Genomic DNA, 57,671 nt, shown 5'->3' on the forward strand with positions numbered 1-57,671 from the left:
CACCGAAAAGCCCATCTGCCAAACTGGACCCACATGTACAATTGGCATCGTCCTCATGGTAGCCTGAAATCAAAAACACCCATCGGTCGCCTCGGTCTCAACCGAGACAACCTGTTGAGGCTCCACACCTAGAGCGCCCAATCATCCCAATTCTGGACTTCGGCAGCTTTATCCTCGCGGCAAATGGTTTCCAACGCCAGCGAGGCACGACTGGAGTGCCTTTGCTTATGCCGCAGGATTGCAAATTGTCGGGACGGCAGAGGAAAGCGCACCTTCACCAGCAGACCTTGCGTCAAGAGCGGCGCGGCCACGGCACCTGAGACTACAGTTGCGCAGAGGCCTTCTCTTGCTGCCGATATGACCGCCTCGTTCGACGGCAGTTGAAGCGCGACAGCCAGATCTCCGGGGGCTATGCCGAGATTGGAAATCGCCGCCTCGAAAGCCGACCGGGTTCCGGACCCTTTTTCCCGCATGACCCATTTCGTGCCTGAAATCAGGTCCGTCGGTGCAATTGGTTTGCCACGCGCCCAGGGATGGCGCGGACCGACGACGACAAGGAGTTCGTCCTCGGCAAGCGGCTGAACATGCAGCGCCGGCTCATCCACGCTGCCTTCGACGAAACCGACTTCGGCCAATCCATCGAGAACCGCTTTTGCCGCCGTGGTCGTGTTGCCAATCATCAGCTTCAGGTCAATGCCCGGGTAGCGGATCTTGAATCGCATCAGCATCGCCGGTAGCCAGTAGCTGGCGATCGTCTGACTTGCGAAAACGACCAGTTCACCCTTTTGTAAGCCACCGAGATCGGACAGGACGAGCGCTGCGGCCTTTGCGCGCGCCAGCGTCGCTCTAGCCTCACCCAGAAACACCCGTCCTTCATATGTCAGCTCTATGCGGCGTCCGACGCGATGGAAAAGCTCGACGCCATAGGAGGTCTCGAGATTGCGGATAGCCGAGCTGACGGCCGATGGCGTGAGCCCGATCGCGAAGGCGGCTTTGGTCAGATGCTCGCGTTCGGCAACCGCGACGAAAATAGAAAGCTGTTCAAACGTCATGATTCAATCGTTCGATTTTAGCGAATGAACTATGCTATACTATTCAATGGAAGTCGACAATTGAGTGTGGGAGATTACAGCCCTCGCAAGGTCTTGCCGATGCTCGTTTCTGCCTCCCGTTCCCTGTCGTTTCCTGCCGTCCTGCCGGGACTCGTTCTTTGTGCGGCGGTCACGCTCGCTGCGCATCTTGTTGAGCTGCTGCAGGCGATGGTTTTCGGCTCGCATTGGATCGAGAGCCTCGTGCTTGCCATTCTGATCGGCATTGCCGTGCGCTCCTCGGTCTGTCTGCCGCAGACGTTCATTCCCGGCATCCAATTCGCCGCCAAGACGCTTCTCGAAATTGCCGTCGTGTTGCTCGGCGCCTCGCTCAGCACGGCTGCCATCCGGCAGGCTGGACTGCCGCTTGTCGGCGGAATTGCCGTTCTGGTTGGTCTGTCTTTGGCCGGCAGCTTTGTTATCGGGCGGCTCTTCGGACTGTCGGCCAGCCTGGCGACGTTGGTTGCTTGCGGCAACTCGATCTGCGGCAATTCTGCGATTGCCGCGGCAGCGCCGGTGATTGGCGCCAAACCGGATGATATCGCGGCCTCGATAGCCTTTACCGCGCTGCTCGGTATCGGGGCAGTGCTGACGCTGCCGCTTCTTCATCTGCTCTTGGGTCTGAGCGCCGTACAATATGGTGTTTTCGCAGGCCTGACAGCCTATGCCGTCCCGCAGGTCTTGGCGGCCACGGCCTCTGCCGGAGCCGTCAGCACCCAGGTGGGCACGCTCGTCAAACTGATCCGCGTGATGATGCTCGGACCCGTCATCCTCGTGCTCGGCGCAGTTCATGGCCGCCGTCCTGGCGGTTCGCCAGTCAATCTCCGCCATGTTCTCCCATGGTTCATCCTCGGTTTTGCAGCCATGGCGACGCTTCGCTCCTTTGACGCGATCCCAGCCGCGCTGTTGCCTGGGATGTCGGCGGTCTCCGCCGCCTTCACCGTCACCGCCATGGCTGCTTTGGGCCTCTCCGTCGATGTCAGATCCGTCGCCCATGCCGGCGGTCGGGTCCTCGCAGCGGCGGCGCTGTCGCTATTGGCGCTGGCGGCTCTTGGGCTTTGCCTGATCGGGCTGCTGAATATCGTCTGAACAAGGTAATATGCCCAAAATACTTGCAAAGATTCCAGTTGCCTTCCAAACGATCGGCGGCTAGCCTGTATATACAGGCCGGGGAAGCAAAGATCGTCATGCGGGTCATCACTTCACAGCAAGCTGCGGATCTCCTCGAAGACGGGATGACTGTCGCTGCTTCGGGTTTTGGAGGATGCTGCCATCCCGAGGCCATCACGGCCGCGGTCGAGGAGCGCTTCCTCGCCTCTGGAAAACCCCGCAACCTGACGCTTCTGTTTGCTGCCAGCACGGGCGATCGTCAGACGCGCGGCATGGGGCATTTTGGCTATGAAGGCCTCGTCGCCTGCGTGATCGCCGGGGGATGGCGCGGAACGCCGCGCCTTGGCAGGCTGGCAATCGAGGAAAAGATCGAAGCGCATTGCTGGCCGCAGGGTGTCATCGCCCAGCTCTATCGGGCGATTGCCGCCGGTCAGCCCGGAGTGGTCACCCATATCGGGCTCGGCTCTTTCATGGATCCGCTTCATGGCGGCGGTCGCATGAATGCGACGACGCCGCGCTCGCTTGTCGAGCGTGTGTTGCTGCGCGGCAAGGAATGGCTGCTTTATCCGTCGATGCCGCTCGACTGCGTGCTCTTGCGCGGAACGACGGCCGACGAAGACGGAAACATCACCCTCGAGGACGAGGCTTTCCCGCTCGACGTGCTCGCCATGGCACAGGCGGGCCGAAACTCCGGTGGTATCGTCGTCGTGCAGGTCAAGCGGATTGCCGAGCGCGGTTCGCTGCAACCCAACGATGTTCGCATCCCGGCGGCGTTGGTCGATTATGTCGTCGTCTGCGATGATCCGGCCCAGCACGGCATCAGTTTCGCCGAGACGGACAATATCGCCTATACCGGACGCGTCCGGATGGCGGCGAGCCGCCTGCAGCCGGCGCCGCTCTCGGTCGATAAGATTATTCAGCGACGTGCCTTCCTGGAACTGGCGCCGCTCAATCGTCCGACGATCAACCTCGGCATTGGCATTGCCGCCGGGATCGGCCGCATCGCCAGCGAAGAGGGATTCGACGATTATACGGTGACGATCGAATCGGGCGTCATCGGCGGCGTGCCGGCCGAGGAGCTGTCCTTTGGCGCCGCCGTCAATCCGACCGCCATCATCCCACAGGCATCGCAGTTCGATTTTTACGACGGCGGCGGCCTCGACATTGCCTTTCTCGGCATGGCTGAGGTGGATCGGAACGGTGCGGTCAATGTCAGCCGCTTCAACAATTCCATCGTCGGGGTCGGCGGATTCACCAATATCTCGCAGACGGCCAAGCACGTTGTTTATCTCGGCGCATTTTCTGCTGGCGGCGCTGAAATTGCGGTTGCCGACGGCAGGCTCGACATCGTCAGGGACGGCAGAGTTTGCAAGATCGTCGACGCTGTCGACCAGATCAGTTCGAGCCCAGCCTTTGCGCCGGAGGGACAGTCACAGCTCGTCGTCACTGAGCGGGCTGTCTTTCGGGTGATCGATGGATGCTTGACGCTGACGGAGTTTGCCCCCGGAATCGATCTTGCCGCCCATGTTCTCGACCGCCTGCCGAAGGGCATCGCGGTGTCGGACCAGCTGAAGCAAATGGATGCACGCCTGTTTTCGACCCATGCCATGAAGGACTTTGCCCCATGAAAATCGATGGAGCCGCCATCATCGTCACGGGCTCGGCAACGGGTGTCGGGGCCGCATGCGTGAAGCAATTCGCCGAGGGCGGCGCCCGGATGGTCATCAACTACAGCCGCAGCAAGAAAGAAGCCGAGGAGACGGGCGATATCTGCCGCAGTCTGGGCGCGGAGGTCGAGATCGTCCAGGCCGACGTTGCCGATGACGCGGCTTGCCGCCGAATGGTCGAGACCGCCGTCAATCGATGGGGGCGGCTCGACGCCTTGGTGAACAATGCCGCAGTGACGGTCAAATCAGATCCTTTCGATCTGGAGACACTGTCGGCCGAAGATTTTCAGAAGGTTTTCAGTGTCAACGTCATCGGCGCCTATCAGATGTGCCGGGCGGCGGTACCTGCAATGCGTGACAGCGGCGGCGGTGCGATCGTCAATGTCTCATCCAACGTTGCTTTCACCGGCGGCGGCAGCTCGCTTGCCTATACGGCCTCCAAGGGCGCGCTCAATGCGCTGACTTTGGCCCTGGCGCGCACCTGCGGTCCCGATATCCGCGTGAACGCGGTTTGCCCCGGCATCATCGATACGCGCTGGATGCGCGACACGCTCGGGCCGGATGCCTATGGAGCCATTGCCAAGCGATTTTCGGAAACCGCGCCGCTCGGCCGTGTCGCGACACCGGAAGACGTTGCCGGAGCCATTGTCTGGCTTGTTCAGGGTGCCGACTTCGTCACCGGCGAATTGCTTTCCGTTGACGGCGGCATCCGCCTGTCCGGTGGCGTTCGCAAACCCGCGACATCTGGCGGAGCCGCATCGTGACGCTATCGGCCCAATCCATCCTCGATTTCCCGGTGCCGCAAGCGACACATGTGGTTACCGCAAGGGATGCTATCCTTTACGCCCTGTCGGTTGGCTACGGCACCAACGCGCTCGACGAAAAGGCATTGAACTACGTCTATGAACGCGATCTCCTGACCGCGCCGACCCTTGCCAATATCGTGGCGCATCCGGGCCCATGGATGCAGCAGACGGGCGTCGATTGGGCGCGTCTCGTGCATTCCGAACATCGCCTGACGATCCACCGGCCGGTCCCCCTCGATGTGCCGCTGATCTCTCGGTCGCGCGTCTTGTCGGTGGTCGATCGCGGCGTTGAGAAAGGGATGTTCGTCAGCTTCGAGCGCTTGATCGCAACCGCGGACGGGGATGAGCCGATTGTGACGATCGTCCAGACGAATGCGTGTCGCGGCGACGGTGGATGCGGCTCGGCGGGATCTGCGCCCGAACCGTTGCCGAAAGTTCCGGACAGAGGGCCGGACCTTGAATTCAATATCGACATTCCTGGCAACGCCGCTCTGCTTTATCGCCTGAACGGCGATCTCAATCCATTGCATGTCGATCCGCAGGCAGCCGGCCGGAGCGGCTTTGACCGGCCGATCCTGCATGGGCTGTGCAGCTTCGGATATGCGGGCTACGCCATCGTCGCTGCCATCGATCCAGGCATGGCTAGCGGCTTGAGTGCGATCGCGGCGCGTTTCAGCGCGCCGATCTTTCCCGGCGAAACGATCACCGTGCAGATGTGGCGCAGCGATGCCGAGATCCGCTTCAGGGGGCTCGTTGCTGCACGGGGCGCGACCATCCTCGACAATGGCATCGCGAGGTTGTCATGACGAAAGCGGTCAAACCGGTCGCCGGCGAGGCGCGCCATTATATCAGGATCAAGGATCAGATCCTGGCCGAGATCGCCGAGGGCAAGCTTCAGCCGGGAGACCGGGTATCCTCCGAAAGCGAATTGGTGGCGGCATTCGGCGTCAGCCGCATGACGGCGAACCGGGCGCTGCGGGAGTTGATGTTCGAGGGTGTTCTCAAGCGATCCGCCGGGATCGGAACCTTCGTGTCGCCAAAGCACCTCGACGTTGATCTGCTTCAAATCCGCAACATAGCCGACGAAATACTGGAGCGGGGCCACACGCATCAGGCGATGGTGGTCAAGGCCGGCTTGATGAAGGCGGATGCCAACGTCGCCGATGCGCTCGAACTGACCCTCGGCGCTGAAGTGATGCATTCGCTGATCGTGCACATGGAAAACGACCAGCCCATTCAGGTCGAGGAGCGCTACGTCAATCCGCTGGTTGCGCCCGACTATCTGTCGACAGATTTCCGCAGCATGACGCCGCACGAATATCTGACGAAAGTGGCGCCGATAACGGCGTTTGAACATATCGTCCAGGCCGTCAAGCCCGATACCGCCATACGCAAATATCTTGGCCTGAAGAATGATCACCCTTGCCTGCGCGTCTTTCGAAGAACCTGGTCAGGCGAGGCCGTCGTGACCTGTGCGCTGTTATACTATCCCGGCGCGCAATATCGGCTGGAAGCACGGTCCACCAAGGGTCCCTCCAAACCCGTCGCCATTCTCGGAGAGAAACAGTGAGCGCCACCAATTCTCCATCGATCATCTTCAGCGCAGCACCGCCGACGATCGAGGACATCGCAGCAATTGCCCGTCATCACGCCAGGATCGAGATCTCCGCCGAGGTCGAAGCCCGGATTGTGGCCGCGCGCGCCGTCGTCGATCGCTATACGGAAAACGATCTGCCGGTCTATGGCCTGACGACGGGACTGGGAGCCGGTGTCGATACACGACTTGCAACGGAAGATCTGGTGGCTTTCCAGATGCGCGTGCCGCAAGCCCGTGCGGTCGGCGTCGGAAAACCGCTCGCACAGGAATCCGTGCGGGCGATGATGGCCGTCAGGGCCGCCGGCATGGCGGCGGGCGGGTCCGGCGTTTCGCTGAAAGTGTTCCACGGTCTGATCGCCGCCATCAATGCAGGTGTCCACCCTGTCGTCCCGTCACTGGGCTCGATCGGTGCGGCCGATTTGGCGCCGCTTGCCCATATGAGCCGGGGGCTTCTGGGCTTCGGCGAGATCGAGCTTGGCGGCGAAGTGCTGCCGGCCGCCATTGCCCTTGAAAGGGCCGGCCTGAGGCCTCTCGAATTGGCGCCGAAGGACGGGCATGCGCTTGTTGTGGCCAACAGTCTCTCCATCGGCCTTGCCTGCCTGACGCTTGTGGATATCGAGCGGCTCTTCGATTGGTCCCTGAGGGCGATTGCCGTTAATTTCGAAGCGTTCCGGGCCAATGTCAGCGTCTTCGACGATCGCGCTCTGGCTGCGAGACCGGCCTTCGGGCAGCGCCGCGTTGCCGCTCAGCTGATGGAGTTGCTTTCGGGAAGCTCCTTGCTCGCCGCCGATGCCGCAAGACGTCTCCAGGATCCTTTGAGCTATCGCTGCACGCCGCAGGTCTGGGGCGCGTTGAGGCATGCGATCGACGAGGCGAGGCAGGCGACGGAGATAGATCTCGTCAGCTCCAGCGACAATCCGGTCGTGATCGCCTCCGAGGGCGTCATTCTTGCACACGGCAATTTTGACATGACCGCTTTTGTGCTCGCCTGGGAAAGACTGGGGCAGGCCATGGCCCATTGCGCGGCAGGCACCGCCTATCGGATCATGAAGATCATGTCGCCTGCCATGTCCGACCTCCCACGCTTCCTGACCCCGATGGGCCAGAGCCGTACCGGTTTTGCGACCGTGCAAAAGACCGTCTCGGCCATGGAAGCCGAAATCCGCCATCTGGCCATGCCGGTTTCGCTTTCGCCCATTCCTGTCGCCGATGGCGTCGAAGACCAGGCATCGATGGCTCCGAGCGTTTTGGCAAAGGCGCAGGCGATCGTCGAGCGCCTGCGCTATCTGGTCGCCATCGAACTGATCGCATCGGTACAAGCCGTCGAGCTCAGAGGCGTCTCAGGCGAATTGGGCAAGGGATCGGCGGAAGCCCATGCTTTCGTGCGCAGCCACGTTCCGGCGCTTGAAGAGGATCGCGCGCAAGGGCCGGATTTTGCGACGATTGCCGCATTGATCGGGCTTGGCCCGCAATAAGCCCGGTTCGCCACTGCCCCACTAAGAAGGGCAGGACACCGACCGGTCATGCCGATGGTCATTCTGGGGAATGCCGCCGGTTCGTTCATTGAAAAGTCAACAAGAGGGAATGACTATGAAAAATTGGACAAAAGGCATTTTTGCAGCCGGCGTCATGGCAGCCGCCATGTTCCAGCCTGCATCCGCAGAGACCATCAAGGTCGGCAGCAAGAATTTCACCGAGCAGTTTATCCTTGCCGAAATGTACGCCGCCGTTCTGGAAAATGCCGGCATCACCGTCGAGCGCAAGATCAACCTCGGCGGCACGCTGATTGCGCACCAGGCATTGGTGGCCGGCGAGATCGATCTCTATCCGGAATATACCGGGACGGCGCTCGCTTCTGTCGTCAAGGGTGAGATGTCGACCGACGCCGACAAGGTCTACACGCAGGTCAAGGACTTCTACGCCAAGCAGTTCAACCTCACCTGGCTGAAGCCGAGCGGCATCAACAATGGCTATGTCATCGTGGTCCGGCAGGAAACGGCGCAGGCCAACAATCTGAAGAGCCTGTCGGATCTCGCCAAGGTTTCCAAGACCCTGGTCTTCGGCGGCGGCGCTGAATTTCCGGACCGCGCCGATGGCCTGCCCGGCCTGAAGCGTGTCTACGACGCCGAGTTCAAGGAGTTCAAGCAGTTTGCCAAGCTTGGCCTTCGTTATGATGCGCTGGAACAAAAGGACATTGACGTCGCCAATGGTGCCGCGACCGACTGGCAGATCGGCTCGAAGGACCTCGTGCCGCTGGCAGACGATAAGGGTCTGTTTCCGCCCTACTACGTGGCCCCCGTTGTCCGCCAGGACATACTGAAGGCCAATCCGAAGGTTGCCGAACTGCTGGAGGCGGTCGGCACCCATCTCGATAACGAGAAAATGCGGGTCCTCAATGCCAAGGTCGAGACCGATCACGAGGAAGCCAAGGACGTGGCGGTCGATTTCTTGAAGGAAAACGGCCTGCTGCCGAAATGATTGTCACGCCCGCGGCCGGATATCGATCCGGCCGCGACCTGGCGTGGCGATCTTCTTACGGTGTTTGTTCGAAAATCCGTCCGCTCAGCAGCCGGACAGGAATGTGGAGAAGCGGGAAATGCAGGAAATCTGGATCGATTATCTCAATGCCCTCGATGCCAAGGCGCTAGCGCTGACGAATGACGAGATTCTCGATGCGGTGTCGAAAGCGCTGGATGCGCAGGGCAGGGGCGAAACCGTCATCGAGCCGCGTGTCCATCTTGTGCCGGAGAGCTCCGACAAAGGCCATTTCAACGTGCTTCGCGGCTATGTCAAAGCGCTGAATTATGCCGGCGTCAAAGTCGTCGGCGACTTCGTCGACAACTACAAGGTCGATCTGCCCTCAGAGCTTGCGGTCCTCAACCTGTTCGATCCGAACACCGGCGTACCGAAGGCTATCATCGACGCAACTGATATCACCGACATGCGCACCGGCGCCGTGACCGCCCTTGGCGCAAAATATCTCGCCCGCAAGGACAGCAAGATTCTCGGCCATATCGGTGCCCGCGGAACCTCTTACTGGAATGTCCGGCTTCTCGACCATCTCTTCGATTTCGATGAAATCCGCGTACACTCACGCCGCCCGGAAAGCCGTGATGCCTTCGCAAGGCGTCTCGAGGCAGATCTCGGCAAGAAGATCATCGTCACCGATAATTGGCAGGATTGCCTCAAGGGCGCCGATATCATGGTCGAGGCCAGCCGCCTGCCGGAACCGGCGCCGCTGTTCAAGACGGAATGGGTGAAGAAGGGAGCCTTCGTCGTGCCCTATGGCACGATGAGCGCGCTTGAATTCGATCTCACCGATATCATGGACAAGGTCGTCGTCGACGATTGGGGCCAATGCGGCCCCGGCAAGCCTTTCGGAGCGCTTCGCCGTCACGTCGATGAGGGCAAGGTGACGGCCGAGAACTTGCATGCCGAAATCGGCCAGATCGTCTGCGGCATGAAACCCGGCCGCGAAAGTGATGAGGAGACGATCCTGTTCTGGCACCGCGGCCTCAGCACCACCGACGTGGCGCTGGGCGCCGCCATGGTGGCGAAGGCCAGGGAGATGAATATCGGCCAGCGCCTGCGGTTCGCATAAATAGCCATGGTCATGTCCCAGCCAATCGCCTGTTCGAGAATGTATAATCTCAGCCCGCGCATTCGTGGCCTGTGGGACGCGCTATTTGCGCTGGTCAGCCTACGTTCCGGCGTCGAGCTGGAGATCATCGCCCATGCGGCACCAGCTCCCTTGTCGGAATTATGGACAAGGCCGGACATGGGAGCGGTCTTCATGTGTGGCTATCCGTTTTCGCGCATGCCCGAGGGCTTAAGACCGGCTGCCCTTGCTGCACCGGTCTCGAGCGAAGCATGGTCTTTGGACCAGCCGCTCTATGCCAGCCACATCCTCGTTGCCTCCAACGGGCCGGTGAAAGCGGTGGCGGATCTCGCTACGGCACGCTGGGGCTGGACCGTGCGCGATTCCCAATCGGGCTACCATGCGGCGCGCTCCTACCTTGCAGGCCGGTTTGCGGGCACGATGAAGCAGAGTACGACGGTCGGTCCACTGCTCAACCCCTCAGGCATCGTCGCAGCCCTCAAGGATGGCAGGATCGATGCGGGCGCGATCGACGCTTATGCCTTCCAATTGTTGTCGATGCACGAACGCGACGCGATCGATGGTCTTCGTATTCTAGCGACGACCGATCCGCTTCCCGCGCCGCTATTGGTTGCCGCGCAAACATTACCCGCGGACATCGCCACAGCGTTACAGCGGAGCCTCGTGACGTTGCATGAAACGCCTGAGGGAGCGGCGGCTTTGGAACGGCTCGGCCTCAGACGATTTTCGGCGGTCGCTCCGTCGGCCTACGATGTCCTGCCGCAGAGAGCCGACGACGCCGATCGCAGATTGGGGATCTCATGGTAGACAGGCGAACGAGCGCCCGGACGCGGAGGTCTCGACGATGAAATGGGTCCCCAAACACCTCGACCGGCTATTCGAAGCGCTGTTGGAGCACCTGTATCTCGTTTTTTCCTCGGTCGGCATTGCCCTGGTGATCTCGCTGATCGTCGGGATATGGGCGGCAAGGCGGCCGCGGAGCTTCGCGGTTATCATCATCTTCACCGGTATCCTGTTCGCCGTGCCGAGCCTAGCGCTGTTTGCGCTTCTCATCCCCATCATGGGGATTGGGGCGGCACCCGCCATTACCGGTCTTGCCGCCTACTCGCTGATGATCCTGATCCGCAATATCGGCATGGGGTTTCAGGCAATTCCGCGTGACATACTCGAAGCTGCCGATGGCATGGGCTACGGCACGGCGCGCCGGATCTGCGAAGTCGAGCTGCCGCTGGCGATGCCCTATATCGTCGGCGGTATTCGCATTGCCATGGTGACGGTCATCGGCATCGCGACCGTTGCCGCCTATATCAATGCCGGCGGGCTCGGCGTCATCATTTTCGAAGGCATCGACCAGCGGTTTCCCGAAAAGATCATCGCGGGCGGGCTGCTGACGTCATTTCTGGCGCTCTTTGCCGACTACTGTTTTGCATCCTTCGAAAAGCTGCTGCGCCGGCGCAGTGGAGGTAAAACAGCATGATCGTTATCGATGCATTCAGCTGGATCTTCAACAACTCCGGCGCCTTCTTCAATGCCTTCAATCGCCATCTTCTGATGTGCGTCCTATCGCTCGGCATCGCTTTCGTCATTGCCGTGCCACTTGGATTTGCCGTTGCACGGGCACCTCGCGCCGCCTTTACCGTGGTCAATATTGCCGGCGCCTTGCGCTCCATACCGAGCCTCGCGATCCTGTCGGCGGCGATGCCGTTTCTCGGCATCGGATTGTTGCCGTCGGTAGTCGCCCTCATCGTCCTTGCCGTGCCGCCGCTGCTGTTGAGCACGATCATCGGCATCCGCGAGATCGACGCCTCGGTGATCGATGCGGCCGACGGAATGGGCATGAGCGCCGGGCAGATGCTGTGGGAGATCGAACTTCCTCTGGCCGTTCCGTCGATTCTGTCAGGCGTCAGGACGAGTGCCATCCAGGTCATCGGCGGGGCGGCGCTGGCCTCCTTCATCGGCGGCGGCGGGCTTGGCGATTTCATCAATGCCGGCATTGCGATCATGAACATGCCGCGCCTTCTCGTCGGAGCGGTTCCGATAGCGTTGCTCGCGATCTTTGCGGAACTGGCGTTCGGCGCACTGGAGCGCGTCTTCACTCAACGGCGCTAAGCGGCCGAAAGCGGATATCAGGATGATTCATCTCGACCATGTTACGAAGAATTACGACGGAAGCGGTTCGCATGCGGTCGACAATCTCGATCTCCTGATCGAGACCGGTACGACGGTTGCCCTGATCGGTCCTTCGGGCTGCGGCAAGACCACGACCATGCGCATGATCAATCAGCTGGAGACGCCCACGGCGGGACGGGTGCTGGTCGATGGCAGAGATATCGCCCGGGTCGATCAGAAAGAACTGCGCCGCAGCATCGGTTATGTCATCCAGCAAGTCGGTCTGTTTCCGCATATGTCGATCGCGCGCAATGTCGCGACCGTGCCGCGGCTTCTCGGTTGGGAAAAGGCGCGCAGCGATCGCCGGGTCGACGAGCTGCTGGATCTCGTCGGACTTGATCCGGCCATCATGCGGCAGCGCCTGCCACACGAATTGTCGGGCGGGCAGCGTCAGCGCGTCGGGTTCGCGCGTGCGCTCGCCGCCGACCCTGCCATCATGCTGATGGACGAACCGTTCGGCGCGATCGATCCGATCACCCGCGTTCGGCTTCAGGACGAATTCCGCGATATTCTCAGGAAGGTGAAGAAGACCGTCGTCATCGTCACCCATGATCTCGATGAGGCGATCAAGATGGGCGATCGCATCGCGATCATGCGGGATGGCCGCCTCCTTCAATATGATACCCCGCAGGAAATCCTCGCGCGTCCCGTCAATGAATTCGTCGAGAGTTTCCTCGGTCCCGACCGAGCCATAAAAAGGCTGAGCTTGATTGCGGTATCGATGATCATGACCGCGCCGGAACCGTCGAACGGCGATGCCGAGATCGCCGCTGATGCCACGGTTCACGATGCCTTGGCGCTCATCCTCTCCGGTGAGATGCCGGGCCTGCACGTCAGAGCCGCAGACGGGACGCTTGCGGGATATTTGTCTCGTGACACCTTATTGCGCGCCAATCGGCTGTAGAGCAATTCGGTCCTGCGCCCGGAATTGTGGTCGGAATGGCCGTAGGCTCCATTCGGAGCCTCGGATTTCGGCACCTCCGATTTTAAGGACCGGTTGCAGGGGCAATCTGCATCTGCGCAGGCCGGCGCTCATCCTGTTGTTGGCCGGAAGGTGGTGGTGCCAGGCCGGTCGGGTGCTTATCGGGCGATGCCGGTGGTGTTTGGGATTGAGCGGCCGACCCCGTCATTCCCGTTCCGGTATTTCGATTTACATCGGGATTCTGGTCTCCCATCGCATTCGTCGAGACTTGCAATTTTACCTGATCGGTGCCGATTGGCTGCGGCGTGATTTTGCCGTCGGACGACGATACGCGCCAGACGGTATTGCCGGCGTCATCGGCGACGAGCAGCGCTCCCGTCCCGTCGATCCCGACACCAACCGGCCGTCCCTTCGCCTGGTCGCCCTGGATAAAGCCCGTGACGACGTCCTGCGCCTTGCCGGATGGTTTGCCGTTTTCGAATGGTACGTACACGACTTTGTAGCCGTTAAAGCTGTCCCGATTCCAACTGCCGTGCTCGCCGACGAAGGCGCCATTGGCGTATGCGGCCGGCAGCGCCGAATTCATCGAGAAGGTCAGTCCGAGCGCGGCGACATGGCTCGACAGCGCATAATCCGGTGGGATCGCCATTTCGACCATGTCGGGACGCGGCGGATGCACGCGCGCATCGACATGCTTGCCATAATAGCTCCATGGCCAGCCATAGAAGCCACCTTCCATGACCGAGGTCATGTAATCGGGAACGAGGTTCGGTCCGAGTTCGTCGCGCTCATTGACGACCGTCCAGAGCGTACCTGTCTCAGGGTTGAAGGTGAGGCCGTTCGGATTGCGCAGACCTGAGGCGAAGACGCGCGCCGCGCCGGTGTGCCGGTCGACCTGCCAGATCGCCGCACGGCCCTTTTCCGCCTCAAGCCCGTTCTCGGCGATGTTGGAATTCGAGCCGACCGAGACGTAAAGCATCTGTCCATCGGGGCTCAGCGCCAGATCCTTGGTCCAGTGATGATTGATCGGACCACCGGGCAAGGGCGTCAGGGTTTTCGGTTGGGCGGTGATTTCATTCTGCCCAAGTTCATAGGGGTAGGCGAGAATGGCGGACGTCGAGGCGACATAGAGCGTGTTGTCGACCCAGGCGACACCGAACGGCGAATCGAGTTTCTTCAGAAGATCGTGCCTCTCATCCACCTTGCCGTCGCGGTTCGCGTCACGCAGCAGTGTGATGACGTTGCTTTCCTTCTGCTCGCCACCGCCACCATGAGCGATCGACATGATCCAGCCCCGGATCAAATCCTTCGGCCGTGACGTCGGTTCGCCTGATGGGCCGCGCGACTGAATCACCAGTACGTCGCCGTTCGGCAAGGTGTGGACTGTCCTCGGATTGGCGAGGTCATTGGCGTAAGCAGTGACCGTCAAACCGTTCGGGGCGGCCGGCGTCTCACCATCCTTCCAGCCAACGACCTCCGCCACCTTCAGATCAGGCAGCAGTGAGGCGGTTGGTTCCGGAAGGACGGGGTTCGGTCCGATCTGCTGAGAAATATCAAAACCTCCGCTTTGGGCGTAAGCCGCAAGACCGACGCCGAGAGATATCGACAGAACCGAGGCGCCGAGAATCTGGGACTTTTTCATCATATCCTCCAGGCCAGTCTGGCATATTTTCGAGCGGAAACTGCTGCGGCCACCAGGCACAAGACAAAGGTGAGGGCCGAAAGCATCAGTCCATATGGGACTACGGCCGTCCATCCATCGCCGGCATGGATAAGGTTGTTGGCAAAGGAGAGGCCCAGTATGATCAGATAGAGAAGCGCGGACAGGAGCGGCGGCCGCAACGGGCGGGTGCGGGGACGCATCAGATCCATCAATCCGGCCAGAATGGCAAGCGAGCCCAACATGAGCCCGGCGAGCAGCAACCATGCAGAGAAATTCTGCCACATCAGATTGCCGGTCTGCCAGAAAGCAATATCGGTCGCTAGCGCGAGCGTGAAGCAGACGAAGGGAAAGGGGACGAACAGCGACTGTATCGGATAGGCGGCCGAGTCTCGATTGCTGGCGGATATAGTCATCGCATGCTCCGTGGGGCTGAGAGCTTGAGGATGCCTATCCAACCCGCGGCGAGAGCAGATGGTTCCGTTGCAGTGCCTTCGAAGGAGCAACCTTCATCGCTCAAATAACTGCTCACCTGCTCTGTCCCCTGTCAGCGGTAATAACCCAGGCGCGAGAATCAAACAGTACGCCTTCCAAACGCCTAAGGCGCTATCGACATTCCACCACCCAGTCTTTTGTGAAATATATTTCACGGCATGAATTATATTGACAGCGCTTTGCTGTTGCGATTATCTGCCCATACCGGACTTCGAGGAGAAACTCCGGTCTTCAATGGATCATCGGCAGCCGCTGAGGCGCCGCCGGATATTTGGGAGGGGCTTCGGCCTCGAGGAGGAAACTTGCGCAAATTTCTAAGTACGACCGCATTGGCGGTCCTTGCATCGACGCTTTTCGCCGGCGTGGCCAGCGCGAACACGGAAAATCCGTTCCGCTGCAAGCCGGGTGAAAAATACGTCATGAACGTCATGGTATCGGGCGTGGAATATTGGTTCCCGGTCTATGAAATGTTCAAGCAGGCCGGTCAGCAGCTCGGTTGCGAGACTGCCTATACCGGCACGCCGGAATATGACGTCAACAAACAGATCGCCACTTTCGACCAGGCGCTGGCCCAGAACCCGGCCGGTATTCTCGTTCATCCGATGAACTCGGATCCGTTCATCGAGCCGATCAACCGGGCGATCGACCAGGGCACGGCGGTTGTGACCTTCGCAGCCGATGCGCCGCTCTCCAAGCGCATCTCGTTCGTCACGTCGGACAATACCCGCGAAGGCACCTATGCGGCCGACGCGATTGCCGAAAAGATGGGTGGCAAGGGTGAATATGCCGTTCTCGAAAATCCGGGCCAGGACAACCACGACAAGCGTATCGCCGCCTTCATCGCCCGTATGGAGGAAAAATATCCTGATATGAAGCTGGTCGGCCGCGCTGCTTCCAACCAGGACCCGAACAAGGCCTATCAGGGTCTGATGAGCTTGGTGCAGGCACATCCGAACATTGGCGCCGTCTTCATGCCGGAAGCGAATTCGGCCATCGGCGCTTCGCAGGCCAACAAGGAAAGCGGCGGCAAGATCCTCGTGATGTGCGCCGACGTCAACGCCAACATTCTCGACATGATCAAGGCGGGCGAAGTGTTCGGCTCGATCAACCCGAACCAGGGCATGCAGGGTTACATGGGCTTCATGCTCCTGTGGCTTGCCAAGCATCCGGAACTCATCGACCCGATGAACGACGCCAAGCGCGTCGGCTTCAATCCGATGAGCATTCCGTTCGTCGACAACGGCCTGTCGATCGTCACGGCTGCCAATGCCGACGACTTCTACTGGGACAAGTACCTGAAGCGGCGGGGCACCAAAGGCATCGAGGAGTAGACTTTTGTGCCGGCTGTCCGGGGCGTGCTGCTTCGGACAGCCGCCGCGAGCGTGAGGAGGGGACGATGATGGTGTCGGTGCCGGTTCTGGAAATCCGCAATGTCAGCAAGCACTTCGGTGCGGTGAAGGCGTTGACGGAGGTGAGCTTCAGCCTGGAGAAGGGCGAGGTTCATGCGCTTTGCGGCGAAAACGGCGCGGGCAAGTCGACGCTGATGAACATCATTGCCGGCGTGCTGCAGCCGACCGAGGGAGACGTTCTCGTCGATGGCGCGCCGGTAAAGGTAACGTCGCCGGCCGTGGCGCAATCGCTCGGGCTGGGGCTCGTGCATCAGGAAATCGCGCTCTGCCCCGATGCGACGGTGGCCGAGAACATGTTCATGGCCGCGACCAACCGCCGCCGCTCACCTTTCATGAACTATGGCCGGCTGGAGCGGGATGCGCAGCTCGTGATGAACCGTCTGGCGCCGATCGACGTGCGCCGCAAAGTTGGCGACTTGTCGATATCAAGCCAGCAGCTTGTCGAGATCGCCAAGGCGCTGACGCTCGATTGTCGGGTGCTGATCTTCGACGAACCGACGGCGGCATTGACGGAATCGGAGACGCAGGTCCTGTTCGGAATCATCCGCGACCTCAAGGCGCAGGGTATTTCGATCATCTATATCAGCCACCGCATGGCCGAAATCTTCAGCCTGTGCGATCGGGTCACCGTGTTTCGCGATGGCCGCTATGTCTCGACGGAGAACGTGGCGGACTTGACGCCGGATGATGTGGTGCGCCGCATGGTCGGGCGCGAGATCACCCAGCTCTATCCGGAGAAGCAGGCGCTGGCGGAGCGGACCGATGAGATCATACTGAGCGTCCGCGATCTCGGCGACGGCAGCCGCTTCACGGATGTGAGCTTCGAACTGCGCAAGGGTGAAATTCTCGGCGTCGGCGGGCTGATCGGCTCGGGCCGCACCGAGATCGCCGAAGGCATTTGCGGATTGCGGCCGGTAATCGCCGGCGCGGTGCAACTGCATGGAGAGCGGCTGCGGGCGCGTTCCTATGCGCAGGCCGCGAAGGCGGGCGTCGTCTATCTGTCGGAAGATCGGAAAGGCTCCGGCATTTTCCTAGATCTTTCCATCGCCCAGAACATTGCCGTTCTCGATTTGAAATCGCTGACCGGACCACTGGGACTGTTGAATTCCAAGGCCGAGGCGGATCGTGCCCACAACCTGGTCCGGCGGCTCGGCGTGCGGATGGGTGGCATCGACATGCCGGTCTCGTCGCTGTCGGGTGGAAACCAGCAGAAGGTGGCGATTGCCAAGCAGCTGGCGGTCAATCCCAAGGTCATCCTCATGGACGAGCCGACCCGCGGCATCGATGTCGGCGCCAAATCGGAAATCCACCGGCTGCTGCGCGATCTCGCGCGCTCCGGCATCGGCATCATCGTCATCTCGTCGGAACTGCCGGAGCTTCTCGGCCTGTGCGACCGGGTGCTGGTCATCCACGAGGGCACCGTTGCCGGCGAGGTCGAGGGCGAGACGATGACGGAAGAAGCGATCATGCGGCTCGCCTCAGGTATCGGCGGCCACAACAATTCGAAGGCATCAGAGCATGCCGCTTAAGGAAAAAGCAGGGGCAGGAGACAGGGTCATGGCGGACGCTACATTGGCAACGGCACATCAGGCACACGCGCCCGGCTGGAAACGGCTGGGGACGATGCGCGAGGCGGGATTGATCGCGATCATCCTGGCGCTCTGCATCGTCATGAGCTTTGCCTCGCCGCATTTTCTGACGCTCGGCAACTTCCGGGCGATGCTGATGTCGTTCTCGGTGGAAGGGATCGTCGTCGTCGGCATGACCATCCTGTTGATCGTCGGCGGCATCGACCTGTCGGTCGGCTCGGTCGTCTGCTTCTCGATGGTGCTGTCGGGCTCGCTGTTCCTGATGGGGCTCGATCCATGGAGCGCTTCCCTGATCGGGATCATTGCCAGCGGCCTGATCGGCTGTGTCATGGGCTTCTTCGTCACGGTCGTCGGTCTCAACCACTTCATCACCTCGCTTGCGGCGATGGTCATCGTGCGCGGTATCTGCCTGATCATCACCAAGGGCACGCCGCTGTCGCTGTTCACCTTGCCGCCCTCGTTCAAGGCGGTCGGGCAGGGCACATTTTACGGCGTCCCCTATGTGATCCTGATTTTTGTCGCGGTCGTCGTGCTGTTCGATTTCCTGCTGCGCCGGGCAACCGCCTTCCGCAAGGTGTTCTACACCGGCAGCAACGAGAAGGCGGCGCTCTATTCCGGCATCAAGACCAACCAGGTGAAGTTCTGGGTGACGGTGCTCTGCGCCACGTTGTCGGGTGTTGCCGGGGTGATCTACATGTCCCGCTTCGGTGCCGCGACCCCGACCTTTGGCGTCGGCATGGAGCTCAACATCATCGCCGCCGCGGTGATCGGCGGTGCGTCGCTGAATGGCGGTTCCGGCACGATCCTTGGGGCAATTCTCGGCATTGCCCTTCTGTCGGTCGTAACAAGCTCGTTGATCTTGCTCGACGTGTCTGTCTATTGGCAAGACATGATCAAAGGCTGCATTCTGCTTGCTGCCGTCTCGATCGACCATTTCCTGCACAAGCGGAAGGCTGCCTGATATGCCGATAGCCAAACTCAAACCCGCAAATGCGCCGCGCGAGGAAATTGTCATCGCCCGGCAGATGCACCAGGCTCTGGTCCTGCATTTCCTCGAGGGACTGACACAGGCGCAGATTGCCGATCAGCTCGGCATCTCGCACGCTACCGTCAACCGCTTGATCAAGCGCGGCCGCCAGCTCGGCCTGGTCGAGATCAAGATCAAGTCGCCGGTCGAGCCGCTGGTCGATATGGAAGAACAGCTACGCGCGCTTGGCGGCATCGGCCGTGCCGTGGTGGTGCCGACAGTGTCCGACAATCCGCAGACGGCGCTTCAAGCCGTCGGCGAAGCGGCAGCAAGGTTGCTGCTGGAAGAGATCACCGACGGCGATACGATCTGCATCACCGGCGGCAAAGGGGTGAGCGCCGTCGTTGCCGGTCTGCAGCCACCGCGTCGGTTCAATGTCGAGGTCATTCCCGCAACCGGCTGCGTGCAGGGTAAACACTATACCGACGTCAATCATGTCTCGACCTTGATGGCCGACCGGCTTGGAGGACGTTCCTACCAGATCCACGCGCCCCTCTTTGCCGACGATGCCGAGCAGCGGGCGATGCTGATCAACATGCGTTCCGTCGCAGACGTTTTCAAACGGGCGCGCGAGGCGAAGGTGGCGGTGGTCGGCATCGGCTCGATCCTGTCGGACGATTCGAGCTACTACGACCTGCATCCGTCCTCAAGCACCGACCGCGCTGCGATCGAGCGCTCCGGGGCCTCCTGCGAACTGCTGGCGCATCTGCTCGATGATCATGGCCAGGTCTGCGACTACAGCCTCAACCGTTCGCTGGTGTCGCTGACGCTGCCGGAATTCGCCTCGATCCCCACCAAGATCGGTGTGGCGAGTGGGCCGAACAAGGCAGGCCCGATCCTCAGCGTTCTGCGCGGCAATCATCTGGATACGCTGGTGACCGATGAAGCGACGGGTGCGCGGGTGCTGGCACTGGCGAATGGCGAAGGAAAATGGGCATGAGCGGACAGCAATTGACACGTGAGATCGGCAAATCGGGCGTTTCCGCCTCGGCAGTGGGACTCGGCACCTGGGCGATCGGCGGTTGGATGTGGGGCGGGACCGACGAGGCCGAATCCATCGCCGCAATCCAGGCATCGCTCGATGCCGGCGTGACGCTGATCGACACGGCGCCGGCCTATGGGCTTGGACGTTCCGAGGAGATCGTCGGCAAGGCGTTGGTTGGGCGCCGCGACAAGGCTGTCATCGCCACCAAATGCGGCCTTGTCTGGCATACGCAGAAGGGCCGTCATTTCTTCGACCAGGACGGCAAGCCAGTCCACCGTTATCTCGGCCGTGATGCGATCCTGCATGAGGTCGAGGAAAGTCTGAGGCGGCTCGGAACCGACTATATCGACCTCTATATCACCCATTGGCAGGATCCGACGACCTCGGTCGAGGAAACGATGCGGGCGCTGGAAGACCTGCGCATATCGGGCAAGATCCGGGCGATCGGCGCAAGCAATGTCAGCCCCGACGACCTCAATGCCTATATCGCTGCCGGTGGTCTCGATGCGATCCAGGAGCGGTTCAGCATGATCGACCGGGAGATCGAGGCGGAGCTTCTGCCGCTGAGCAAGGCCAACAGCATTGCGACGCTGAGCTACTCGTCGCTGGCGTTGGGGTTGCTGTCCGGCACCATCGGTCCTGACCGGGTGTTTTCCGGCGACGATCAGCGCAAGGGCAATCCGCGCTTTTCAGTCGGCAACCGCCAGAAGGCGACGGCGCTGGCCGACGCCATCCAACCGATCGCCGAAAAACACGGCGCCAGCATCGCCCAGATCGTGATTGCCTGGACGCTGGCGCAGCCGGGCGTCACCTTTGCACTTTGCGGGGCGCGCAATCCGGCACAGGCGCTCGACAATGCACGGGCCGGGACCGTCCGGCTGGATGCGGCCGATCTTGCCGCCATCGATACAGCCATAGCGGCGAAACTGACTGACATGGACAGGTAGCGGATCGCCATCATGAAACGGCAAGAGATATTGGACGGGCTCCGCCAGAGCCCGAAGGTGGACGTGTGCGTTATTGGCGGCGGCATCAACGGCATCAGCGTCTTTCGGGAGCTGGCGCTGCAGGGGCTGAATGTGCTGCTCGTCGAGAAACACGACTATTGCTCCGGTGCCAGTTCGGCGCTGTCGCGCATGGTGCATGGCGGGCTTCGCTATCTTGAAAACGGCGAATTCAAGCTGGTGCAGGAATCGCTGGTCGAGCGGGACCGGCTCCTGCGCAACGCACCGCATTACGTCGCGCCGCTGCCGACAACGGTGCCGGTGTTCGATATATTTTCCGGCCTCGGCAATGGCATCGTCCGCTTCCTGGGCCTCAGCCGCCGCCCGAGCCGGCGTGGCGCCGTCGCCATCAAGGCGGGCCTGAGCATCTATGATTTCCTGACCCGCAAGCGGGCGCTGATGCCGCGCCACCAGTTTCGCGGCCGGCGCACGACGCTTGCCAAGTGGCCGGCGCTTAATCCCGACATCAAGAGTTCCGCCACCTATTTCGACGCCTGGGTCAGCCATCCGGAGCGGCTGGGCATCGAGCTTCTGCAGGATGGTCTTTCAGCAAAATTCGGGGCGATGGCGCTGAACTATGCGGAACTGCGGCGGGCAGAGGATGGCCAATATCGGATCGAGGACCAGATCGACGGCGCGACCTTTGCCGTCGACCCGGCGCTGATCATCAACGCCACCGGCGGCTGGATCGACATCGCCAATCAGACCCTGTTTTCGCCAGAAGCGCGGCCGGCACCGTTGATGGGCGGCACCAAGGGCTCGCATCTGATCGTCGACAATGCGGACCTGCGCGACGCGCTCGCGGATCACATGCTCTACTATGAGAACGAGGACGGGCGGATCTGCATCCTGTTTCCCTATCTCGGCAAGGTTCTCGTCGGTTCCACCGATATCCGCGTCGATGATCCGGAAACGGTGCGCTGCGAGGCGGACGAGCGGGATTATATCTTGCAATCGCTCGCCTTCGTGCTGCCTGATATCGTCATCCGGCCTGAACAGATCGTTTTCCAGTTTTCCGGCGTGCGGCCGCTGCCGGCCAGCACCGACAGTTTTACCGGCCGCATTCCGCGCGATCATTTCTGCACGGTGGTAGAGCCGAAGGATGGTGGCCCACCGGTCCTGTGCATGATCGGCGGCAAATGGACGACATTCCGGTCCTTCGGGGAACTGGCGGCCGACATGGCTCTGGAAAGGCTGGGCTGGCGCCGCCGCGTTCAGACAACCGATCGGCCGATCGGCGGTGGTCGGGCATTTCCCGCCAGCACGCCCGTCTGGCTTGCGCAGGTGGCGGCAAGCAAAGGCCTTTCCGGCCGGCGCATGGCTGAGCTGTTTGCCCGATACGGCACGGATGCCGAGGCGGTTGCCGGTTTCATCGCGGCAGGCCCCGATGCGGTGCTGCCGCACACCGGCTACTCGATGCGCGAATTGCAGTTCCTGATCCGCTGTGAAGCGGTGGAACATCTCGACGACCTGATTTTGCGGCGCACGACGCTGGCGGTTTCGGGCGAGCTTTCTCTCGACATGGTGGATGCCGTACTCGACCTGCTGGCGCAGGAAAAGCGCTGGACGCCCGCGCATCGCGCCCGTGAGCGCGAGCGTTTTGTCACCCTTCTCACTGAACGCCACGGCGTCGACGAAGGCATGCTTTCCGCAAGGAACGAACCAAGGAGCACAGAATGCGACACAACAGCAAAGTCCGGATGAACCGGCTGTTCGGCGGCGACCGCTGCCTCGACGTGGCGATCGATCACGGCGTCTGCAACGAACCGTCTTTCCTCAACGGGCTGGAGGACATTCAGGCCGTCGTCAAGGCCCTGGTTTCTGCCGGGCCGGATGCGATCCAGATGAATTACGGCCAGGCCGACCTGCTGCAGGACGTGCCCGGCAAGGACAAGCCGGCGCTGGTCATGCGCATTGACATGGGCAATCCCTATAACCGGATCCGCCACCGCGACATGTGGGCGGTGCTGCAGAACGAGGGCGAGCCGTTGATTGGCGCGATCGAAATGGATGCGGCCTGCGTCGTCGTCAACCTGTTCATGCTGCCGGACGAGCCGGACCTGTTCCGCCAGTGCGTGCAGAACATTTCCCGCGTCCGGGCCGATTGCGACAAGTATGGCATGCCGCTGATGATCGAGCCGCTGGTGATGCAACCGGTGACGGAAAAGGGTGGCTACATGGTCGACGGCGATGCAGATAAGATCGTTACGCTGACGCGGCTCGCCCGTGAGATGGGTGCGGATATCGTCAAGGCGGATCCGACCACCAATGCCGAGGATTTCCACAGAGTGGTGGAAGCAGCCCGTTGCCCGGTTCTCGTCCGCGGCGGCGGCAAGGAAGATCTTCGCGCCGTCTTCGACAAATCCGCAGCATTGATGCGGCAGGGCGCAATGGGCATGGTCTATGGGCGCAACATCTATCAGCACGCCAATCCGAGTGCCGTGGTGCGCGGGCTGATGGCGATCGTGCACGAGGATGCGAGCGGCGAACAGGCCTTTGCGCTCTATCAGCAGGGTTGAGCAGCAATCTCGAACCTTGGGAGGGGTTACGCATGGGAGACTATCTTTTGGGGCTCGACGCCGGAAACACCGTCATCAAGGCGGTGATTTTCGACCGGGCAGGTAACGAGATCGCGGCTGCGTCGGAAGAGGGACACAGCCGCATGCCGAGCCCGGGGCATGTCGAGCGAGGGCTGGACGAATTATGGGCGAATGCACGGCAGGTCATCCGCGCCTGCATCGAAAAGGCAAGGATTCAGCCGGAGGAAATCGCCGCGATCGGTTGCGCCGGGCATGGCAACGGTCTCTATGCGCTTGATCGGGACGGCGCTCCGCTCATCGGAATCCAGTCGCTCGACACCCGGGCGGCCGGGCTGGTCGATGAATGGCGAGAGGCCGGCGTTGGTGACCGGACCTATCCGATTGCCCGCCAGCGTCCGTGGCCATCCCAGACGCCGACATTGCTTGCCTGGCTGAAGCGTCACCGGCCTGAACTGTTCAACCGCATCGGTACGGTGTTCTTCTCCAAGGATTTCGTCGTCAACCGCCTGACCGGCCGCCGCGTCAGCGAAGTATCCGACATGTCGGGGGCCGGTCTGCTCGATCTTGCCGCGCGCCGCTACGACAAGGCACTGATGGAGGCCTATGGACTGGGCGATTGCTTGGATCTGTTGCCGCCGCTCATCGAAAGCGCCGACATTGCCGGTACGGTGACCGAAGAGGTGGCGACGCAAACCGGGCTCGCCGCCGGTACGCCTGTGGTTGGCGGACTGTTCGACGTCGTCGCCTCGGCGCTCGGCTCCGGCGTTTCGCGCACCGGCAGTGCCTCGATCATTGCCGGCACCTGGAGCATCAACCAGGTCGTTATAGACGGTCCCGATCTCGATGGGCCGGTCTTCATGTCCTCGACTTTCGATCGCAGCCGCTACATGGCGATGGAAAACAGCGCCACCTCGGCGGCCAATCTCGAATGGCTGGTGCGGGAGTTCTTCGAAGGCGAGCATGCGGAAGGCGTTTCGCCCTTCGATGCCTGCTGTGCGCTGGCCGGGGCAATCGAGCCCGCGGCAGACGATCCGCTCTACCATCCCTATCTCTATGGCGCCCAGCAGGACGGGCATGCACGCGCCGGCTTCTACGGCATTGCCGGTTGGCACACAAAGGGGCATCTGGTTCGCGCGCTTCTCGAAGGTGTCGCCTTCGGTCATCGCCAGCACATCGAGACGATCCGAAAGGCAGGCGCGGTCTTCAACGAAGCCGTGCTGTCCGGTGGCGGCTCGCGCAGTCTGATCTGGCCGCAGATCTTTGCCGACGTGCTCGGCGTTCCGATCAGCGTTGCCCTCTCGCGCGAAACCGGTGCACTGGGGGCGGCGATTGCGGCCGGAACCGGCGTCGGCGTCTTTACGGACTTCGGCGCTGGCGCTGCGGCCATGGTTCGGACAGAGCGGCATTATCGCCCGGATGTCTCGCTTGAGGCGCATTACGCGCGGCGCTACGCTCTCTATCAGGATATCGCCGAAGCGATGGCACCGCTCTGGCGGCGTCTGACGGCGGTCCCGCCGACGGCAGCGGGGGCGGCGGCGTGAATATGCGTGTGAATGATGCGGCCATTGGTGCGGGCAGCTACGACTACATCATCGTCGGCGCGGGATCGGCGGGATGCGTTCTGGCCAACCGGCTGTCGGCCGATCCGAAAACCAGCGTCCTGCTGCTCGAAGCCGGCGGCAGCGACCGCTATCATTGGGTGCATGTGCCGATCGGCTATCTCTACTGCATGGGCAATCCGCGCACCGACTGGATGATGAAGACGGCGGCGGAAGCCGGCCTCAACGGCCGGGCACTGCCCTATCCGCGTGGAAAAGTGCTGGGCGGCTGCTCGTCGATCAACGGCATGATCTACATGCGCGGCCAGGCGGCCGATTACGACGGCTGGCGGCAGGCGGGTAATACCGGCTGGGGCTGGGACGACGTGCTGCCCTATTTCCTGAAATCCGAGGACAACTATCGTGGCAAGTCACGGATGCACGGGGCAGGCGGCGAATGGCGGGTGGAAAAGCAACGGCTTTCCTGGCCGATCCTCGATGCCTTTCGCGATGCGGCCGAAGAACTCGGTATCCCGAAGACCGACGATTTCAACGATGGCGACAATGAAGGCTCGGGATATTTCGAGGTCAACCAGCGCGGCGGCCTGCGCTGGAACACGACCAAGGCCTTTCTGCGCCCGGCGATGAAGCGGCCCAATCTGCGTGTTCTGACCGGCGCCGAAACCGAGAGGCTGGAATTCGACGGCAGAATGGTGACCGGCGTGTGGTTCCGGCTGAACGGTCAGAACCATCTGGCTCGCGCCGGTCGCGAGGTCATCCTGTCTGCCGGTGCGATCAATTCGCCGAAAATCCTGGAGCTTTCCGGGGTCGGTCGACCGGATGTGTTGTCCGCTGCCGGATTGGACGTCGTCCATGAACTTCCGGGTGTCGGAGAAAACCTGCAGGACCATCTGCAAATCCGTACGGTCTTCCGCATCGAGGGCGCAAAGACGCTGAACCAACTGTATCACAACCTATTCACCCGGGCGGGTATGGGGCTTGAATATATGCTGCGCCGGTCCGGGCCGTTGTCGATGGCGCCGAGCCAGCTCGGTATCTTTGCCAAGAGCGATCCGGCTGTTGCGACCGCCGATCTCGAGTATCACGTGCAGCCCTTGAGCACCGACCGGCTCGGCGAGCCGCTGCACAAATATCCCGCCGTCACCGTCTCCGTCTGCAATCTGCGGCCGGAGAGCCGGGGGACCGTGCATGTTTGCGGCCCAGACTTTTCCGTGGCGCCGGAAATCCGCCCGAATTATCTTTCGACCGTCGGCGACCGGATGGTTGCGACGAAATCGATCCGGCATGCCCGCCGGCTCATGGAGGCTGGTGCCATCGCCAAGTACCGGCCGCAGGAGATGCTGCCGGGCATGGAATACCGGACTGACGAGGAGTTGATCCGTCGCGTCGGCGATATCGCCACAACGATCTTCCATCCGGTCGGCACCTGCAAGATGGGCAACGACATGATGGCGGTTGTCGACCCGCAATTGCGGGTGCATGGGCTGGCGAAACTGCGGGTGGTCGATGCCTCGATCATGCCGACGATCGTGTCGGGCAATACCAACTCGCCGGTGATCATGATTGCCGAGAAAGCCGCGGAGAGCATTCTATCAGGGGCGTGATGCGCTGATCTCTTCGCCGTGGTAGCTCCTCGCATTGTCTAAAGCGACTGCGTGGAACATCCTTTTTGTCAGGGAGAAAATGCTCTGGTTGCCGCCCTGCGCTGGCATGAGCGTCGTCACGCGTCATATTCGGGATTTGCAAGGCGCGGGCGTTCAACGACACGCCCAGACCTCGATCGCCGGCGTTTCGGCTTAAAGCATGTCGCGCAAAACTGTGCAGCGGTTTTGCGACAACGATATGCGCAACACAAAGACCTAAAGCGCGATGAGCGAATCTGAAAGATCGCGACGCGCTTTAGAATACGAGGGCATTCGCGCCCACGGCTCGTGAGGATGAGCCCAGCCCGCTCAACGCAGGCTGGGCCACCTTCGATTTCGATCAGATGGTCGAGACGTTCTCAGCCTTCGATTTTCCGGTCTTGCGATCCTGTCCAACTTCGAAGCTGACCTTGTCGCCTTCGCGGAGCGACCCGCCGCTCTGCAGCGCAGACACGTGAACAAAAACGTCCTGTCCGCCACCCTCAGGGGTGATGAAGCCGAAGCCCTTGTCGTCATTGAAGAATTTAACGGTACCTGTCGGCATGAGATAACTATTTCCTTGTATCGTTCGACGATTTGCGAAGGCGAAACTATAGCTTCGGCGCTTCTCTATCAACCCTTTAGCACGCCAGAGGCTCTTTGAACGCAAAAAGATATCAGCTCCGACGAAGGTCAATGCGGCTCGTAACAACCGATCGACCTGTAGCGGGGTCGGTATCGACGGTTGTGAGACGCATGCCCGATGCCCCGGTTTTTTCGATCGTCATCTGCGCACGTCGGTCACCATTGACCTCTTTCGCCCATTTGATCGCGAGGCTTATGGCATTACCAGCGCGCTTTCCGCCTAGACCCGCAGTGCCGGTGCCCGCGCCCACATAGGAGCCGGTGTAGCTGTCACCGCTGGCCTTGAGTTTAGCGCTGATGACACGGGAAAAAACGACGAGACTGGTGCAGCGTCCATTGAGTGCAAGGGAACTTGCATTCGCGTCCGACTTGAAACGGCAAGTGACTTTAATCGTGGGTGCATTTGTCCGCACTTTCACCGTACCCTTACCGCTCCAATTTCCCGCCAGTGTTTTGAGGAAGGCGGACTCGTCGGCGTGGGCGGCGCCGGCCGTGAGCATTGACGCCGTAGCAGCGGCGATGGCGCAGGCAAGGATCTTAATCATCTGAGTAACTTTCGGGCCACGTAACATCCGCATCATGACGCTTGGCTCTTCGAGGAGGAGGGGTGTCATATAACCGCTCGGCGATGGTTTGGTTCCGTAGGTGAGGCATTCGATCGCGTTCTCAACGCAGTGCGGACGTTTTCAACAAGATCAACGTACAAATGATGCCCACGAACGCTGAAAGGGATTGCCGATCTCCCGCCTCAGGCTTTAGATCGGTCTTACACAATGAGATTGTGCAAGCCGGCCGCAATGACGTCAATTCCGCTATAGCGCCGCGCGTTTTTTCAGATGCGCAAAGGACGCGGCAGCGCTTTGAATTGCTGCCTCATTGGCCGCTGCCTGAGCTTGCCAGCCCATTGCGCTGTCACCTATGAGGGGTCCGACGCCATTGCCTTCACTTGTTCTTCCTGGTCGCCCGCTTTCGTTGGCGCGCAACGTCATCTCCACGCCGAATGCTTACTTCTGGGCAACGCCCATCATCCTCGCACTGGCTGTCTTTCTATTCGTCTCGGAAGCACCAGGGGTGATCCGCGATTTCCAGATCAGCCAGAACCCTTTGACGCTCGAAAATGGCGACGTGCAAAACGGGCGATGCACGACACGCAAGGCAGTCTTTACCGATTGCGAGGCACGCCTGGTCTACAGCTACGGTGGACGAGACTACGATACCGAAGTCGAGGTCATGTTCGTCGATTTCCATACCGGCGACTACGAAACGGGTTTGGTGATATCAGCCGATCACCCGGAACTTGCGACGATGAGCCTGGGTCTGGACATGCTCTGGAACCGGATCATCACGCTTACTGTGTTCGCCGTCCTGCTTGGCGGCATGGGCCTGGGGATGATTTTTCTCGGTATCCGCATTTGGTGGGTCAAGGGCCAACTGCTTCGGCCTGCCTTGCTGACCCCTGTCCCGGTCGAGATCACCGCATTCGACCGCAAACGCGGCGTCCTTTCCATCACCTATAATGACAAGATCGCCGACGACAAAACGGGACGATCGGCTTACACGCGCATGAAGAATGGAGAGGAGCCTCTGATCGTCGGTGAAGCCAATGGCAAGGCGATCGGACTGGCCGTCAGGCACGGCAATACGGCCCTGCCGGTGCTTCTCGACGATCGTCTGCAGCGCGTGGAGCTTACGGATAATGAGCGCACGGCAGCTCTTGCACCCTTTGCGTATCAGCAAGAACACGACGGGAATGCGCCGGTTTTGATTGAAGAACCAAAAAGGACGGTATCGATCTGGAAGCGGCTGCAGTTTTTCTTCGGTGTGTTGCTTCTGATCGTCGTCGGTGTGGTCGGCTTCTGGCTTTGGTACGTCACGACCTCCACGACAGCATTCCAGTCGCCTGGCATGGACATCAACAATCTCATGCCAGCGCCGTTGAACGAGTGGGGATGCGAGCAGCTGAAGAAGCGGTTCGCTCAGGATCGCGCCCCGTTTGGTTGCGTCGCCGACGATTATACGAGCTGGAAATAGAAAGATGGCGCCCGCTGTTTGATCGAGCCTTCACGGTCGGTGGCGGACCGGAGAGGCCGAAACCGCGTCACTCCGGTCTGCGAGCGTAAAACGTGTTCCACCCATCGCCGTCACGGTTGACCCTGTGTGCGTCCCATTCGAGAGTCAGGCCCGCCTGCTTGATGCACAGCGCGAAATCGTCCCGGCGCCAGTAGGACATATGGTAGGCGCCGCTCGTCTCCCCGTCCCCATCACGCATCGACACCAGGAAGACGCCTCCCGGCCGTAGCGCAGCGACGATCTTTTCGAGAACTGGGCCGGTCTGGTCACGAGGCACATGTATGAACACAGAGAGCGACGACCGCGTCATAGGGTCCGCCGAGATCGTCGGTGATGACGTTGAGGAGTTCGCCCTTCTTGCCGCGCGCGGCCTGCAGTTCTGGAAACCGTCGCGTCGCATCGGTTCGCCTTACCGAAACGCCCTGTGTCTCCAGGAAATCCGCATCCCATCCGGCCCCCGACCCGATCTCAAGGATCTGGCCACCCTTGCCGGCGGCGGTAGCGACCTGACGCAGTGCCGCCTCGAGGCTCGGCCAGGGAAACTGATCAACGATGCGACTATAGTCATCGGCGCAACCTTCATACGAATCGATCGTGCGCAGGGTGTTGGCCAAGGTGGCGGAAGAGATGTGCATTTGACCTCCGGATGTTCGCATTTGGGCGTCGCTCTGGGCGCCATATAGCCATCCTCGGTCTAAGGCGGGCATAAGCAAATCAGGCAACATGCCTAGACGATGAAATAGGAATGCGATGCTTGTGTCGTGCGGACGACAGATAGCGGAAGCGCAGCCAGACAAGCGAACTTCAGGCGGGATCAACGATCCGAAGCCGGTGGGCTATTGCGGCCGCGGCGCCGCGGCTGGGGACGGAAAGCTTGCTCAGGATGTTGGAGACATGAACGCTCGCCGTTTTCGAGGAAATGAACAGATTGACGGCGATTTCGCGATTGCTCTGTCCCGCGGCGAGAAGCCGGAGCACCTCGAATTCCCGATCCGTCAGGCCGAGTGGTGCCTTCGGCATGCCACCCTCCTTCCCGTTTCCAAGATCAATGCGGGCCTTTTCGGCGAGGGTCTCGATCTGATTGCCTAGAAGTGAAGCGCCGGTCGAATGGGCAAGGTCCGCGCCTCGCCGGAAGTGGCCTGCACCCTTCGCGCGCTGGCCGGCATTCACTGCAGCACCGCCGGCCTGCATAAGGGCATATGCCTGCCGAAAGGGCTGGCTCAAATCAGCCCAGCTTTGGGCAACCGCTTCCCACGCTTCGAGGGCGGAACCCGTCGAGCGCGACATCTCGGCCAGGATGCCCAGCCTCTCGGCTTCCTCCACCACATTGCGGCACGGGGACCGAGCGGCAATGTCGGCGAAACGCCGCGCCACATCTTTCTGGTTCGTATCAACGGCAACGCGCATCGCCGAGGCCAGGAGTGGCCAAGAGACGCGTCCTTGTTTTTCGCAATGGGTCAAGACGGATCTTACCAGGGTCGCAGATTGATCCATGTCACCCGCCAGCGCGCGGCTTTCGATGTCAAATCTCAACAGATTGGCCGCCATGCGGCTCGCAACCTGAGGGCCGGGTGGCAGACTGCGCAAGGATCTCGCCGCAACGGTAATTCGATCCGAGTTCCCCAAGACCAAGGCGATCTCCGCCTGGCATTCCAAAACATGAACGAGCCCCAGCGGCAACGGATCCAATGCCGCCATTCGCTCGCATGTCTCAATGGCTTCGGAAACGCGGCCCAAGGCGAGGAGAGCGCGGCACAAAGGCGAACCGATTAGCGCCCCGATATAGCGCGCCTGGCCGAACTCGACTGTCCGCGCAAAGATCGCCGGTCCGATTTCGGTGACCTGAGGATATTTTCCGGTCTCGAGCAGGGCTCGAAGCAACGCGGCGCCCGCCAGCACCTCGACTCGTCCGATGGAGGCCTGCCTGGCGCGGTCAATGACGCTCCAGAGACTATCGATGTGGTAACTGCCCGACGCCATCTCCAAAGACTCTGCGACGATCAGCGCCTCTATGCGGTACTCCTCGTCATCGAGCCTTTCAGACAGGTCCTTCAGTTCGTCGCCCAAGCGCCTGGCGCGATCAAACTCTCCCCTTAATATCAGCGCGCGGGAAAACTGTCCCAGTCCGTCCGCGCGCAGCCTTGTGGAATCGAGCGCATGATCGAGCGCGCGCTCGAGGTCGGCGATCTCGCCTGGGATAAGCGCGTGTTGACGCATCACCGCGCGCTGCAGAAGAAGCGCTGCCAGTTGCTCCTTGTCGCGACCGACATCCACTTCGGCGAGCGCGCGTTCGACAAAAGCCAACCCCTGTTCCGCCTCCGCTGCCCAGCAGGCCGCATCGGCAGCGAGTTCCAACACCTTGCAGTGATCCGCGCCGATCACTTCAACCGCATCATCGACCTCGGGCCATACTGCCAGCACGAGCTTCAGCATTTCCATCTGGTCTGCATAGGCGAAAGTAGCAGCGGCCTCAGTGGCGGATTGCCAGGCCCATCGCAGGCAATTCTCGGCTTGGCCGGCGCCGTACCAATGGCGCGCGAGCGCAACGGAATGCCAAACCCGGTAGCTTGAAACCGATCCGCGTTCGAGCACGTCCGCATAGGCGCGATGGATGGCCACCTTTTCGCCGGCGATCAGGTCACCTCGCACCGCTTCGTGGATCAGTGCGTGGCGAAACGCATATCCATCATGATCAGGCACCAGGATCCCAGCAAAAATCGCAGGACGCAGCCATTCTGCCAATTCAAGGTCGGCTTTGTTCGCGACGCTGCGAAGAAGCGCATGAGTGATATGCGGGCCGCCGAGCGCCATCACCTTCAACAGCTCGGCCGTCGACGTCGGCATGTCCCTGACGGCTCTCAGCAGGTAGTCGTTGAGCGAACCAGGAAAATCTCTGCGCAAGCCTCCGCTCGCATCGATGAGTGCCTCCGTGAAAAGCGGGATTCCGCAGCACCGCGCATGGACCTCATTGATCAGCGCGGGTGTTGGCGGGCGTCCCAGGAGTCCCTCGAGTTGCACGGCGACCTCCGCGCGCTGAAGGCGGGGAAGCGTCAACAGCTCAGCAGCCTCGGAAAGTGAGAGGTCCGCGATGGTCGTCCGCAGGGCGTTGGTGGCGCTGGTCTCCTCGGGTCGATAGGTGACGATCAGCATGAGCCGAATTTTCTTCAGCCGTGTCGCGAGGAAACGAAGCAGATCGCAAGTTGCCTGGTCGGCCCAGTGAATGTCCTCGATGACCACCACGAGCGGCGTCTCCCGTGCCAGCTCCTCGAACAGCTTTCGCAGCACCTCGAACAGCCGCGCTCTTGCGGTGCCCGCATCAAATCTTTCAGAGCTCTCGCCGAATTCGGGAAGAAGCCAGGCCAGTTCTCGCGCACCCTCGGCGCCGACAAAGGATTTGACTGCCGGCGCGCCACGCAGCTGAACAAGTTCATGCAGCACAGCCGTTACCGGTGCGTAAGGCAATGCCGATTCCCGCTGCTCAATGCACCCGCCTTTCAGAATCAGGGCACGGCCGGACAGTCGGTTGGCAAACTCTTCAACCAGCCGCGTTTTGCCGCCGCCTGCTTCTGCCCCGACAAGAAAGGAACGTTGCCGCCCGCCGGACACATCTCGGAAAGCGGATTCCATCGAATCGAGTTCAACTGCACGGCCTGAAAACCGAGACCTTCTGAGGGATGTCGACACAAGATGCTCCGAAACCTGAAGTTCGAGATTAGCAGAGATGAAGACATAGTCATCCCGACGGTGCAGAGTAGCGATGCGGAGATCCCAAGCGCCGGCGATGTTCAGTCCCCGGAACCCTGACCTGCATCCGACTGGATCACTTTATGCCGCAAAAATGGTTTTTGCGGCCTGTCCTACTCAAAATGCCCGATGCGGCACCACCCACCTTAGCCACAGGATAGGGAACATGCAGACGTTACGGGATGTCTGCGAGAATCTTTGAGGCGTCCAGCGAGAGCAGCAGATCCCGACTGCAAGTTGGTCCGCTCTGCCCTGGACGCCTGCAGATACGAAGACCTACGATTTCGCTGCTTCACGAAAGCCAAAAAAGGATGCCGCCAAGTGACTGAACGTATGATCAAGTTTGACGACGTCGAGATTGCCACTCAGGCTTTCGGCAATCCGGCGCATGAGCCGATCCTGCTCATCATGGGCGCCATGGCTTCAATGTTGTGGTGGCCGGACGGCTTCTGTCAAAAGCTTGCTGATCACGAGTTTTATGTCATCCGCTACGACAATCGAGACACCGGCCGCTCGACGATCTACCCGCCGGGCGAGCCGCCCTATGCAATGGACGACATGGCCGAGGACGCCATCAGGATACTCGATGGCTACGGCATCGACGGCGCCAATCTGATCGGAATGTCGTTGGGGGGCACGATCGCCCAGATCACCGCACTGTCAAACCCGAAGCGCGTCAAGACATTAACGCTGATCTCCACCACGCCGGTGGGCGTTGATACCAGTGCTCTACCCCATACCACCGAAGCCTACATGGAGCACGCAGCGACGGGTGAGCACGTCGATTGGACAGACAATGCCCAAGTGATCGAATTCCTCGTCAAGGATACACGGATGCTCGCCGGTTCGGCGCACCCTTACGACGAACGGCAGGCGCGCGCCTTTGTTGAACGTGACGTCAAACGCGCCAAAAACTTCGTCAGCGCCACCAATCATTTCATGCTGAAGGGCGGCCAGACCTTAAGGGGCAAACTGGCTGAACTTGCCGCGCCCCTCCTTGTCATACACGGAACGGCTGATCCAATTTATCCCGTTGAGCACGGCGAATTGCTGGCACGAACAGTCAAGGGAGCGAAGCTCATTCGGCTTGAGGGCGGTGGCCACGAAATTCATATCGAGGATTGGCAGGAGATCATTTCTGCTATCGACGCCCATTGCGGTTCGTAGCTTGGTGGCGTCAAAAAAGCAGGTAGGGCCATGCCGACCAACAGCTACGCCCTTCCGTACATCCTGCTCGCGCGCAGCAGGCGTTGCGAATAGGGATGTTCGACCGCACCTTTTCGTAAGGCGCCGACATCGACCTGTTCGACGATCTCGCCCGCTTCCATGATGGCGACGCGACTGCACATGTGCGAGACGACGGCGAGGTCGTGGCTGACGAGCAGATAGGTCAGACCGCGATTGACGCGCAAATCCTGGAGGAGATTGAGGATCTCGGCCTGAACCGACACGTCGAGCGCCGATGTCGGTTCGTCGAGAAGCAGTACATCCGGATCGAGCATCAGCGCACGGGCGATCGCCACGCGCTGCCGCTGGCCCCCAGACAGCTGGTGCGGAAATCTGTAGCTCAGCGCCGGATCGAGGCCGACCGATCTCAGGACGGCGTTTATGTCGACGGAGTTCGTGTCCAGTCCTTGATTGCGCAGCGGCTCTTTCAGCTGTGAACGGATGGTCTTGCGGGGATGGAGGGATCCGTAGGGGTCCTGGAACACCATCTGCACTTGGCGGAAGAATGGCCGACTGCGCCGTTGATTCAACGGCTCGCCTTGGAGCTCGATCCGGCCGTCATAGTTGGCGTTGAGGCCGGAAAGCGCCCTCAGGACAGTGGACTTCCCGCAGCCGGACTCGCCGACCAGGCCGAAGGCCGTCCCCTTCTCGATGGAAAGGCTTACATCTCTGACGACAGGCCGCTGGCCATGTCCGAAACGGATGGTGAGATTGTCGATTTTGATCACCGCGGCGGCTCCAATGCGGGTTCGTCGAGCCAGGCGGGATCCCGCTTCAGGATCGGCAGCCGGGCGGGTGGATCCTCGATCGTCGGCAGAGATGCCAGCAACCCTTGCGTATAAGGATGTCGGGCCTTGTCGAGATCGCGCGCTTCGAGCACTTCCACGACCCGCCCGGCATACATGATGAGGACGCGATCGCAGAAATTCCGGATGAGATTGAGGTCGTGGCTGATGAAGATCAGTCCGAGATTGCGGCGCAAGACGAGGTCGTCGAGCAGAGCCAGGATCTCGAGCCTCACCGTCACATCGAGCGCTGACGTCGGTTCGTCAGCGATCAGCACTTCGGGTTCGGCAATCAGCATCATGGCGATCATCGCCCGCTGGCCCATGCCGCCCGAGATTTCGTGCGGATAAAGGCGGGCCACACGCTCGGGATCACGGATCTGGACGGCTTCGAGCATATCGAGCGCTTGGCTGTAGGTCTTGCTCTTGCTCGCCCTCGGATGATGGAAGCGGTAGGTCTCGGCGATCTGTTCGCCGATCCGCATGACGGGATTGAGCGAATATTTCGGATCCTGCAGGATCAGGCCGATCCGCCGCCCCCTGATCGTCATCATCGTTTTTTCGGTCGCCTTGAGCAGATCGACGTCGCGAAAGCGCATCCGCTCGGCATTGACGATCGCCGTCGGTGGCAGCAGCTTCATGATCGCGCGGCCGACGGTCGACTTTCCCGACCCGGACTCGCCGACGATCCCGAGCTTTTCCTGTCCAAGCGAAAAGCTCACGCCGCGCACGGCCCGCACCTGTCCGCCGCCGAAGGCGATTTCGAGGTTCTTAATATCGATCAAGTCAGTCATTCCGAACCTCGGGGATCGAGAACATCGCGAAGCGCATCGCCGACGAGGTTGAAGGCGAGGCTGACCAGCGCGATGGCAATGCCAGGTGCTGCGATGACCCAGGGGCTGTCGAGCATGAATTCACGTCCGCTGGCGGCCATCGAACCCCATTCCGGCCATGGCGGCTGCGCGCCGAGGCCGAGAAAACCGAGGCCGGCGGCAGTGATGATGATGCCGGCCATGTTGAGGGTGACGCGGACGATCACCGAGGGAATGCACATCGGCAGGATGTGACGAGTGATGATCGCGATTGATGTCGCGCCCTGCAGGCGTACGGCGGCGATATAGTCCGCCTTGCGAAGGCTGAGCGTTTCGGCGCGCGCCAGACGCGCGATCGGCGGCCAGGCGGTTAGCGAAATCGCGATGATTGCATTGGTGATGCCTGGACCGAGCGCTGCGGCAAAACCCAAAGCCAGTACGAGGCCGGGGAAGGAGAGAAAAATATCGGTGATGCGCATCAGGATTTCATCGACGATGCCGCCGAAATAACCTGAGACGGTGCCGATCAGCAGACCGAGCGGTGCGACGATGACCGTGACGAGCGTGATGATGTAGAGCGTCGTGCGGGCGCCATAGATCACCCGGGAAAAGACGTCGCGGCCGAAATTGTCGGTGCCGAGCCAATGGCTCGCGGATGGCGCGGCAAGCCGCCCGGCCATGTCCTGAACGATCGGATCGTAGCTCGTCAGCAGGGGTGCGGCCAGCGCCACGACGATCAGCAGCAGGATGATGGCCAATCCGGCGAGGCCAAGCGGGTGCAGGCTGAATTTCCGCCAGCCCTGGTGAATTTGCTGCGCCGATGACTGGAACCAGCCTCGAGGCTCCGGTGTGAGCAGCCAGTTGCGAAGGCCGCCGGTGTTGACGCTGTCTGCGTGCTCAGAGGAGATCGTCATGGCGTCACCGTGTCCTCGGATCAAGAATGCGATAAAGGAAGTCCGACAGGATGTTGATCGTCAGGAAGACGGCGCCGATCGTCAGCACCGAACCCATGACCACGTTCATGTCGTTCATCTGCAGCCCCCGGGTCAGGTACTGGCCGAGCCCCGGCCACCCGAAGACGGTCTCGATCAGCACCGCCCCCTCGAGCAGCCCGCCGAAGGTCAGCGCCATGATCGTCAGAAGCTGTACGCGGATGTTCTTGAATGCATGGCGCCAGACCACCTTGCGGGTGCCGAGCCCCTTTGCCCGCGCGGTGATGATGTATTCCTGGCTCAGTTGCTCCAGCATGAAGCTCCGCGACATGCGGCTGATATAGGCGACGGAATAGTAGCCGAGGATTGCCGCCGGCAGGATGATGTGGCCGGCCGCGTTGTGGAACACCTCCCATTGGCCCTGAATCGCCGCGTCGATCAGGAGAAAGCCCGTCATCGGCGTGACGAGGCCCTCATAGAAGACATCGATCCGGCCCGAGGCGCCGACGAGCTTCAGCTTCGCATAAAAGACGAAGAGCGCCATCAGCCCGGTCCAGAAGATCGGGATGGAGTGGCCGGCAAGGGCGACGATCCGCGCGATGTGGTCGATAATGGTTCCGCGCCTGACCGCAGCGGTGATCCCTAAGGGAATGCCGACGATCGCCCCGATGATCATGGCGATGATCGCAAGTTCGATCGTCGCGGGAAAGATCGTCATCAGATCGGTGAGGATCGGCTGGCCGGTCGTCGCCGACATGCCGAGATCGCCTGTGGCGATCTTGCCGACGTAGGAGAGGAACTGCATCCAGATCGGCTGCCCAAGACCCAGCTCGTTATAGACGCGATCGTAAACCTCCTTGCTGACCTCCGCCCCGGTGATGGCGAGCACCGGATCGGCGGGCAGCAGGCGGCCCATAGAGAAGGTCAGGAAGAGCAGGCCGAGCAGCGTCGTCACGACTGCCACGACGCGTCCCGCTAGGCGCTGCAGCAGGCTCAGTGCCGGGTGCGGGGCCGCCTCGGCGAACCCGCCCGCCGGGGAGTGCCGGCTGCTCCCCCCCTTCGATGTCATATCGGCGCTCGCCACGCGCTCTACTCCTTGGTCACGTCATGCCAGCGCGTCGACCATGTCGTATGCCCGTGATAGCCCTTCACGTTGGCGCGCATGACATAGGGGTCGGTTCGCTGGAAGAAGATGACCAGCGGCGAAGCCATGCCGGCATAGATGCCGTCCATCTTCTTGAAGATTTCGGTGCGTTTTTCCGTGTCGCGCTCCTTCATCGATTGGTCGATGAGCGTGTTGAGCTCGTCCACCTTCATGCCCGTGCGCCAGAGGTAATAGCTGCCGAGGCGTGCCTCGTCGCTATTGTCGGGGTTGAAGGCATATTGCGTGGCCACGGCGAAGGGATCGGGCAAGCGGGCGCCGGAATTGCCGAGCAGCACTTCGAATTTGCGTTCGCGGAAGGCGGGCGTGAACTCGCCGGGCACGAGCTCGAGATCGAGGCCGGCGGCGCGCGCGCTCGCCTGCAGCGCTTCGGCGAAGGGCAGGGTCGGGGCTCCCGACGGATTGAGCACCTTCTTCAGGCCATTGGGATATCCGGCTTCCGCCAGCAGCTGCTTGGCCTTGGCGGGATCGTAATCGTAGCGGACCGCCGCCTCATCGGGAGCGCCGATCATGCCGCGCGGGATCATCGACTGCCAGGGAAAGCCCGTATGGCGCATGATGTTGCCGGAGATCGCTTTCCAGTCGAATGCATGCTGGAAGGCCTCGCGAACCTTTGGCTTCTGCAGATCCGGGTCTTTCTGATTGAGGGCGATATAGTAGAAGCCGAGACCCGGGACATTCTCGATGACCATGTCCTTCTTGGTGGCGAGCGCATCGAGGTCGCCGCTTGCAACATACTGGCCGACATCGACGTCGCCGGCTTCGAGCTGCAGCCGGAGATTGCCGGATTCAGGGATGTGACGAGCGACAACGCGCGCCATGGCCGGCTTGCCGTCCCAATATTTCGGCTGCGCATTGAAGATCGCGACATCGTTCGGCCGCCACTGCGCCAGGCTGAATGGGCCGCTGCCGGCGGAATTGGCGGAAAGCCAGGCGCCGCCGAAATCGCCGTTTGCCTCGTGCGACAGCACCGTCTTCTTGTCGACGATGCCGATCGACGAGCCCGCCAGCGAATAGAGCACCAGATCGGTATTGACCGCCTGCGGCAGCTCGATCTCGAGCGTGTGTTCGTCTTTTGCGCGAACGAGCTTTTCGACGTTTTCAGGCGTGAAGCCCCAGAGCGCGACGTCGGTGGAGCCGACCTGGCCCATCTTGATGACGCGCTGGATCGACCAGGCCGCATCTTCGGCGGTCACCTTGTTGCCGCTCTGGAAGACCGCGTCGTCGCGTAGTGTCAGCGTGATGATCATGCCATCCGCCGAGACGCTCCATTGCGTCGCGAGCATCGGCTTCAGCGTTTTAAGATCGTCCGGCGACAGCTGCACGAGGTTATCGTAGAGATTCGAGATCAGCTCGGAAACCGTGCGGGCATTATTCTGCGCCGGATCGAGCGTCCTTATGCCGGTGAGATTGGTGCCGATCACCAGCATGTTGGGCGGCGACGCCGCGAAACTGGGCTGCGCCGTTGTCAGGGCGCCGGTAATTGCGATCGTTGTCAGTACTTGTCTCAGCATCTCAAGACCTCCCAATCCTGTTGTTTGTGGATAGTGTCGAAATCAGCCGGCCGCCTTTACGGCCGGCTGGTCTGAATGATTTTGAATGTCGCCTTCGGCCTCCCAGCCTTGAAGCAGCCGATGAAGCTCCTCGCGGTCATGCTGGTCGAGCTGCGGCAATCCCGGCACACGCACGGGACCGACGTCGAGACCGGAATAGGTGACGGCTTCTTTGACGACGGTCACGTTCGCACCATTGCGGAATTTGGTTCGCATCCGCTCGAATGGCTCGAGCTTGTTGACGATCGCCCTGGCGGCGGCATAATCGCCTTTTTCAAGCGCAGCGTGGACCCCAAGCGAGAGCTTCGGCGCGACATTGACGAGGCCGGATGTGAAGCCGCGCGCACCCGCTGCGGTAAATGTCGGCGCCCAGCTCTCCGCCAGGCCGCAGACGAACAGCGCGCCGTCGGGGCTCGCCGCCGGGATCGCCCTCGACAACAACATCAGATCGGTCGTGGCGAATTTGATGCCGGCAATATTGCCGTGATTTGCGAGGCGGACGATATCAGCGACGGCGAAGCCATCCGCCCTGACATAGGCGATGAGCGGCAGGGCGGAAGCATCCGCAAGATTGCAGAAATAGTCGATCTGGGCCGCAGGTGCTGCGAAAGGATCGACGGGCTGATGCGACATGACGGCGGATGCGCCGATCGCGGCCGCATCTTTCGCCATGCCAATCGCCTCGCGCAGCGACCGGCCGATCGCCGCCGTCACCGGCGCCTTGCCGGCAACGCCTGAAACCGCCGCCTCATGGACGAGCCTGATCTCCTGCGGCGTCAGAGCATAGAATTCCCCGGTATTGCCGGCAGCGACGATGTTGTGAATACCCGCTGCCGCCACCCGCTCATAGACCTTCGCCGTGATCCGGGGTTCGACTTCCCCCTTGCCGTCATAGGCGGTGACGGGAACACCCGATACGCCTGTAAGCGCCTTGCGCATGGTTGCGATGCTCATCTTTCTCCCCCGTTATCTTTCCATCAATCCGCCGTCACCCGAAAGGTGATCGGCACGCCGTCACCCGGAGGGTGATCGGCACGTTGTCATCCGACGGGATGATCCCCGAAGCGGAAGGGCGGCAGGCCCTCTGCATCCACGTCGAAGGCGATCACCGTCCCCGTCTCGAAACGCCCGCTGCGATCCGTCGACAGGCTCGTGACGAAGAGGGTGCGTAGATCCGGCCCTCCGAAACACGGCATCGTCGGTGCGGGGACCGGCAGAATGTAGATTTCGACGACTTCGCCTTCGGGCGATATTCGGTTGAGGCGACCGGCGGAAACGCCGGCACTCCAGTAGAACCCGTCACGATCGGTTGTCGCTCCGTCCGGCCGACCCTCGTCTTCAGTGAAGCTGCGGAGCCGGCGCCCATCGCCGAGGTCGCCCGTATCAGGATCGAAGTCGAATGCCTGCAGGAAGCATTGCCGGCTGTCGGAATGATACATCCGCCGGCCATCCGGCGACCAGGCAAGGCCGTTGGAGCTCGTCAGGTTCGTGGCCACGGTCCGCGTGCTGCCGTCGGCGCTCACGCGGAAAAGTGCGGCCTCATCGATCTGCGGCTTGGATTCACTGATCGAGCCGATCCAGAAGTGCCCGTCGGGACCGACCTTTCCATCGTTTAGGCGGCAGTTGATGTCGCGTCCGACCGGATCGCACAGAAATTCCAAATCTCCTGAGACGGGATCGAAAAGATGGACGCCCGTCTGAAGCGCCACGACGATCCTGTGATCGCGGCAAAGCCCGAGGGCGCCGATTGCAGCCGGCATGTCGAAGCGGTCGATCTTTCCAGAAGCCTGGAGCCGGACGAGTGCCGGCGCCAGAATATCGACGAACCATAATGTGCCGGTCTCTTCGTCCCATACCGGTGACTCACCGACCGTCAGCGGCTGCTGGAACACCGGACGGACGTCCGGGCGGATGATCCGAGGCGCAGTCATTCAACCGTCTCCAGGCTCTTGGCCAGGCCCTCGGCATCGCGCATGCGGATGGTACCGTCGTGATTGATCTCACAGAACCCGCCACCCTGGAACGCCAGCGCGACCGGCCCTTCGGATCCCTCTTCGATGCGGGCGTGATCACGCGGCCGGTCCTGTGGCTGGTAGCCCAATCGTGCCGCCAGATCGTTCTCCCACCACATCTCCTCGGTGTCAGAAACGCCGTAGACCACTGTTGCTGCGATCAACGGGTGCGAAAGGCCGATCCTGACCAATTGCGCCAGGTCTCGCGCGCTGATCCAGATCGCAACCGATCGTTCGCTGTTGGGATAGGTGCCCGCATTGCCGATGCGGATGGAAAGAGAGCGAATGCCCGACGTGTCGTAGTAAAGCCCCGCCACAAGCTCGCCCCAGCATTTGGAAAGTCCATATGGGCTGTCGGGGCGCATCGGGTCGAGCGGCGACACGAGCTGGCCGCGCGGATAAAAGCCCGTGGCATGATTGCTCGATGCATAGACGACCCGCTGGACCTTGTTGATCCGCGCCGCTTCGTAGAGATTATATGTTCCAAGCACGTTCGCGTGCAGAATGGCGTTCATGTCGATGCCGCTTGCAATACCCGCCAGATGGACGACGCCGTCGATATCCTTCAGCGCAGCCGTCGCCTCGTCGAGCTTTGTAAGGTCGGCCCTGACGAAATTCTCGTTTTCGCCAAGCCCGTCAGGTTCCTGGAGATCGATCAGGCTGAGGTGCTCGACATGCGACCGAAGAAGCGGGCGCAGCAGCGTCCCTACACGTCCGGCAGCACCCGTCATAGCGACCCGTTTCATCGTCTCTCCTCCCATTATCGCTCAAACGCCCTGGAACATGCGGGCACGCGCATTCAGTATGTGTTTTTTCATCGCATCATGCGCTTCGGTTTCCCGGTGCGCGAAGATCGCCTCGACGATCACCGCATGCTCATCCTGGACGCTGCGGATCTGTTCCGGCGTCCGCTTCAAGCTCAAGCTTCGCGTAACGGAATGCCCGATGGCGAAATGCGGCTTGAACCACTCGCGCAGGGTGATGTGGAACTGGTTACCGGTCGCCATGGCAATTGCATCATGCAGAGCCTGGTCCTCCTCGGCGCCAAGCTCCCCGTTGCGCAAACATTGCTCGATCGAAAGAAGCGCTGCCGTTATCCGCTCCCTGTCGGCCGGCTGCCAGTTTCGCGCTGCAAGCTCCGCCGCCTCGGCTTCGAGACCGGCGCGGAATTCGAAGAACCGCTGAACATCGGCCAAGGAGCCGACCGGCACCATTTTCAGCATCGACGAATCCGGCCTTTGCCTGACATAGGAACCGGAACCCTTGCGCGAAACGACCAGGCCATCGGCTCTCAAGCGTTCGAGCGCTTCGCGCACGACGGGTCTTGATGCGCCGAAATCAGCGGCGAGCTTCGTCTCCGGCGGCAGCCGTTCGTTCACCGGAAAGTTGCCGTCAGCGATCATCCCCACGATCTTCTCGTAGATGATGTCGCTGAAGCGCGTTGCGCCCCTGCTCGAAACGGCATCGACGGCGAATGTCATCATGGTCCTTTTCTCTCAACGCCGCGTGCGCCGGGTCAGCGGCCGCACCCTGGCTGTCGCCGGCCATGATGTTCAGGGCGGCGACAGCATCTGACAGATTCAACGTTTTTCGTCCTGCTGGCCGTGTTTCAGCGGCACAACGTCGCATTTCACTACTGCATGGCTACAAAATTTGTAATTATCTGTCAACTCTTGTAATCATTTGAGAACGTGTCTATGGTTCGGTCGTAGCGCCGAGGAGGGCGTCAGCGTCGGGTCGGGAGCCCGCCGCATCAGCCGGTGCAAAGGCTGCGCCGGCACAAAAGGGAGGAATTCGATGGCCAAAGAAATACTGTCGCGTGGCGTCACCCGCCGCGCCGTGCTTGGTGGCATGGCTGGTGTCGCGGCGCTGTCTATCGCCGGTCGTGTGTCTGCCGCAGGCGGCGAAGCGCCGGCACTTGCGCAGCTCGCCAAGGATGGAAAGCTGCCGCCGCTCGCCGAGCGCCTGCCGAAAAAGCCGATGGTCGTGACGCCGTTCGAGAAGGTCGGCACCTATGGCGGTTCGCTGCGCCGCGGCCTTCGCGGTTCATCCGACCATAACGGCATCCTGCGTATGGTCGGCAACCAGAGCCTTGTGCGCTGGAACCTCGATTTTACCGCCGTGCAGCCGAACCTTGCCGAGCGCTGGGAAGTCAGCGACGACGCAACACAATTCACCTTCCATCTGATCGAAGGCGTGCGCTGGTCCGATGGTCATCCCTTTACGGCCGATGACGTCGTTTTCGCGATCGAAGACTGCGTCAAGAATACCGAGCTCTACAGCTCGACACCGGCGCAGCTTGCCGTCGCCGGCAAGCCGGTCACGGTCGAGAAGGTCGACGACTACACGGTGAAGTTCACCTTTGCTGCGGCCAACGCGCTTTACCTGGAAAACCTCGCCACACCGCTTGGCCAGCATCCGACACTGTTTCCGAAGCATTACTGCAGCCAGTTCCTGCCGAAATATAATCCCAATATCGAGGCCGATGCGAAGAAGGCCGGCGTCACCAGCTGGACGGAGCTGTTCCGCAGCCGTTGCGGCGACATCGAGATCCCGTCGCGATGGGGCAATGTCGATAAGCCGACGCTCGATCCATGGGTGGTCAAGGAGCCCTATGCCGGGGGTGCTACGCGCGTGGTCATGACCCGCAACCCTTATTTCTGGCAGGTCGATACCGAGGGAAACCAGCTCCCTTACATCGATGAAATCAACTTCGGCATCTCGCAGGACGTCGAATCGCTGATGCTGAACGTCATCTCCGGAAAGATCGACATCCAGGAACGTCACATCAGCGTGCTCGCCAACAAGCCGACGCTGTCCAAGAACATGGAAAAGGGCGATTATCGGTTGCTGACGCTCGTGCCTTCGGCCTCGCAACAGTGCCAGATCTACTTCAACATCACCCACAAAGATCCTGCCATGCGCAAGATGTTTGCCGACAAGTCGTTCCGGCAAGCGCTCTCGATCGGCATCAATCGCCAGGAGCTCATCGACATCGTCTATTTCGGACAGAGCGAGCCCTACCAGGCCGGGCCGCGTCCGACCCATCCCTGGTATAACGAGAAATACGCGCGCCAATTCACCGAATTTGACACCGACAAGGCAGGCGCGATGCTCGATGAGGCCGGCTACAAGAAAGGCGGCGACGGTTTCCGGCTGCGGCCCGACGGCCAGAAGGTGTTCTTCTCGATCGACGTCATTCCGACACTCTATCCCGACCTCGTCGATGCCCTGGAACTGGTCAAGGCGCATTGGGCTCAGATCGGTATAGACATGAAGGTCAACACGATCGAGCGGGCGCTCTATTACACCCGCGGCGACGACAACGCCCATGATGCGGCGGTGTGGCCGGGTCCTGGCGGTCTCGATCCGATGCTCGATCCGCGCGATTTCTTCGCCTTCCATCCGCAGGGTTCGCGTTACGCCATTCCATGGACGCTTTGGTACACCTCCAACGGTGCACGCGGCGAAGAACCACCGGAAAGCCAGAAGAAGCGCATGAAGCTCTTCGACGAAGCGCGTTCGACGGCCGATCTCGACAAGCGCGGCGCGATCATGAAGCAGATCTTCGACATCGCGGCAGAGGAATTCGAGACCGTCGGCCTTTGCCTTGCCGTCGGTGGCTTCGGCATCATCCGCAACAATCTGCGCAATGTCCCCGAGAAGGAGCCGGATAGCTGGTCCTGGCCCAATCCAGGGCCTGCGCTGCCGCAGCAATTCACCTTCACGAGCTGATTTTTCGTCTTGAGCGCCGTGCCCGACGGTACGGCGCTTTCTTTCAGTTCGCTCTCCGAGATGCCTTGCCGGTCCTGACGGCCGACAAGGCCCGGAAGGCGGCGTTCAATGCAAGAGGCGCCTCATGCTGGTCTTTATCGCCAAACGCTTCCTATGGATGATTCCATCGCTGTTTGCCGTCAGCTTCCTGGCTTTCGTGCTGATCCAGCTGCCGCCGGGCGATTATGTCACGACCTATATTGCGACGCTGGCAGCCTCCAACGAGATCGTCGATCAGAACACGGCGGCGCAATTGCGCGAGCGCTTCGGCCTCGGCGACCCGATGCTCGTCCAATATTTCAAATGGATATGGGGCATTCTCACACGCGGCGATTTCGGCATCTCCTTCGAATGGCAGCAGCCGGTCTCGGACCTGATCTGGGAGCGCATGGCGCTGACGCTCGTTCTGGCTCTTTCGACATTGATCGCCACCTGGGCGATCGCGCTGCCGATCGGCGTCTTTTCCGCTGTGCGCAAATATTCGATCGGCGACTATTTCTTCACCGCCTTCACCTTTTTCGGCCTGGCCGTTCCATCCTTTCTGCTGGCGCTGGTGCTGATGTATATCGCGGCGGTCGAATTCGGACAGGATGTCGGTGGGCTCTTTTCGCCGGAATATGAGAACGCGTCCTGGAGCTTCGCCAAGATGGTCGACCTCTTCTCGCATCTCTGGCTTCCCGTCATCATCCTTGCCGTCTCCTCGACGGCGAGCCTCATCCGCGTCATGCGCGCCAACATGCTCGATGAACTGCCGAAGCCTTACGTCACAACGGCACGGGCAAAGGGTCTCTCGGAATTTCGGCTGCTGATAAAATATCCTCTGATGATCGCGCTCAATCCGTTCATCTCGACGATTGCCTGGCTGCTGCCCAACCTCATTTCCGGCTCGGTCGTCGTCGCCATCGTCCTCAATCTGCCGACGGCCGCACCTTTGCTGCTGCAGGCGCTGATGGCCCAGGACATGTATCTCGCCGGCGCCTTCGTTCTGCTGATCTGCGCGCTGACGCTGATAGGCTCTCTGATCAGCGATATCCTGCTTGCGCTGGTCGATCCCCGCATCCGGTTGGAATAGGAGCCTCACATGGCCGACATCACCGTTACGAACATTCCGCCGGATCGCGCCGCAGTCGCATCGCAGTGGCAGCTCATCTGGTGGGCTTTCCGCCGGCACCGGCTGGCCATGGTGGCGCTTGTCGTCACCGTGCTGATGTATATCGTCGCCCTGCTTCCCGGCTTCTTCGCCATCAACGATCCGTACCTGCAAAATGCGCGGGCGACCTTTCACCCGCCGCAGAAATTGCATCTGATCGATACTGAGAACGGGTTCTCCTTCGGTCCGCATTATTATCCGATGAAGCTGACCCGCGATCCGGAAACGCTGGCCGCCATCTACAAGGAAGACACGACAAAACGTGTCGACGTCCAGTTCTTCGGGCGCGGCTACGAATATTCCGTGTTCGGCCTGTTCAGGACCAACATCCATCTGATCGCCTCGCCCGACAAGACGACGCCGCTGCTTCTGTTCGGCGCCGACAGGCTGGGGCGCGATGTCTTCAGCCGAACGGTGCAGGGCTCGCAGATCTCGTTGTCGATCGGTCTCGTCGGTGTCTTCTTCTCGTTGATGCTCGGCATCGTGCTCGGCGGCATCTCGGGATATTACGGCGGCCGCATCGATTTCTTCCTGCAGCGGGTGATCGATTTCGTGCTGTCGCTGCCGACGATCCCGATCTGGCTGGCGATGGCCGCGGCCCTGCCGCAGGACTGGCCTGCGACGCTGCAATATATGATGATCACGATCATCCTGTCGCTGACCGGCTGGGCGCAGCTCGCCCGCGTCGTTCGCGGCCGCTTCCTGTCTTTGCGCACCGAGGAATTCGTCGCCGCCGCGAGGCTCGACGGCGTTCGCGAAAGGCGCATCATCTTTCGCCACATGCTGCCGAGCTTTGCCAGCCATATCATCGCGTCGATCACGCTTGCGGTGCCGGCAATGATCCTTGCCGAAACCTCTCTCTCCTTCCTGGGGCTCGGTCTGCAGCCGCCGACCATTTCCTGGGGCGTGCTTCTGCGCGAGGCCCAGAACATTCGTTCGATCGCCACCGCGCCATGGCTCTTCATGCCGGGCTGTGCCGTCGTGGTCGCCGTGATGGCGCTCAACCTTCTCGGCGACGGCCTGCGCGATGCGGCCGACCCCTACAACAAATGAGGCCGGCATGACCGATATCCTTCCTATTGCCGGCAGGCCGCTGTTGCAGGTGAAAAATCTGACGGTCGAGTTCCCTCTGCGCACCGGCGTCTTTCGCGCCGTCAGCGATCTGTCTTTCTCAATCGAGCCGGGCAAAACGCTCTGTGTCGTCGGCGAAAGCGGATCCGGCAAATCGGTGACGGCGCGTTCGATCCTGCAGATCGTCGATGCGCCCGGACGCATATCCGGCGGATCGATCATATTGAACGATCAGAACGGCGGGTCGATCGATCTGACCAGCCTCCATCCGCGCGGGCGTCAGATCCGAGCGATCCGCGGCCGCGACATCGCCATGATCTTCCAGGAGCCGATGTCGTCGCTGTCGCCGATCCACACGGTCGGCAACCAGATCGTCGAGGCGCTTCGCCTTCACACCCGGATGAGCAAGGCAGAGGCACGCGCGGAAGCCATATCGCTGCTCAGCCAAGTCGAAATTCCCTCGCCGGAAAAAGCGCTGGACCGCTATGCCTTTCAATATTCCGGCGGGATGCGCCAGCGCGCGATGATTGCCATGGCGCTCGCCTGCAAACCGCAGCTGCTGATCGCCGACGAGCCGACCACGGCCCTCGACGTGACGACGCAGGCCGAAATTCTCGACCTGATCGCCCGGCTGCAGAAGGCCAAGGGCATGGCCGTCCTCTTCATCACGCATGACATGGGCGTCGTGGCGCAGATCGCCGACGATGTGCTGGTCATGCACAACGGCGTCGCCAAGGAATATGCGCCGGTCGAGCAGATTTTTCATGCGCCGAAAGACGACTATACCCGGATGCTGATTGGCTCGGTGCTGAAGCTGGAAGCGAAGGCCGAAATCCGGCTGGCGCGCCCGCCGCTCGACACGACGGCGCCACCGATTCTCGAGCTCCGTAATGTATCGATGGATTTCGGCGAGGTAAAAGCGCTGGACGATGTTTCCATTTCGCTTCTGCCGGGCGAAACGCTCGGCATCGTCGGCGAGAGCGGATCCGGCAAGACGACGATGGGCCGCTCGATCATGCGGCTGATCGATCCGAGTGCGGGCGAAATCCTCTATCGCCGCGCCGACGGCGACATCATCGACCTGGCAACGGCAAAAGGTCAGACGCTTGCCGCTGCAAGGCGGGAATTGCGGATGGTTTTTCAGGATCCTTTCGGCTCCCTCAACCCACGTATGACCGTCTCACAGATCATCGGCGAGCCGCTGCTCGTCAATGGCGTTGCAAAGGGGCGGGCGCTGGAAGAGCGGGTTTGTCACCTGATGGAGCAGGTTGGCCTCGATCCGAGGGCACGCGAGCGCTACCCGCACGCATTCTCCGGCGGCCAGCGCCAGCGCATCGGCATTGCCCGTGCCATCACCCTTAATCCACGCGTTATCGTTGCCGATGAGGCAACCTCGGCGCTCGACGTCTCGGTGCGCTCGCAAGTGCTCGATCTGTTGATGCGCCTGCAGGACGAACTCGGGCTCGCCTATATCTTCATCAGTCATGACATCGGCGTTATCCGCTACATGTGCGACCGTGTCGGCGTCATGTACAAAGGCCAACTCGTCGAAATCGGCGACGCGGAGAAGGTCTGCCGCACGCCCGAGCACGCCTATACGCAGGCGCTCATATCAGCGATCCCGCGCCCCGATCCGCGTGATCGCGATCATTCGCGGCGTTTCCGATACGTCGCGCCGGACATTTTGAAGAATGGGAGTTTTCAGCGATGAAAATCACCGGGATCCGCACTTTTCTCATGCATGTCGGTCAGCCCGACCCCGCCAATTGGGCTTCCGACCAACGTTCTGCCGGTGGCGCCTCCAAGCAGTTCGGCGGCACCAGAAACTGGCTCTTTCTGAAGATCGATACCGACGAGGGCATCACCGGCATCGGTGAATGCTCAGGCTGGCCGCGCGTCGTCGAGACGGCGATCCATGATCTCGCCCCACTCCTCATAGGCGAAGATCCGGCACATACCGAGCGCTTATGGCAGAAGATGCATATCGCGATGATGGGCCATGGCATGCTCGGAACGGTCGGAGGCGGTGCGATGACCGGCATCGACATGGCGCTTTGGGACATCAAGGGCAAGGCGCTCGGTGTGCCTGTCTGGATGCTGCTCGGCGGCAAGGTGCGCGACCGGATCCCGATCTATTCGCATGCGAATACGCCCGAGCGCGCGCTTGCCATCAAGGAGCGCGGCATAAAGGCGATCAAGTGCGGTGGCGTCGCAGACCCCGTTCGCAAGGTCGCTGCCCTGCGCGAGGCGGTCGGCGACGATATGGACATTGCTATCGATCTGCATGGGCCGCCATGGCTGACACCTGCGGATGCCTGCCGGCTGGTGCGGGCACTCGAACCCTATGAGCTGATGTGGGTGGAAGATCCGATCGCGCCCGAGAATATCGATGGCTACCGGCGCATCCGCGACGCCGCGCATGTGCCGCTTGCCGCCGGCGAGCGCTCAGCGACCATCTTCGGCGAGCGCGAGCTCATCGAGAAGGAACTGGTCGACGTGATCCAGCCGGATACCGGCCGGGCCGGCGGCATCACCCAGATGAAGAAGATCGCGGCCATGGCCGAAGCCCACCATATCCAGATGGCGCCGCATTCGGGCTCGCTCGGGCCGGTGGCGGAATATGCGGCTCTGCATCTGCTTGCAGCGATCCCCAACGCCCTCATCCTCGAGCGCCTCGACGATGACTGGGACGGCCGCCGCCAGACGATCGTGCCGCATCCGCAACAGGTCGAGGGCTTGATCGCCGTTCCTGATGGCCCGGGACTTGGCTGCGATATCGACGAGGCCTTCGTGGCGCGCTTCCCCAGCAACGGCAATGTCTCGGTCCCGCAAAGTGCCGGTGCCTACAATCCCGGAACCGACAACGAGCATCTCTACGTGCAGACGCGCCAGTCGCGCCGCACCTATTTCAATCGCTAGAAGGACAGAAAGATGAAGATCGATCGCATGCGGGTTTTCATGACCCGCGACAAGGACCGTCCGCGCGTGATCGTCGCGCTCGACACCGATGACGGGCTGACGGGTTGGGGCGAATGCTACAATCACGGCCCCGACAAGGCGCTGCCGCCGCTCTTGGATTATCTCTACGAATTCGTCTCCGGCCAGGACCCGACACGCGTCGACTATCTCGTCAATCTGTTGATCCAACAAAGCCGGTTCCCGCCGGGCGCGCTCGGCCTTGCCGCGATCTCGGCGCTCGATCACTGCCTGTGGGACCTTGCCGCCAAGGCAGCGAATGTCCCGGTCTACAAGCTGCTCGGCGGCGAAGTGCGCGACCGCATCAAGGTCTATGCCGGCGTATACACCGCACCGGATGCCCCGGCGGCCCGCGACGAATTCGATCGCCTGAAGGAGGGATGGGGGTTCACCGCCTTCAAGCTCAGCCCCTGGCGGATCGACATGCACTCCAATCGCTGGGGTAATGTCGTCAAAGCCTCGGCGGATTATTTCCGCTCGCTTCGCGAAACGGTCAATGACGAATACGAAATCGCCTTCGATGCCCATGCGAAGATTTTCGAACCGATCGCCGCTCGCCAGCTCGGCAATGCGCTGGCGCCTTATGACCCGCTGTTTTTCGAGGAGCCGCTGCGTCCCGAGAACATCGAGGCCTGGGGCGATCTGAAACAGGGCCTCAACTGCACGCTGGCGACCGGCGAGTCGCTCTACAACAGAAACGAGTTCCTGCGGCTGCTGCAGGTCAAGGGCGCCGACCTCATCCAGCCCGACATCTGCGTCGTCGGCGGCATCAGCGAAATGCGCCGCATCGCCACACTCGCCGAAGCCTTCTTCGTCGGCGTGGCGCCGCACAACCCGATGGGGCCGCTTGCGACGGCGGTCAATGTTCATTTTTCGGCGGCGGCGCAGAATTTCCGCATCCTCGAATACCGGCTGCCGAAGGGACAGGCCTATGTCTATGGCGGCCTCGATATCGAGAAGCGCGAGGGGGAAACCCGTTACGTCGTCGATCCCTATCTGCCGAAGGACGGCTATCTGGAGCTGCGTCCCGACCGGCCGGGCTGGGGCGTCGAAATGGACGAGAAGGCGATGGAAGAAGAAGGTTACATCCACTGGCAGCGGCGCGTGCCGAAACGGCCGGACGGTTCCTACGCTTTCGCCTGAGGATATTGCGCGCTTCAAAAATAGGAGCTGGCCGCCCGGATGGACGCAGCCAGCTCCCGCAGGGCGATGCTTCCAGGCATCTGAGGATCAGGCACAGGATATCGCAATCCTTGGTTCCAATCGCCCTCACTCCTTGAAACGACGCATCGTGCTTTCCGAAAGTCGATTCCGATTTTCGGGCCGATGCTAGGCATCTTTCGGCAGCACTGAGCGAACCCTTGCGATGAAGACATGGAAGTCCTGCATGAAAGTGCGAAGGAAATCGGCGGTTTTGTCGTTCGTGACCTCGCCATCATCGGTGATCAGCCCCGGTGTGAACTGGATGTAGGCTTCCGGGGCATTCATCTGGGGAGAGTTGCAGAAACTGAGCACACTGCGCAAATTCTGCTGGGCGACTGCCGTGCCTATCGCGCCCGGCGACGTGCCGATCACCGCTGACGGCTTACGTGTGAACGAGTTGGTGCCGTAGGGGCGGCTCGCCCAGTCGATGGCGTTTTTCAGGCCGCCGGGTATGGATCGATTGTATTCGGGCGTGACGAACAGCACGGCGTCGACGGCCGCGATTGCCGCCTTGAATGCCTTGCCAGCCGGAGGGTAGTCGGCGTCATAGTCGTAGCTGTAGAGCGGCAGGTCCTTGAAGGATATCTCCGACATTTCAAGTTCCGGCGGGGCGAGCCGCACCAACGCCTTGGCGAGCTTGCGGTTGATCGAGCCCTTGGCGAGGCTGCCGATGAGATAGCCTACTTTATGCGTGGTCATGGCGTTCTCCAATATCTCGCATGATAAAGGCCTATCATACGCAAGAATCATAGAAGGGGTGTCTTATCCTTTGATCGCAAGTCGCTAATCGCCGAGGAACGTGACCGTCTCGCCGAGCGGGGCGCGGCCTGTACGGGCGTAGCTGACCGTGGGATCCTCGTACCCGATCGACATGCCGCAGAAGAGGATGAGCCCTTCCGGGGGTGACAGAACCTCCGCGACCGTCTCGCGAACCTGCGACCACGCCATCTGCGGGCAACTGTGCAGACCTTCGGCGCGGAGCAGCAGCATAACGGTCTGCAGATACATGCCGACGTCGGCCCATTGGGGTAGGCCGAGGTCACGGTCGATGTAGCAGAACAGGGCAGCGGGCGCGCCGAAACAGTTCCAGTTGGCGATCGCTGCCCGCTGGCGCGCCTCCCAGTCCTCGCGCGCAATGCCAAGCGCGCTGTAGCGCTCCTTGCCGAAAGCGGACCGGCGCTCCCCGTAGGGGGACTTCAGCCCGGCCGGGTACATCTCGTACTGCCGCTTGTCCCAGGGGTCGCCATGCGCCACGCGCTCGACGGCGGACGTCCTGAGCTCTGCCAGCGGTGCGCCGGTCATCACGTAGGTATTCCACGGCTGGATGTTGGATCCTGACGGCGACCAAGCTGCGGCGGCCAGCACACGCTCAAGCACTTCCCTCTCCACAGGTTCGTCTTTGAATCCGCGCACCGACCGTCGACTTTTGACTGCCTCATATACGTCCATGATCGCCTCCATGCTGCCGGCCGTTCGTTTCGTCCATACTCATGGGTCGTTTCCTCCTGACTGTTCCGGTCCTGATGTGGTTCATTATCTCCATTCGCAATGGAGGCGTAATCACACCGTGGTCTAGGAGGCGTACATCAAACGTACATCAGGGATCGATGCGTTCGAGCGGCATATAGACGAAGCATTGCGGGACTGCGGCGCCACTGCATCCCGGCCTTGGAATTACGGCCCCTGAACGGCCTCCGCTTGGCGCTTACGCTCAAGCCGCAGTCATCTTCGTCGAAGCCACGTTCTTCGCCATTGCGCTGCCTCTTCGTTGCCGCGGCGCCGATCCTGAGTTGCCCACAGGATCATCCTCAGCAGAATTGGACGCCAATCATGAGTCGCAAGAGCAACGCTTCGTCAGTTCGTCAGGTGCCTACGGCTTGGACACGTTCTACTGGGGAGCGACGAGGCCATCCGAAGATGTCGGCGAGCGTATCAAGCATCGCCGTGGCCGCGGCGGATTGAAGTGAATAGTAGATCGTCTGGGCGGCCCTTCGCGTCTGCACGAGTTCCTGTTCTCGAAGAATTGCCAAATGCTGGGAAGTCGAAGATTGGCTCAATCCCACCTCGTCGGCCAAGACGCTCACGGACATTTCTCCTTCGGCCAACAGATGCAGAATGTGAAGCCGTTTGGCATTCCCCATGGCCGACAGGAAGTTTGCTTCGTTGTCGAAGGCGTTGGTTTCAGGGGAAGGCGCGGTTGATGATTGATTGTTCAAGGCGAGATCTCCGTTGGGAACCAAAGCCGGGTACCAGGTCATATCCCCTAGCTTTAATTTAGAGATAACGCATGGGTGCAAGACCGAAACCCATTGGCGGCGTCGCATCGTCTTTTTCGGCGCGAATCGGATAGTGCGCGCTTCAAATGGACAGCGGCCGCAGATCATGTTCGAGGCCGACATCTTCGCCTTTGGAAGGCACTCGGCTAAAGCCAATGCATGTCGCCCCAAGGTGCGCAGCGGTTTTTGGATAACGCCATGCATAAATCAAAGACTTAATCCGGATCGACGCGACGCGCTTTAGCGCGCGCCAGCCTGGCGCATTTGCGCGGGCAGTGTCTCCCAGGCTCGGATCAATTCGCCGATGGAGGCGGCCTCCATCTTGTGCATGACATTGCTGCGATGCAGCTTGACCGTCACTTCGCTGATGCCGAAATCGAAGGCGATCTGCTTGTTGAGGCGACCGCGCGCCACTTCATGCAGAACCTCGCGCTCGCGTTGCGTCAGCGTCTCCAGGCGCTTGATGTTGCGCTCGGCGATTGCGGCTTCCGCCCGTCGTTCGGCATCCATGGCAATGCCCGCAGTCACCGCGTCGAGCAGCGTCTGGTCCCGCACCGGTTTGGTGAGAAAATCCACGGCGCCGGCCTTCATGGCCTGGACGGTCATTGGAATGTCGCCATGCCCGGTCAGGAAGATGATCGGCTTGGAAATGCCGTTTTCGGCCAGATGGCTCTGCAGGTGAAGGCCGCTTGCTCCCGGCATGCGCACATCGAGGATCAGGCAGCCGGGGCTATCCAGGATATCGGCGTCAAGCAATTCGCGGGTCGAAGCAAAACTGGTCGACTGGAAACCCGCCGACAGGATCAGCTCCGACAGCGCTTCGCGGACCGATGCGTCGTCATCGACGATAATGACAAGCGGCTGGTTCTCTTCATAACTGCACTGCAATGATAACGGCGCCGATCTCCGCAGCAACGGCTGGTCAACTCTCATGTCACCCTCCATCTGTCGATTTATGCAAAGCGTTGGCAATGGCCGCCAGCAGGGCCTGGGCATCGAAGGGCTTGCGGAAAAATCCGCTCGCGCCTTGAGCGCGTCCCTGATCGGCTATCTCGTGGCGGCCCGTGATCATGAATACCGGCAGCTCCGGACGCGACTTCCTCACCAGGTCACGAAGTTCGAAGCCGTCGATGCCAGGCATTCCGATATCGGTGATGAGCAGGTCGAGGTCCGACAGCCCGTTGACGAGCAGCGAGCCCGCCGATGAGAAGCTGCGGGCCACATAACCCGCAGACTCCAGAAGGTCGCCCATCGATTCAAGCAATCTTGGATCGTCATCGACAATTGCCACGACGTGTCTTGTCTTGTTCATGTTTCAATTCCCTCCCACTCGGCGTGAGTGGGTTATCGGTATTTCCAATCTCTCCGCGATCCGCACCAAATCGGCGAGCGATGCCGCGGCCATTTTCTGCATCACATTTCTTCTGTGGATCTGCAGCGTCACTTCGCTGATCCCCAATTCGGCTGCGGCCTGCTTGTTGAGAAGACCGCTGACGACCAGCGGCAGCACCTCGCGCTCGCGCGGCGTCAGGTCGAGATAGTGTTGTCTCAGCACGTCGATCTCGGCGCGCTCGGCCCTCTTTTCCCGATCCTGAGCAATCGCCGCGTGGATTGCCGCCATGAGATCCGCATCGCTGAACGGCTTGGTCAGGAAGTCGACCGCGCCATGCTTGATCGCACGCACGGAGGAGGGAATGTCGCCGTGTCCGGTAATGAAGACGATCGGCGGATGATCCCTGTCGGCGATCTGCTTCTGCAGATCGAGACCGTTGATGTCAGGCAGCTCGATATCCAGCACGAGACAGGAGGGCACGTCCGGCTTGTCCGCTCTCACGTAGTCGCAGGCCGATTCGAAGGCGATGGCGTGCATGCCGTGCGAGTCCAGCAGCTCGCCGAGCGCTTCCCGGATACGTTCATCGTCGTCGACGATGAAGACGATATGGTCGTCGGCCGTCATGGCGCCGCCTTCGTTTCAATAGGCAATGTGAAGATCAACGTCGCTCCGCACGGATTGTTCTTATCGGCCCACAATCGTCCGCCGTGCAGTTCGACGATCGAGCGGCAGATCGCCAGCCCCATGCCCATGCCGTATTCCTTCGTCGTAAAGAACGGCTCGAACATCTTTTCGGGAAAGTCGATGCCCTGGCCGCGATCGCTGATCTCGGTCTGGAGGATATTCCCGATCTGGCGCACGCGGATTTCGATGACCCTGTCGCCTGTCGTGGCGTCCATTGCCTCAATGCCGTTGCGGATGAGATTGATCAGAACTTGCTGGATCTGAACGCGGTCGATTGCGATGAGCGGAAGGGTGGCGTCGACCTCCACCTCCATCCGAACGTGACGACGCCAGGCCTCGTCGGCCATGAGGTTGCGCGCTTCGTTGACGATACCGGAGAGCGTCGATGGGATCCTCCTGTCTACGGATTGCTTGAACAGAGCGCGAATGCGGCTGACGACATCCGCCGCCGAGTTGGCATCCCGGATGATGCGCTCGACAGTCCTCTGTGCCCGTTCCATATTCGGCGGCTCGGCCATGAGCCAGCGCTGGCAGGCGTGTGAGTTGGCCACGACGGCCGCAAGCGGCTGGTTCACTTCGTGCGCGATGGAGGCTGAAAGCTCGGCCAGGCTCGCCACTTGGCTCGCCCGTGCCAGACCCTCCCGCGCTCGACGCAGATCTTCCTCCGCGTGAACCTCACCGTCGATATCTAGGCAGATGACATTCCACTGGACGATGACGCCTTCGGCATTGCGCATCGGTGCCGCACGCGTCTCGACCCAGCGATATTCGCCATCGAACCGCCGCAGGCGATGCCTACGCGCATAGGGCTCGCCAGTGGACAATGAATGGGCATAGTTTTCTTTGACCCCTGCCACATCGTCGGGATGAACACCGGCATCGAGCGTGCCGTCCAGCCGGGTTTTGCCCGTTCCGTCCAACTCTTCGAGATTATAACCGAGGAAGTCGCGCAGTTGCTGGCTGCGATAGATCGGTTCTCCATCGGGTGCTGCGCAATCGATCATTGCCGGCAGCGTTTCAACGAGCTGCCGGAGCGATCGTTCTCTCTCCCGCAGTGCCTCCTCGACGCGCAGTTGATCGTCGATGTCATGCGACAGACCATACCATTGGACGATCCGGCCGCTCTGATCCCGCAGCGGCTCCGCGCTGCCTTTCACCCAGCGGTAGACGCCATCGGCGCGCCGCAGGCGATACTGGCTGGAGAAGCGCTCCCCCGTAGCGAAGGAATGGTTGAGCGCTTGCTCGAGGCTGGCTGCATCGTCGGGATGGACGGCGGCCTCGATGAGCGCTGCCAGCCGGCTGACGCCCGGCTTTTCCATATCGGCGATGTCGAGACCGAGAAAATCGATCAGGCGCTGGTTGAAGAAGGTTGGAGCACCTTCCGGATTGAGCCG

52 protein-coding genes and 1 pseudogene (1 of these 53 running past the window's edge) are annotated in these 57,671 nt (G+C 61.1%); 30 read left to right on the forward strand and 23 right to left on the reverse strand.

All coding sequences use genetic code 11. From position 1 onward, the window contains the following. The coding region (locus tag B5P46_RS33575; RefSeq protein WP_164986496.1) for a transposase at positions 1–132 on the forward strand (132 nt) is incomplete at its 5' end. Here B5P46_RS33575 and B5P46_RS33580 read toward each other — a convergent pair. Further along, a complete protein-coding gene (locus B5P46_RS33580) occupies positions 129–1,052 on the reverse strand; it encodes a LysR family transcriptional regulator (protein ID WP_129422482.1) in 924 nt (307 codons plus the stop codon). The two genes, B5P46_RS33575 and B5P46_RS33580, sit on opposite strands and share 4 nt — an antisense overlap. A 99-nt stretch (positions 1,053–1,151) precedes the next feature. Here B5P46_RS33580 and B5P46_RS33585 point away from each other — a divergent pair, with 99 nt between their 5' ends. The 12 genes from B5P46_RS33585 to B5P46_RS33640 all read left to right on the forward strand — a co-directional run bounded on the left by B5P46_RS33585 (position 1,152) and on the right by B5P46_RS33640 (position 12,960). Continuing rightward, positions 1,152–2,177 (forward strand): YeiH family protein, encoded by a 1,026-nt coding sequence (locus tag B5P46_RS33585; protein ID WP_129422584.1) that lies wholly within the window; start codon positions 1,152–1,154, stop codon positions 2,175–2,177. 98 nt (positions 2,178–2,275) lie between these two features. Further along, complete coding sequence (locus B5P46_RS33590; protein ID WP_129422483.1) at positions 2,276–3,826, forward strand: acyl CoA:acetate/3-ketoacid CoA transferase; 1,551 nt, start codon at positions 2,276–2,278, stop codon at positions 3,824–3,826. Beyond that, positions 3,823–4,629, forward strand: coding sequence for an SDR family NAD(P)-dependent oxidoreductase (locus B5P46_RS33595; protein WP_129422484.1), 807 nt, complete (start codon positions 3,823–3,825; stop codon positions 4,627–4,629). Before B5P46_RS33590 ends, B5P46_RS33595 begins: the two co-directional genes overlap by 4 nt. After that, positions 4,626–5,477, forward strand: coding sequence for a MaoC/PaaZ C-terminal domain-containing protein (locus B5P46_RS33600; protein ID WP_129422485.1), 852 nt, complete (start codon positions 4,626–4,628; stop codon positions 5,475–5,477). Before B5P46_RS33595 ends, B5P46_RS33600 begins: the two co-directional genes overlap by 4 nt. Next, positions 5,474–6,241: a histidine utilization repressor gene (gene hutC, locus B5P46_RS33605; RefSeq protein ID WP_129422486.1), complete on the forward strand. Its 768-nt coding sequence runs from the start codon at positions 5,474–5,476 to the stop codon at positions 6,239–6,241. Before B5P46_RS33600 ends, hutC begins: the two co-directional genes overlap by 4 nt. Next, on the forward strand, positions 6,238–7,743 hold the full coding sequence (locus tag B5P46_RS33610; protein WP_129422487.1) for an HAL/PAL/TAL family ammonia-lyase: 1,506 nt from the start codon (positions 6,238–6,240) through the stop codon (positions 7,741–7,743). Before hutC ends, B5P46_RS33610 begins: the two co-directional genes overlap by 4 nt. Positions 7,744–7,813: 70 nt before the next feature. After that, positions 7,814–8,746 carry a glycine betaine ABC transporter substrate-binding protein gene (locus B5P46_RS33615; RefSeq protein WP_206735445.1) on the forward strand — a complete coding sequence of 311 codons (933 nt, stop codon included), beginning with the start codon at positions 7,814–7,816 and terminating at the stop codon, positions 8,744–8,746. Between the two features lie 118 nt (positions 8,747–8,864). Then, entirely contained in the window at positions 8,865–9,869 is a 1,005-nt protein-coding gene (locus B5P46_RS33620) for an ornithine cyclodeaminase family protein (RefSeq protein WP_129422489.1), read from the forward strand. Between the two features lie 6 nt (positions 9,870–9,875). Next, the gene (locus B5P46_RS33625; protein WP_129422490.1) at positions 9,876–10,694 is read left to right on the forward strand and encodes a phosphate/phosphite/phosphonate ABC transporter substrate-binding protein; all 819 of its coding nucleotides are present in this window, start codon (positions 9,876–9,878) and stop codon (positions 10,692–10,694) included. A gap of 37 nt (positions 10,695–10,731) precedes the next feature. Continuing rightward, positions 10,732–11,364, forward strand: coding sequence for an ABC transporter permease (locus tag B5P46_RS33630; RefSeq protein ID WP_129422491.1), 633 nt, complete (start codon positions 10,732–10,734; stop codon positions 11,362–11,364). Next, positions 11,361–11,996 carry an ABC transporter permease gene (locus tag B5P46_RS33635; protein WP_129422492.1) on the forward strand — a complete coding sequence of 212 codons (636 nt, stop codon included), beginning with the start codon at positions 11,361–11,363 and terminating at the stop codon, positions 11,994–11,996. Before B5P46_RS33630 ends, B5P46_RS33635 begins: the two co-directional genes overlap by 4 nt. Positions 11,997–12,018: 22 nt before the next feature. Further along, positions 12,019–12,960, forward strand: a complete 942-nt coding sequence (locus tag B5P46_RS33640; protein WP_129422493.1) for an ABC transporter ATP-binding protein — start codon at positions 12,019–12,021, stop codon at positions 12,958–12,960. Between the two features lie 82 nt (positions 12,961–13,042). Here B5P46_RS33640 and B5P46_RS33645 read toward each other — a convergent pair whose 3' ends face one another. Further along, positions 13,043–14,620, reverse strand: coding sequence for a PQQ-dependent sugar dehydrogenase (locus B5P46_RS33645; protein WP_129422585.1), 1,578 nt, complete (start codon positions 14,618–14,620; stop codon positions 13,043–13,045). Beyond that, positions 14,620–15,054 carry a DUF2231 domain-containing protein gene (locus tag B5P46_RS33650; RefSeq protein WP_129422494.1) on the reverse strand — a complete coding sequence of 145 codons (435 nt, stop codon included), beginning with the start codon at positions 15,052–15,054 and terminating at the stop codon, positions 14,620–14,622. Before B5P46_RS33650 ends, B5P46_RS33645 begins: the two co-directional genes overlap by 1 nt. Positions 15,055–15,435: 381 nt before the next feature. Between B5P46_RS33650 and B5P46_RS33655 the strand changes: the two genes are divergently transcribed. The 9 genes from B5P46_RS33655 (at position 15,436) to B5P46_RS33695 (ending at position 26,850) form a co-directional block, all read left to right on the forward strand. Continuing rightward, a complete protein-coding gene (locus B5P46_RS33655; RefSeq protein ID WP_129422495.1) occupies positions 15,436–16,464 on the forward strand; it encodes a substrate-binding domain-containing protein in 1,029 nt (342 codons plus the stop codon). Positions 16,465–16,532: 68 nt separating this feature from the next. Next, entirely contained in the window at positions 16,533–18,071 is a 1,539-nt protein-coding gene (locus B5P46_RS33660; protein ID WP_129422586.1) for a sugar ABC transporter ATP-binding protein, read from the forward strand. A gap of 28 nt (positions 18,072–18,099) precedes the next feature. Beyond that, complete coding sequence (locus B5P46_RS33665) at positions 18,100–19,092, forward strand: ABC transporter permease (RefSeq protein ID WP_129422496.1); 993 nt, start codon at positions 18,100–18,102, stop codon at positions 19,090–19,092. A gap of 1 nt (position 19,093) precedes the next feature. After that, positions 19,094–20,098 (forward strand): sugar-binding transcriptional regulator, encoded by a 1,005-nt coding sequence (locus tag B5P46_RS33670; RefSeq protein WP_033183272.1) that lies wholly within the window; start codon positions 19,094–19,096, stop codon positions 20,096–20,098. Further along, positions 20,095–21,090: an aldo/keto reductase gene (locus B5P46_RS33675; protein WP_129422497.1), complete on the forward strand. Its 996-nt coding sequence runs from the start codon at positions 20,095–20,097 to the stop codon at positions 21,088–21,090. Before B5P46_RS33670 ends, B5P46_RS33675 begins: the two co-directional genes overlap by 4 nt. Before the next feature lie 12 nt (positions 21,091–21,102). Further along, positions 21,103–22,851, forward strand: a complete 1,749-nt coding sequence (locus B5P46_RS33680; RefSeq protein WP_129422498.1) for a glycerol-3-phosphate dehydrogenase/oxidase — start codon at positions 21,103–21,105, stop codon at positions 22,849–22,851. Then, entirely contained in the window at positions 22,824–23,666 is an 843-nt protein-coding gene (locus tag B5P46_RS33685; protein WP_129422499.1) for a class I fructose-bisphosphate aldolase, read from the forward strand. The genes B5P46_RS33680 and B5P46_RS33685 overlap by 28 nt, the downstream gene beginning before the upstream one ends. A gap of 32 nt (positions 23,667–23,698) precedes the next feature. Continuing rightward, complete coding sequence (locus tag B5P46_RS33690; protein ID WP_129422500.1) at positions 23,699–25,228, forward strand: FGGY-family carbohydrate kinase; 1,530 nt, start codon at positions 23,699–23,701, stop codon at positions 25,226–25,228. 2 nt (positions 25,229–25,230) lie between these two features. After that, a complete protein-coding gene (locus B5P46_RS33695) occupies positions 25,231–26,850 on the forward strand; it encodes a GMC family oxidoreductase (RefSeq protein ID WP_432431494.1) in 1,620 nt (539 codons plus the stop codon). A gap of 379 nt (positions 26,851–27,229) precedes the next feature. Here B5P46_RS33695 and B5P46_RS33700 read toward each other — a convergent pair whose 3' ends face one another. Further along, positions 27,230–27,433 (reverse strand): cold-shock protein, encoded by a 204-nt coding sequence (locus B5P46_RS33700; RefSeq protein WP_018480679.1) that lies wholly within the window; start codon positions 27,431–27,433, stop codon positions 27,230–27,232. 112 nt (positions 27,434–27,545) lie between these two features. After that, on the reverse strand, positions 27,546–28,058 hold the full coding sequence (locus tag B5P46_RS33705; protein ID WP_129422587.1) for a hypothetical protein: 513 nt from the start codon (positions 28,056–28,058) through the stop codon (positions 27,546–27,548). A 373-nt stretch (positions 28,059–28,431) separates the two neighbouring features. On the opposite strand from B5P46_RS33705, the gene B5P46_RS33710 reads away from it, so the two are divergent. Continuing rightward, positions 28,432–29,544 carry a hypothetical protein gene (locus B5P46_RS33710; protein WP_206735446.1) on the forward strand — a complete coding sequence of 371 codons (1,113 nt, stop codon included), beginning with the start codon at positions 28,432–28,434 and terminating at the stop codon, positions 29,542–29,544. Between the two features lie 67 nt (positions 29,545–29,611). Here the strand turns inward: B5P46_RS33710 and B5P46_RS33715 are convergent. Next, positions 29,612–30,218: pseudogene (locus tag B5P46_RS33715) on the reverse strand (class I SAM-dependent methyltransferase). A 169-nt stretch (positions 30,219–30,387) separates the two neighbouring features. Further along, complete coding sequence (locus B5P46_RS33720) at positions 30,388–33,267, reverse strand: helix-turn-helix transcriptional regulator (RefSeq protein WP_129422503.1); 2,880 nt, start codon at positions 33,265–33,267, stop codon at positions 30,388–30,390. Between the two features lie 381 nt (positions 33,268–33,648). Here B5P46_RS33720 and B5P46_RS33725 point away from each other — a divergent pair, with 381 nt between their 5' ends. Next, positions 33,649–34,494 (forward strand): alpha/beta fold hydrolase, encoded by an 846-nt coding sequence (locus B5P46_RS33725; RefSeq protein WP_129422504.1) that lies wholly within the window; start codon positions 33,649–33,651, stop codon positions 34,492–34,494. Positions 34,495–34,538: 44 nt separating this feature from the next. Here B5P46_RS33725 and B5P46_RS33730 read toward each other — a convergent pair whose 3' ends face one another. The 9 genes from B5P46_RS33730 to B5P46_RS33770 form a co-directional block, all read right to left on the reverse strand. Continuing rightward, positions 34,539–35,282, reverse strand: coding sequence for an ABC transporter ATP-binding protein (locus B5P46_RS33730; protein WP_129422505.1), 744 nt, complete (start codon positions 35,280–35,282; stop codon positions 34,539–34,541). Then, complete coding sequence (locus B5P46_RS33735; protein WP_129422506.1) at positions 35,279–36,133, reverse strand: ABC transporter ATP-binding protein; 855 nt, start codon at positions 36,131–36,133, stop codon at positions 35,279–35,281. Before B5P46_RS33735 ends, B5P46_RS33730 begins: the two co-directional genes overlap by 4 nt. Beyond that, on the reverse strand, positions 36,130–37,065 hold the full coding sequence (locus B5P46_RS33740; protein WP_129422507.1) for an ABC transporter permease: 936 nt from the start codon (positions 37,063–37,065) through the stop codon (positions 36,130–36,132). The genes B5P46_RS33735 and B5P46_RS33740 overlap by 4 nt, the downstream gene beginning before the upstream one ends. A gap of 4 nt (positions 37,066–37,069) precedes the next feature. Then, complete coding sequence (locus B5P46_RS33745; protein WP_129422508.1) at positions 37,070–38,167, reverse strand: ABC transporter permease; 1,098 nt, start codon at positions 38,165–38,167, stop codon at positions 37,070–37,072. 5 nt (positions 38,168–38,172) lie between these two features. Next, entirely contained in the window at positions 38,173–39,759 is a 1,587-nt protein-coding gene (locus B5P46_RS33750; protein WP_129422509.1) for an ABC transporter substrate-binding protein, read from the reverse strand. Between the two features lie 42 nt (positions 39,760–39,801). Further along, positions 39,802–40,752: a dihydrodipicolinate synthase family protein gene (locus B5P46_RS33755; protein ID WP_129422510.1), complete on the reverse strand. Its 951-nt coding sequence runs from the start codon at positions 40,750–40,752 to the stop codon at positions 39,802–39,804. An 86-nt stretch (positions 40,753–40,838) separates the two neighbouring features. Beyond that, positions 40,839–41,729 carry an SMP-30/gluconolactonase/LRE family protein gene (locus B5P46_RS33760; protein ID WP_129422511.1) on the reverse strand — a complete coding sequence of 297 codons (891 nt, stop codon included), beginning with the start codon at positions 41,727–41,729 and terminating at the stop codon, positions 40,839–40,841. Then, positions 41,726–42,556, reverse strand: coding sequence for an NAD-dependent epimerase/dehydratase family protein (locus B5P46_RS33765; RefSeq protein ID WP_129422512.1), 831 nt, complete (start codon positions 42,554–42,556; stop codon positions 41,726–41,728). The genes B5P46_RS33760 and B5P46_RS33765 overlap by 4 nt, the downstream gene beginning before the upstream one ends. 21 nt (positions 42,557–42,577) lie before the next feature. Further along, on the reverse strand, positions 42,578–43,291 hold the full coding sequence (locus B5P46_RS33770) for a FadR/GntR family transcriptional regulator (RefSeq protein WP_129422588.1): 714 nt from the start codon (positions 43,289–43,291) through the stop codon (positions 42,578–42,580). A 316-nt stretch (positions 43,292–43,607) separates the two neighbouring features. Here B5P46_RS33770 and B5P46_RS33775 point away from each other — a divergent pair, with 316 nt between their 5' ends. From B5P46_RS33775 to B5P46_RS33800, 6 genes are all read left to right on the forward strand, one after another. Further along, complete coding sequence (locus B5P46_RS33775) at positions 43,608–45,545, forward strand: ABC transporter substrate-binding protein (protein ID WP_129422513.1); 1,938 nt, start codon at positions 43,608–43,610, stop codon at positions 45,543–45,545. Between the two features lie 124 nt (positions 45,546–45,669). Then, complete coding sequence (locus B5P46_RS33780; protein WP_129422514.1) at positions 45,670–46,656, forward strand: ABC transporter permease; 987 nt, start codon at positions 45,670–45,672, stop codon at positions 46,654–46,656. A 9-nt stretch (positions 46,657–46,665) separates the two neighbouring features. Beyond that, entirely contained in the window at positions 46,666–47,787 is a 1,122-nt protein-coding gene (locus tag B5P46_RS33785; protein ID WP_129422515.1) for an ABC transporter permease, read from the forward strand. Positions 47,788–47,794: 7 nt separating this feature from the next. After that, positions 47,795–49,516 carry an ABC transporter ATP-binding protein gene (locus tag B5P46_RS33790; protein ID WP_129422516.1) on the forward strand — a complete coding sequence of 574 codons (1,722 nt, stop codon included), beginning with the start codon at positions 47,795–47,797 and terminating at the stop codon, positions 49,514–49,516. Continuing rightward, positions 49,513–50,724 carry a mandelate racemase/muconate lactonizing enzyme family protein gene (locus B5P46_RS33795; protein WP_129422517.1) on the forward strand — a complete coding sequence of 404 codons (1,212 nt, stop codon included), beginning with the start codon at positions 49,513–49,515 and terminating at the stop codon, positions 50,722–50,724. Before B5P46_RS33790 ends, B5P46_RS33795 begins: the two co-directional genes overlap by 4 nt. Before the next feature lie 12 nt (positions 50,725–50,736). Further along, the gene (locus tag B5P46_RS33800) at positions 50,737–51,924 is read left to right on the forward strand and encodes a galactarate dehydratase (protein ID WP_129422518.1); all 1,188 of its coding nucleotides are present in this window, start codon (positions 50,737–50,739) and stop codon (positions 51,922–51,924) included. Positions 51,925–52,110: 186 nt separating this feature from the next. Here B5P46_RS33800 and B5P46_RS33805 read toward each other — a convergent pair whose 3' ends face one another. The 7 genes from B5P46_RS33805 to B5P46_RS33835 all read right to left on the reverse strand — a co-directional run. Then, a complete protein-coding gene (locus tag B5P46_RS33805) occupies positions 52,111–52,683 on the reverse strand; it encodes an NADPH-dependent FMN reductase (RefSeq protein ID WP_094088188.1) in 573 nt (190 codons plus the stop codon). Between the two features lie 84 nt (positions 52,684–52,767). Beyond that, positions 52,768–53,433, reverse strand: a complete 666-nt coding sequence (locus tag B5P46_RS33810) for a nitroreductase (protein WP_129422519.1) — start codon at positions 53,431–53,433, stop codon at positions 52,768–52,770. Between the two features lie 413 nt (positions 53,434–53,846). Continuing rightward, entirely contained in the window at positions 53,847–54,200 is a 354-nt protein-coding gene (locus B5P46_RS33815; RefSeq protein WP_129422520.1) for an ArsR/SmtB family transcription factor, read from the reverse strand. Between the two features lie 300 nt (positions 54,201–54,500). Continuing rightward, positions 54,501–55,193, reverse strand: a complete 693-nt coding sequence (locus tag B5P46_RS33820; protein ID WP_129422521.1) for a response regulator transcription factor — start codon at positions 55,191–55,193, stop codon at positions 54,501–54,503. A 1-nt stretch (position 55,194) separates the two neighbouring features. Next, complete coding sequence (locus tag B5P46_RS33825) at positions 55,195–55,572, reverse strand: response regulator (RefSeq protein ID WP_003550117.1); 378 nt, start codon at positions 55,570–55,572, stop codon at positions 55,195–55,197. A gap of 3 nt (positions 55,573–55,575) precedes the next feature. Continuing rightward, complete coding sequence (locus B5P46_RS33830) at positions 55,576–56,217, reverse strand: response regulator transcription factor (RefSeq protein WP_129422522.1); 642 nt, start codon at positions 56,215–56,217, stop codon at positions 55,576–55,578. Continuing rightward, positions 56,214–57,671 carry the 3' end of a PAS domain-containing protein gene (locus B5P46_RS33835; RefSeq protein ID WP_129422523.1) on the reverse strand. The gene runs 2,178 nt beyond the window's last position, so only the last 1,458 of its 3,636 coding nucleotides appear in the window; its start codon lies off the right edge, out of view; it ends in the stop codon at positions 56,214–56,216. The genes B5P46_RS33830 and B5P46_RS33835 overlap by 4 nt, the downstream gene beginning before the upstream one ends.

Origin of the sequence: Rhizobium leguminosarum (assembly GCF_004123835.1) — a bacterium.
Taxonomy (GTDB): domain Bacteria; phylum Pseudomonadota; class Alphaproteobacteria; order Rhizobiales; family Rhizobiaceae; genus Rhizobium; species Rhizobium leguminosarum_M.

Excerpts from the sequence above, each read along its gene's own strand:
- B5P46_RS33765 (WP_129422512.1), bottom strand. The coding sequence starts at position 42,556 with ATGAAACGGGTCGCTATGACGGGTGCTGCCGGACGTGTAGGGACGCTG.
- B5P46_RS33770 (WP_129422588.1), bottom strand. The coding sequence starts at position 43,291 with ATGACATTCGCCGTCGATGCCGTTTCGAGCAGGGGCGCAACGCGCTTC.
- B5P46_RS33595 (WP_129422484.1), top strand. The coding sequence starts at position 3,823 with ATGAAAATCGATGGAGCCGCCATCATCGTCACGGGCTCGGCAACGGGT.
- B5P46_RS33630 (WP_129422491.1), top strand. The coding sequence starts at position 10,732 with ATGAAATGGGTCCCCAAACACCTCGACCGGCTATTCGAAGCGCTGTTG.
- B5P46_RS33820 (WP_129422521.1), bottom strand. The coding sequence starts at position 55,193 with ATGAGAGTTGACCAGCCGTTGCTGCGGAGATCGGCGCCGTTATCATTG.
- B5P46_RS33585 (WP_129422584.1), top strand. The coding sequence starts at position 1,152 with ATGCTCGTTTCTGCCTCCCGTTCCCTGTCGTTTCCTGCCGTCCTGCCG.
- B5P46_RS33650 (WP_129422494.1), bottom strand. The coding sequence starts at position 15,054 with ATGACTATATCCGCCAGCAATCGAGACTCGGCCGCCTATCCGATACAG.
- B5P46_RS33800 (WP_129422518.1), top strand. The coding sequence starts at position 50,737 with ATGAAGATCGATCGCATGCGGGTTTTCATGACCCGCGACAAGGACCGT.
- B5P46_RS33830 (WP_129422522.1), bottom strand. The coding sequence starts at position 56,217 with ATGACGGCCGACGACCATATCGTCTTCATCGTCGACGACGATGAACGT.
- B5P46_RS33580 (WP_129422482.1), bottom strand. The coding sequence starts at position 1,052 with ATGACGTTTGAACAGCTTTCTATTTTCGTCGCGGTTGCCGAACGCGAG.
- B5P46_RS33695 (WP_432431494.1), top strand. The coding sequence starts at position 25,231 with ATGCGTGTGAATGATGCGGCCATTGGTGCGGGCAGCTACGACTACATC.
- B5P46_RS33620 (WP_129422489.1), top strand. The coding sequence starts at position 8,865 with ATGCAGGAAATCTGGATCGATTATCTCAATGCCCTCGATGCCAAGGCG.
- B5P46_RS33685 (WP_129422499.1), top strand. The coding sequence starts at position 22,824 with ATGCGACACAACAGCAAAGTCCGGATGAACCGGCTGTTCGGCGGCGAC.
- B5P46_RS33710 (WP_206735446.1), top strand. The coding sequence starts at position 28,432 with ATGAGGGGTCCGACGCCATTGCCTTCACTTGTTCTTCCTGGTCGCCCG.
- B5P46_RS33635 (WP_129422492.1), top strand. The coding sequence starts at position 11,361 with ATGATCGTTATCGATGCATTCAGCTGGATCTTCAACAACTCCGGCGCC.
- B5P46_RS33825 (WP_003550117.1), bottom strand. The coding sequence starts at position 55,572 with ATGAACAAGACAAGACACGTCGTGGCAATTGTCGATGACGATCCAAGA.
- B5P46_RS33675 (WP_129422497.1), top strand. The coding sequence starts at position 20,095 with ATGAGCGGACAGCAATTGACACGTGAGATCGGCAAATCGGGCGTTTCC.
- B5P46_RS33735 (WP_129422506.1), bottom strand. The coding sequence starts at position 36,133 with ATGACTGACTTGATCGATATTAAGAACCTCGAAATCGCCTTCGGCGGC.
- B5P46_RS33760 (WP_129422511.1), bottom strand. The coding sequence starts at position 41,729 with ATGACTGCGCCTCGGATCATCCGCCCGGACGTCCGTCCGGTGTTCCAG.
- B5P46_RS33740 (WP_129422507.1), bottom strand. The coding sequence starts at position 37,065 with ATGACGATCTCCTCTGAGCACGCAGACAGCGTCAACACCGGCGGCCTT.
- B5P46_RS33700 (WP_018480679.1), bottom strand. The coding sequence starts at position 27,433 with ATGCCGACAGGTACCGTTAAATTCTTCAATGACGACAAGGGCTTCGGC.
- B5P46_RS33645 (WP_129422585.1), bottom strand. The coding sequence starts at position 14,620 with ATGAAAAAGTCCCAGATTCTCGGCGCCTCGGTTCTGTCGATATCTCTC.
- B5P46_RS33660 (WP_129422586.1), top strand. The coding sequence starts at position 16,533 with ATGGTGTCGGTGCCGGTTCTGGAAATCCGCAATGTCAGCAAGCACTTC.
- B5P46_RS33705 (WP_129422587.1), bottom strand. The coding sequence starts at position 28,058 with ATGATTAAGATCCTTGCCTGCGCCATCGCCGCTGCTACGGCGTCAATG.
- B5P46_RS33625 (WP_129422490.1), top strand. The coding sequence starts at position 9,876 with ATGGTCATGTCCCAGCCAATCGCCTGTTCGAGAATGTATAATCTCAGC.
- B5P46_RS33680 (WP_129422498.1), top strand. The coding sequence starts at position 21,103 with ATGAAACGGCAAGAGATATTGGACGGGCTCCGCCAGAGCCCGAAGGTG.
- B5P46_RS33795 (WP_129422517.1), top strand. The coding sequence starts at position 49,513 with ATGAAAATCACCGGGATCCGCACTTTTCTCATGCATGTCGGTCAGCCC.
- B5P46_RS33775 (WP_129422513.1), top strand. The coding sequence starts at position 43,608 with ATGGCCAAAGAAATACTGTCGCGTGGCGTCACCCGCCGCGCCGTGCTT.
- B5P46_RS33665 (WP_129422496.1), top strand. The coding sequence starts at position 18,100 with ATGGCGGACGCTACATTGGCAACGGCACATCAGGCACACGCGCCCGGC.
- B5P46_RS33690 (WP_129422500.1), top strand. The coding sequence starts at position 23,699 with ATGGGAGACTATCTTTTGGGGCTCGACGCCGGAAACACCGTCATCAAG.
- B5P46_RS33810 (WP_129422519.1), bottom strand. The coding sequence starts at position 53,433 with ATGGACGTATATGAGGCAGTCAAAAGTCGACGGTCGGTGCGCGGATTC.
- B5P46_RS33785 (WP_129422515.1), top strand. The coding sequence starts at position 46,666 with ATGGCCGACATCACCGTTACGAACATTCCGCCGGATCGCGCCGCAGTC.
- hutC (WP_129422486.1), top strand. The coding sequence starts at position 5,474 with ATGACGAAAGCGGTCAAACCGGTCGCCGGCGAGGCGCGCCATTATATC.
- B5P46_RS33755 (WP_129422510.1), bottom strand. The coding sequence starts at position 40,752 with ATGAGCATCGCAACCATGCGCAAGGCGCTTACAGGCGTATCGGGTGTT.
- B5P46_RS33640 (WP_129422493.1), top strand. The coding sequence starts at position 12,019 with ATGATTCATCTCGACCATGTTACGAAGAATTACGACGGAAGCGGTTCG.
- B5P46_RS33805 (WP_094088188.1), bottom strand. The coding sequence starts at position 52,683 with ATGACCACGCATAAAGTAGGCTATCTCATCGGCAGCCTCGCCAAGGGC.
- B5P46_RS33615 (WP_206735445.1), top strand. The coding sequence starts at position 7,814 with ATGCCGCCGGTTCGTTCATTGAAAAGTCAACAAGAGGGAATGACTATG.
- B5P46_RS33780 (WP_129422514.1), top strand. The coding sequence starts at position 45,670 with ATGCTGGTCTTTATCGCCAAACGCTTCCTATGGATGATTCCATCGCTG.
- B5P46_RS33790 (WP_129422516.1), top strand. The coding sequence starts at position 47,795 with ATGACCGATATCCTTCCTATTGCCGGCAGGCCGCTGTTGCAGGTGAAA.
- B5P46_RS33670 (WP_033183272.1), top strand. The coding sequence starts at position 19,094 with ATGCCGATAGCCAAACTCAAACCCGCAAATGCGCCGCGCGAGGAAATT.
- B5P46_RS33750 (WP_129422509.1), bottom strand. The coding sequence starts at position 39,759 with ATGCTGAGACAAGTACTGACAACGATCGCAATTACCGGCGCCCTGACA.
- B5P46_RS33590 (WP_129422483.1), top strand. The coding sequence starts at position 2,276 with ATGCGGGTCATCACTTCACAGCAAGCTGCGGATCTCCTCGAAGACGGG.